Here is a 57,123-nt window from a genome sequence, read left to right as displayed (position 1 = left end):
TGTGGGGCCGCATTGCCGCGCGCATCGATCCGGAGTGGGTCGAGCCGGTGGCCCAGCATCTGCTGAAACGCTCGTACAGTGAACCGCACTGGGAGCGTGCCCAGGGCGCGGTGATGGCGACCGAGAAGGTCACCGTCTACGGCCTGCCGGTCGTTGCCGCGCGTAAGGTCAACTACAGCCAGATCGACCCTGTGCTGTCACGCGAGCTGTTTATCCGCCACGCGCTGGTGGAGGGCGACTGGCAGACCCGTCACGCCTTCTTCCGGGAAAACCTGAAGCTGCGCAGCGAAGTGGAAGAGCTGGAGCACAAAACCCGTCGTCGCGACATCCTGGTGGATGACGAGACGCTGTTTGAGTTTTACGACCAGCGCATTAGCCACGATGTGGTGTCGGCCCGCCACTTCGACAGCTGGTGGAAAAAGGTCAGCCGCGAAACCCCGGATCTGCTCAACTTTGAAAAGAGCATGTTGATCAAAGAGGGGGCGGAGCAGGTCAGCAAGCTCGATTACCCGAACTTCTGGCATCAGGGCAATCTCAAGCTGCGCCTGAGCTACCAGTTTGAACCGGGCACCGATGCCGACGGCGTGACCGTTCACATTCCGCTTCCGCTGCTCAACCAGGTGGAAGAGAGCGGTTTTGAGTGGCAAATTCCCGGCCTGCGCCGGGAGCTGATTATTGCCCTGATCAAATCCCTGCCGAAGCCGGTGCGCCGCAACTTTGTGCCTGCCCCGAACTACGCCGAGGCGTTTTTAGGCCGCGTGACGCCGCTGGAGCTGCCGCTGCTGGATTCGCTGGAGCGGGAGCTGCGCCGGATGACGGGCGTGACTATCGACCGGGAGGACTGGCACTGGGATCAGGTGCCCGATCACCTGAAAATCAGCTTCCGCGTCGTGGACGAGAAGAACAAGAAATTGCAGGAAGGGCGCTCCCTCACCGAGCTGAAAGAGGCGCTGAAAGGCAAAGTGCAGGAGACCCTCTCTGCCGTGGCCGACGACGGTATCGAGCAGAGCGGGCTGCATATCTGGAGCTTTGGTCAACTGCCGGAAAGCTACGAGCAGAAGCGCGGCAACTACAAGGTGAAAGCCTGGCCGGCGCTGGTGGACGAGCGCGACAGCGTGGCGATCAAGCTGTTTGATAACCCGCAGGAGCAGCAGCAGGCGATGTGGCGCGGGCTGCGCCGTTTACTGCTGTTGAACATCCCGTCGCCGATCAAGTATCTGCACGAGAAGCTGCCGAACAAAGCCAAGCTGGGCCTCTATTTTAACCCGTACGGCAAGGTGCTGGATCTGATCGACGACTGCATCTCCTGCGGCGTGGACCAGCTCATCAACGCCGCGGGCGGCCCGGTGTGGACCGAAGAGGGCTTTGCGAAGCTGCACGACAGGGTACGCGCCGAGCTTAACGAGACGGTGGTCAACATTGCGAAGCAGGTGGAACAGATTCTCACCGCGGTGTTCAATATCAACAAACGCCTGAAAGGGCGGGTGGATATGACCATGGCGCTGGGGCTGTCGGACGTCAAGGCCCAGATGGCCGGGCTGGTCTATCGCGGGTTTGTCACCGGCAACGGCTACAAGCGGTTAGGGGATACCCTGCGCTATCTGCAGGCGATTGAAAAACGGCTGGAGAAAATGGCCATCGATCCGCACCGCGACCGGGCGCAGATGCTGAAGGTAGAGAGCGTGCAGCAGCGCTGGCAGCAGTGGCTGAACAAGCTGCCACCCGCCCGTCGTGATGACGAAGACGTGCAGGAGATCCGCTGGATGATCGAAGAGCTGCGCGTCAGCTTCTTTGCCCAGCAGCTGGGAACGCCGTATCCGATCTCCGACAAACGTATTTTGCAGGCGATGGAGCAGATCTCAGCCTAAAACCATGCCCGGTGGCGCTGCGCTTACCGGGCCTACGAAATCTGTAGGCCGGGCAAGCGAATGCGCCGCCCGGCGGTTGTTACCCGTTCACAATCGCCAGCGTAAACCCATCCCACCCCTTCACGCCCACCGTCTGCAACGCCGTCGCGGTGAGACGCGGGTTATCCCCAATCATCTCGATAAACCGCCGCACACCGTGCACCCGGGCATCATCGCTCTGGCCGTTAATCACCTCCCCGTCGCGCACCACGTTGTCACCGATAATCAACGTTCCCGGCCGGGAGTAGTGCAGGGCCCACTCCAGATAGCCCGGATTATTCGGCTTGTCGGCATCGATAAAGATCAGATCGAAGGGTGGGATGTTGTCGAAGCGTTCGAGGGAGAGCAGGGCCGGGCCTTCGATCAGCTCGATACGCGAATCCAGCCCCGCCAGATGGATATTCTGGCGCGCAACCTTCGCGTGCACCGGATCGGCCTTGAGAGTTACCAACTGCCCGTCCGGCGGCAGGGCGCGCGCCATCCAGATGCTGCTGTAGGCCCCCAGGGTGCCAATCTCCAGAATGCGCCTGGCCTGGGTCATGCGTACAAACAGCGCCAGCAGCTGGCCCTGATTGGCGGCGACGTCGTGCGCCGGTAAACCGGCGCGCTGGTTATTCTCAAGCACCTGCTGGAGGACCTCATCCTGAGGAATGAGCTCGGAAATCATGTAATTATCTACGGCAGACCACTGTTGTTGCATAGATTGACCCCTTAGTGAGAGCTTTGCCCGGCGGCGCTACGCTTGCGCGGGCCTACGATCCTGTAGGCCCGGTAAGCGTAGCGCCACCGGGCATGTTTTCAGACCATCCACCCCCCAGCGCCTTATACAGATCGATCTGTGCCAGCAGCAGGTTATTTTTCGCCTGCACCACGCTGGTCTGCACCGAGAACAGCGTGCGCTGGGCGTCCAGCACGTCCAGATAGGACGAATAGCCGTTGCTATAGCGGTTCTGCGCGATCCGCAGCGTCTCCTGGGCGACCGCCTGCTGCGCCACCAGCTCGGTCAGCTGCTCGCCGTAGCGGGTGATGGCATCCAGGCTGTCGTTGACCTCTTTAAAGGCGTTGCGCACGGTTTTTTCATAGCTGTAGAGCGCCTGGTTACGCTGCGACTGGCCGATATCCACCTGGGCGTTCAGCGCCTGACGGTTCAGCAGCGGGGCCAGAATACTGCCGCCGATGCTCCACAGCTCCAGCGGGTTGTCCAGCAGGCCGGGCAGAGTGCGATCCTGAATCGATCCGGTGGCGGTCAGGTTGATCGACGGCAGCAGGCTGGCGCGCGAGGCCGCAAGCGTAGCATCGGCGGCGATCAGCTGGCGTTCCGCCTGCACAATATCCGGACGGCGATTAAGGAGCGATGAGGGCAGCTGCGACGGGATACGCAGCGGGGTCAGGGTGTCGAAATCCGCGCTACGGGCGATGGCCCCGGGGTTGCCCCCCAGCAGCAGGGTCAGGGCGTTCTCCTGACGGGCTATCTGATTCTGCACCTGCGGGATCTGCGCCCGCGTCGAGCGCAGCTCGGAGTCGGACTGCATCAGCTCCAGACGCGAGCTGTACCCGGTCTGATACTGCCGTTGCGCCAGGTTAAAGGCCTCTTCCCGCGCTTTGAGGGTCGACTGCGTCACCCGGAGCTGCTCGTCCAGGGCCAGCAGAGTGACATAACCCGAGGCTACCGAGGAGGCCACCGTCAGATCTGCCGCGGTGGCGGCGGCTTTTTGCGCCTCGAGGGTCGCCTGAGCGGCATCGGCGGTGCGGCGGTTCACGCCCCAGATGTCCACGTCATAGCTGGCGGTCAGGCTGCCTTTGTACAGTGCGCCATAGGTGGGCAAACCGGTGGCCGCCGACTGGGACCGGGCGCGACCGGCATTCAGATCGGCCTCCAGGGTCGGAAACAGGTTGCTGTCGCTGGCATACACCCGGGCCTGATACTCGTTGATCCGCTCCCGGGCGATCAGCACGTCGCTGTTGTTGCGCAGGGCCTGATCGACATAGTGATTGAGCTGGCTGTCGTGGAAGTTGCGCCACCACTGCTGCTCTGCCGGGCTGGCGGGGCCGGTGCTGGCCCGCCACTGGGCGGGGATCTGCAATGTCGGTTTTGCAGGGGCGACATCCACCGACTGGCAGGCGCTCAGGAGGGCGGTAATCAGCAGGGCGGTGAGCGGGCGGCGGATCATTCTGCCTCCCGGGTATCAATCGTCACCTGTACCGACATCCCCGGACGCAGCCGCGCCGCGTCCTCCGCCTTGCCCAGCACCTCGATGCGCACCGGAATGCGCTGGGCAATCTTGACGAAGTTCCCCGTGGCGTTATCCGGGGTAATGGCGCTGAACTCCACCCCGGTGGCGGGGGAAATGCTCTGCACCCGGCCTTCATAGGCTCTGTCGTTCAGGGCGTCGACGGTGAATTTCACCGGCTGGCCGACGCGCAGGTTCGCCAGCTGGGTCTCCTTGATATTGGCGATCACCCAGTGCTGCGGCGGCACCAGGGTAGTGAGGTGGGTTCCGGCCGTCACATAGGCACCTAAGCGCACGGCGATCTGTCCGAGCTGGCCGTCACGCGGGGCAACGATGCGGGTGTTCTGCAGGTCGATCTGGGCCAGCTCCAGGGCCGCCTTCGCGTTCTCGACGTCGGCCTCCAGCGCGGCGCGGTTGACGATGGCGGTTTGCAGATCCTGGCGCGACATCTCCAGGGTGGCTTTGGCCTGATCGATATCGGCGCTGCCCTGAGCGGCGCTCGCCAGGGCGGCATCCCGCTCGCGGATGGACAGCGAGCCGTCGGCGGTAAGGTCCTTCACGCGTTTTAAGTCGGCCTGGGTTTTCTGGCTCTGCGCGCGGGCGTTTTTCAGCGCCGCCTCGTTACGCTGGATCACCGCCTCGGCGCTTTTGCGCTGTTGCAGGTTGTTATTCAGGGTGGCGATTTTCATCGCCAGCTGGGCTTCAGCCTGGTGCACCCGCTGGCGGTAGATACGGTCGTCGATCTGCAGCAGCAGGTCGCCTTTCTTCACCTGCTCAAAATCCTGCACCTTCACTTCGGTGATATAGCCGTTGACCTGCGGGCTGATAAAGGTGGTCTGGCCGCGCACGTAGGCGTTATCGGTGAACTGAACGTGACGGGTAAAGGGCGGCAGCTGCCAGGCGTAGAGGATCACCAGCACGCCAACGATGCCGATCGCGGCGGCGGCGAACACTGATACCACGCGCAGATTATTACGGGTATTGGCCTGCTCTCTGGAGGCATCCTGCTGACTCATAACCACTCCTGATAAAACACATTAATCATTATTATTTATAACCGTTATTGACTGCCGGTGGCCTTTTTCAGCGCCAGACGGGCAGTAATGCGCAGCCGCAGCAAGCGCCATATAATCCAGACCAGCGTGGCGGTGGCAATGCCAGCCGTCAGAAGATAAGTATCGTTGTAAGCGAGAATATTTGCCTCCAGCGTGCTGGCGTTCTGCAGCTGGAGCGCCGACTGGGTGCTCAGCAGGGCGCTGTCGCCAATCTGGCTCCGGTACATCTGGCTGTAGATCTGCAACCGCTCATTCACCAGCGGATTGAGGCTGGTGAGCTGCTCGGCCAGCAGACCGGAGTGGTACTTCTCACGCCAGGTCTGAAAGGTGCCCAGAATGGCAGAACCCAGCAGACCACCGATGTTCTGGCTCATGCCGAACAGCACCGAAAAGCTGACCAGATTACGCGGATCGGCAACCACGCCGCCAATTCCGGCCAGCATCGCCGGGGCGAGGAAGAAGGCGCTGCCGAACCCGAGCAGGAACTGGCTCAGCATCAGCTGATCCGGGCGGGTGAGGCTGGTGGACTGGCTGTCGAGCAGCGAGGCAATAATCATCAGCACCAGCGAGGTGATAATCGGCCAGGCGAGTTTGGTCGGTTTGATGGTCAGGCAGCTGGCGGCGATGCCGCAGACGATCCCGGCAAAAATCGACCACGCCAGATGAGTCATCTGTTCATTCTGCAGGCCGACATACTGCAGCCAGCCGATCACCCCGGTGTTCTGTTCCGCCAGCACGATGCGGATCAGCAGCATGATCAGCCCCAGGCGCACAATGCTGCCGCTGGAGAGCCAGCGGGTGTTGAGCAGCGGGTTGCTGCGGTTATGTTCAAACACAATCGCCGAGACAATCAGCACCAGCGAGCCCGCCAGCGACCAGCCGATCCACGGCGCTTCAAACCACCAGTCAAGCCGTCCCAGCGACAGCACCGCGCACAGCAGCGCCATTCCCGGGGCCAGCAGGATAAAGGTGATGAAATCTTTCTTCTCGAATACCTTGCGCCGGTCACCAGGGGGTAGCTTGAGGGCGATCACGCAGCCCAGCGAGATCAGCGCCAGGCCCAGTTCAAACAGGTAGAGCCCGCGCCACTCGTCCAGCTGCAGCAGTTCGGTGGAGAACAGCCGCGCAATGGGGATCGCCAGCGACGAACCGGTGATGCCGATGGTCAGGGCCTTCAGACGATGTTTCGCCGGCCAGGCCTGGATCTGATAGTAGATCCCCAGCGAGCTGAGGGCCGCAGCCACCATCCCGTGGGCGGCGCGCACCATCAGGGCCGAGCTGAGATCGTTGACGAACAGGTGAAAGAAGGTCACCAGCACATAGAGCACCAGAAAGCCTTCGGTGAAGGCGCGCAGGCCAAACTGCTGGCGAAACTTCACCAGCAGCAGGTTGATCGACACGTTGGTCATCACGTACACCGCCGGCAGCCAGGCGATCTCGGTGGACCAGGCGGAGAAGGTGCCCTGCAAATTTTGCAGGTTGGCCGCGACCATCGCATTGCCCAGCGCCCCGGTCAGACAGACCAGCAGACCCACCACCCCGTAGGCGATGCGCTTCGGGGTGCTGTGCAGGGGGGTGGACGGGGAGCCTAACAGCATTGGCTTTTCGTGAGGCTGCCACTCGCGAGGAGCATAGGGGTCGCGCTGGGGCAGGCGCATAACGATAATTACCTATAGTTTTTGTGAATAGTTAGTGGGCTAATGATTCTACGTCTGACGCAAAGTCTGTTTCAAGTGAATATGATCATGCGAGGTTACGCAAATGTGAGCGAAAATATTTCAGAGGGATCCTCTGTTAACCAGTAGCCTATGCGTTACTCTGAGCTTACTTGCTGGAAGGAGGTAACGATGAGTCTCACAATCTTCCCGTCTCTGCCCGATAAAACGCTGGCCGCGGTCAATACCGTCGGGGCCTGGCTCGCTGAAGATAACCTGCCCTACAATCCGCCCGCGCTGCAGCCGGATCTGGTGGTGCTGGCCGGTAATGCGGTGATCCCCTCCATCGACGCGGCCTGTCGGCTGGCCTCGGAGCTTGCCATCCCTCTGCTGATCAGCGGCGGTATCGGCCACTCGACCACCTTTTTATACGCCGCCATTGCGCGACACCCGCGCTACAACAAAGTGCGCACCACCGGCAAAGCCGAAGCCACTATCCTTGCGGAGATCGCCCGGGAGTTCTGGCATATTCCGCCCGAGCGCCTGCTGGTGGAAGATCAGTCCACCAACTGCGGTGAAAATGCCCGTTTCAGCGCCGCGACGATCCACCATCATCAGCTGCGGGTGAAACGTGGGATTGTGGTGCAGGATCCGACCATGCAGCGCCGCACTATGGCAACCTTTGCCCGGGTGTGGCGCGATAAGCCGGATGCCCCGGAATGGACCAGCCATCCCGGCATCGTACCGCAGCTGCAGAACAGCGAGGAGGGGCTGGTATTCCGCGGCGGCGGCGAGGGGCTGTGGCCGGTAGAACGCTATCTGTCGCTGGTGCTGGGTGAACTTCCGCGCCTACGCGATGACATTAATGGCTATGGCCCGCTCGGCCGCGATTTCATCGTCCATGTTGATATTCCCGCGGAGGTGGAGGCCGCCTGGCAGATCCTGCGTAACGACGTCATTCTCACCGAAGCGCTGGTCAGCCGCTCCCTGCTGTAACCCATTGCCCGTTTGCGATGACTTTCCCGCAAACGGGCAGCCTTTGTTGTCGAATTGTGATTTTTTCCTCCTGCTGACCCGTTTCTTTTATGAGATGTCTCACAAAAACAGCGCGATAGGCTGTGATTACGGGTCGGGAACTGTAGTTTTTAACAATAATTTTACTTGTTAAAAACAGTGCAATTACAGGAGCAGGTCATGACAGTACCCGTACAACATCCTATGTATATCGATGGACAGTTTGTAGCCTGGCAGGGTGATGCCTGGATTGATGTGATCAACCCGGCCACCGAAGAGGTCATTTCCCGTATTCCCGACGGCAGCGCTGAAGATGCCCGCAAGGCCATCGACGCCGCCGAGCGCGCTCAGGCCGACTGGGAGGCGCTGCCCGCTATCCAGCGCGCGGGCTGGCTGCGTAAAATCTCCGCCGGCATTCGTGAACGCGCCAGCGAAATCAGCGCCCTGATCGTGGCCGAAGGCGGCAAAATTCAGCAGCTCGCGGAGGTGGAAGTGGCGTTCACCGCCGACTATCTCGACTATATGGCCGAGTGGGCGCGTCGCTACGAAGGTGAGATTATCCAGAGCGATCGTCCGGGCGAAAACATCCTGCTGTTCAAACGGGCGCTTGGCGTGACCACCGGTATTCTGCCGTGGAACTTCCCGTTCTTCCTGATCGCCCGCAAGCTGGGCCCGGCGCTGCTGACCGGCAACACCATCGTTATTAAGCCGAGCGAGTTCACCCCGAACAACGCTATCGCCTTTGCCAAAATCGTTGACGAGATTGGTCTGCCAAAAGGGGTCTTTAACCTGGTGCTGGGCCGCGGTGAAACCGTAGGTCAGGAGCTGGCGGGTAACCCGAAAGTGGCGCTGGTCAGCATGACCGGCAGCGTGGGCGCAGGCGAGAAGATCATGGCCGCTGCGGCGAAGAACATCATTAAAGTGTGCCTGGAACTGGGCGGTAAAGCCCCGGCCATCGTGATGGACGATGCGGACCTGGAGCTGGCGGTAAAAGCGATTGTCGACTCCCGGGTAATCAACACCGGGCAGGTCTGCAACTGCGCCGAGCGCGTGTATGTGCAGAAGGGCATCTACGACCGCTTTGTGAACCGTCTGGGCGAAGCGATGAAAGCCGTGCAGTTTGGCAACCCGGCCGAGCGCAACGACATCGCCATGGGGCCGCTGATCAACGCTGCGGCGCTGGAGCGCGTGGAGCAGAAGGTGGCTCTGGCGGTGCAGCAGGGGGCAAAAGTGGTGCTGGGCGGTAAGGCGGCAGAGGGGAAAGGCTATTACTACCCGCCAACGCTGCTGCTCGACGTACGTCAGGATATGACCATCATGCACGAAGAGACCTTCGGGCCGGTGCTGCCGGTGGTGGTGTTTGACACCCTGGAAGAGGCGCTGAAGATGGCCAACGACAGCGACTATGGCCTGACGTCGTCGATTTACACCCGGGATCTGAACGTGGCGATGAAAGCCATCAAAGGGCTTAAGTTCGGTGAAACCTACATCAACCGCGAGAACTTTGAAGCGATGCAAGGCTTCCATGCGGGCTGGCGTAAATCCGGGATCGGCGGAGCGGATGGCAAACACGGTCTGCATGAGTACCTGCAGACCCAGGTGGTCTATTTGCAGTCCTGATAAGAACGCCGGGTGGCGCTGCGCTTACCCGGCCTACAAAACCGATAACCGCATCGGAGACGTAGGCCGGGTAAGGCGAAGCCGCCACCCGGCGATGCAGGCTACACCTTTGTTTCAATCCAGTTCATCATCAATTCCGGCCAGACGGCTACCGGCAGGCCCTGGGCATCGCGGATGCCAAACCCGTGTTTTCCACGCTCAAAGAGATGCATCTCAACCGGCACCCCCAGGCGGCGCAGGGCGCTGTACATCGCCAGGCTATTCTCGACTTTCACCGCCGGGTCGTCGGCGGCATGCAGCAGGAAAGTTGGCGGGGCGTCGCGGGTGGCGCGCTCCTCCAGCGAGTAGCGACCAATCTGCGCCTCTGTCGGGTTATCGCCGATCAGCTCATGGCGCGAACCCGAATGATGATGCGCGTCACGCATGGTGATCACCGGATAAACCAGCGCCATAAAGGCCGGACGGGCAGGGAACGCGTCGGCGGCGTCCACCGGGGCATAGACCGCTTCATCGTGCCGGGTGCCGAGGCTCGCCGCCACGTGCCCACCCGCAGAGAAACCCAGTACTCCAATGCGGGCCGGATCCAGCTTCCACTCCGCTGCCCCGGCGCGGATCACGCGCATCGCCCGCTGCACGTCGGCCAGCGGCGCGTCGGCCCCCTCTTCATGACCATCTCCCGGCATGCGGTAGGTCATCACAAACAGGGTATAACCGCGGGCATTAAAGAACGCGGCCAGCGCGCTGCCCTCTTTATCCAGCACCACGCGGCGATAGGAGCCGCCGGGCGCCACCAGAATACCCACGCCGTTAGGGCGGGCAGGGGCATACACGGCGATCTCCGGCGCGCGGATGCCGGTGACGGCGCGATCGTAGTCGGAGGTCCCGGTATGGCGGGGCTCAGGGGTAAAAACGGCGTCGCTGGTGCGTGCGCCAGGGGCTTCATTATCGGGCCAGATGGTAAAGGTGGCCGAACGGCCCACGGCTTGCGCCATCTGTTGTTCTAATGTGTCGCGGCTCAGTGCTTCCATGATAAAGCTCCCTCTCTGGAAAGCCTTTGTTATATCAGGGTTAACAAAATGAAAACCAGCACCGACTCACAGGATGCGGACAGCAGGGCTGTCCGCGGCGTGTTTACAGGGCAGCGAATTTATCTAAAGTCCGCACCAGCTGGGTGACAAACCCGTATTCGTTATCGTACCAGGCCACCGTTTTCACCAGCTGGACGTCGCCCGCGTCGGTGACTTCCGTCTGGGTGGCGTCGAAGACCGAACCAAAGTGCGAGCCAATCACATCCGACGAGACAATCTCTTCGTCGGTATAGCCAAAGGACTCATTGCCCTCGGTGGCCTTTTTCAGCGCCTGGTGGATCTCATCCACGCTCACTTTTTTCTCCAGAATCGAGACCAGCTCGGTTACGGAGCCGGTTTTGACCGGCACGCGCTGGGCATGGCCCTTCAGCTTGCCGCTCAGTTCAGGGATCACCAGCCCGATGGCCTTCGCCGCGCCGGTGGTGTGCGGGATGATGTTTTCCGCTGCGGCACGCGAGGCGCGCAGATCTTTGCCGCGCGGGCCATCCACCAGCGCCTGGGTGCCGGTATAGGCGTGGATGGTGGTCATGGTGCCCGCCCGGATGCCAAAGGCGTCGTGCAGTACCTTCGCCAGCGGTGCCAGGCAGTTGGTGGTGCAGGAGGCGACGGAGATAATGGTGTCGCTGGCGTCGATGGTGTCGTCATTGACGTTAAAGACGATGGTTTTCATCTCCCCGGCCGGGGCGGAGATCAGCACTTTTTTCGCTCCGGCGTCCAGATGCGCCTGCGACTTCTCCTGCGAGGTGTAGAACCCGGTGCACTCCACCACCAGATCCACCCCGGCGGCTTTCCACGGAATGTGTTTCGCCTCTTTTTCGGCATACACCGAAATGGATTTTCCGTCGACGATCAGGGAGTCTTCCGTAAAGTCCACGCTCCACGGGAAGGGGCCGTAGTTGGAGTCGTGTTTTAGCAGGTAGGCCAGCACTTTCGGTGACGTTAAATCGTTAATCGCCACGACGCTATTACTGTCCTGAGTTTCCAGTAACCGACGAAGAACCAGTCGGCCAATACGACCAAATCCGTTAATGCCAATCTTACTCATGATGTTCTCCTGAATGATGTACGGGACGTTGAACTCATCCAGGAATAGACCAGGAAGCCCAGCGAGGCAATTGAAGATGCCTCATCTGCGCGGAAGTTTTTGAAAACGCGGGGACAAAAGTTAATGAATTTTTAACTGAAGCTGGTTATTTTACCTTTTTATTAGCCTTTATCAGGAAAGACTATGCGTAATAAATACACCGGCCTGCAAATTGCAATTCACTGGCTGGTTTTTCTGCTGGTGATCGTGGCCTACTGTGCCATGGAGTTTCGCGGCTTTTTCCCCCGCAGCGACCGCCCGCTGATCAACATGATCCACGTCTCCTGCGGTATCTCTATTCTGGTGTTGATGGTGGCGCGCCTGCTGGTGCGTCTTAAGTACCCCGCGCCGCCGATCGTGCCTAAGCCAAAACCGATGTATATCGGCTTATCCCATCTGGGCCACCTTGCCATCTATCTGCTGTTTATTGCCCTGCCGCTGATTGGCCTGGTGATGATGTATAACCGGGGCAATATCTGGTTTGCCTTTGGCCTGGGGATGCCCCACGCCGCCGAGGGCAATTTCGACCTGGTGGACACGCTGAAAGCCTGGCACGTCACCCTGGCGAACCTGGGTTACTTTATTATCGGCATTCACGCCTTTGCCGCGCTGCTTCATCACTACTTCTGGAAAGACAACACCCTGCTGCGCATGATGCCGAAAAAGCGTTAAGAGCAGCCTGTGCCCCCTCAACTGCGTAAGGTGCTGCTCGCCACCGGCATCGGTCATTTTGTCGAATGGTTCGATTTCGGGCTCTACGGTACGATGGCGACCATTATTGGCACGCAGTTCTTCCATACCGACAACCCGGCGTCGGCGCTGCTCTCCTCGTTCGCGGTGTTTGGTGCCGGGTTTGTGATACGTCCGCTCGGCGGGCTGTGGTTTGGATCCCTCGGAGACAGGATTGGGCGGCGCAAGGTGCTGGCTACCGTGATCCTGCTGACCTCCGGCGCTACCTTTACCATCGGGTTACTGCCCACCTACGCGCAGGCCGGGCTGCTCGCCACGGGCCTGCTGGTGCTGGTGCGGATGATCCAGGGGTTTGCCGCCGGGGGAGAAAGCGCAGGTGCCACCACTTTTCTGGCCGAGTATGCCCCCGCTGACCGCCGGGGCTACTTCACCTGCTGGACAGACAGCTTCGGCTTTATGGCTTTTGTCGCCGGATCGGGCCTGGTGCTGCTGTTGACCGCGGGGCTGGGGGAGGCGGCGATGAACGACTGGGGCTGGCGCATTCCGTTTCTGTTAGCCGGGCCGCTGGGCTGGATTGGCCTGTATCTGCGCAACAATCTTCAGGACTCCCCTGAATTTCAGGCGCTGCTGAACAGCCATCAAACGGAAGCTGCGCCGCTGCACAGGGCCGTGACCACCGGCAAGCGGGCGCTGGGCTTTTGCATCGGGTTTGTGGCGATCAAGGCGGTGGTGCACTGGATGCTGCAAACCTTTATTCCTGCCTGGCTGGTGGCGACGCTGCACTACCCGGCGCTGGATGCCTATACCATCACCACCCTCGGGCTGTTGACCGTCGCTGTGCTGGTGCCTTTTATGGGCTACCTGTCGGACCGGCTGGGCCGTAAACCGCTGATGCTGGCGGGATGCCTTGGGTTGATCCTCGTCGCCTGGCCGGCCATGAAGCTGATGGCAAGTGGGGCGGTGTTCCCTGCGGTGCTGGGGTTGCTGCTGGTGGGGCTGTGCATCGCCGCCTTTGACGGCGCCAGCAATGCGGCGATGGCGGAGCTGTTTCCGACCCGGGTCCGCTATGGCAGCATGGCGATTGCCTATAACCTTGCGGTGGCGTTCTTTGGCGGAGTGACGCCGTGGTTGCTGGCCTGGCTGCCGATCGTGACCGGTAATCCGCTCTCGCCAGCGCTGTATGTGATGGCGGCGGCGCTGATTACCCTCCTGACGGTGCTGCGCGCCAGAGAGAGTGCCGGGCTGCCGCTGCGGGCATAAAAAAGCCCGGCGGGGAAGGCCGGGCGAATAACAAAGCACAACACGTTTTACATCACTTAACAGCTGTTTACTTCAGATCGCGGTTCGCCATGGCGTTGACCAGATACGACTGACGCTGGCTGAGCCTCACCTCACTGCTGGCGTCATTGTCTCTTCTGAGCTGGAGTGCCGGGCCGCTATCCGGTGAACGGGTACGCTCAGCGTCACCCGGAATTATCCAGCCGACATCATCACTGGTGCGATGATTATTACGTGCGTTGCGAACTCTTCTTCTCAAATGCAGCATATAACCTCCGCATAATTCATCGAACTGCCTGTTAAAGGTCAGGTATTTATACCTTTCTCGCCGTTTCAAATATATTGTCTGACAAAAATGGGTCAGAGAGAGAATATATTTTGGAGCTTATGCCGCTGGTTTGCGGCCGCCGCCCCGGCTATTCTGTCCACCTTTTTTTCCCGCTTCAGATGCGCGCTGCGGGTCATTTTTAAAATTCCCGCCGCTGCTCTGTCCACCTTTGCGGCCCGCCTGGGATGCACGTTCCCGGTCTTCTGCGAAATTGCCGGAACCGCCTCGATGTTTAGTCATAACATGTCTCCAGTGTTTCGTTGAGAATATTTACTGAGAGGAAATTAACCTCTTCAAATGTGTGCAGAAATAAATGTAGACAGAACGGCAGAAACTTCAATAAGCCTTTCGGCGCGTTTTTGTGCTCCGTCTGAATATATTTTAGGCATTTTTGCAGGTGATGGAGAATATATCGACGCGAATAAATAAGTTAGCAAAAGTTACATGTGGTCCGAATTATTTCAGGGGAGATATTTACTGTGATCAAGCGCCAGAAAAAATGACTTTCCCGGGTAAATTAAGACGAGTCTTAAGAAGCAATCCGGCTTAACGACTCTGCTCCAGCTCCACCGCCGCTCTGACCTGCAAGAGCGCGTGACGTAAATTTTTGATCGTCACCGACCCAAGGGCGATGCGGATCGCCTGCGGCACCGTGCCGGAGGTTGAAAACGGCTCCGCGGTCGAGACGGAGATATGGTTGTCCATCAGCGCCTTCACGACCCGATCGGCTCTGGCCTCGTCCGCAAGCGGCAGCCATGCAAAATACGAATCGGGATGGGTAATGCAGGGCAGATCCCCCAGCACCGCTTTCAGAACGGTTTGCCGCTGCCGGGCGTCGCGTCTTTTCAGCGTTTCAAAGCGGGACACGGTGCCGTCCTGGATCCAGTGACAGACCATGGCGGTCATTACCGATGGCGTATTCCAGGTGGTGGCCCGGATGGCCCTCTCGAGGGCCGGGCGCAGATCCGGCGGGCAGATCACCGCCCCGACCCGCAGACCGGTCGCCACATTTTTTGAAAAGCCGGTGACATACACCGTGCGTTCCGGGGCAAAGCTGGCGACGGGCGGCGGTGGACGGCGGATCAGCCACCCGTAAGCGGTGTCTTCGACGATCAGCAGGTCGTGCTGCCGGGCAATATCCGCCAGGGTTCTGCGCTGCTCATGGTTCAGCACCCAGCCCAGCGGGTTGTGCAGGGTGGGCATGGTGTACACCGCCCGCACGTGACGCCGCTGGCAGAGCTGGCGTAACGCCGCCAGATCCGGGCCGGTTTCCGTGCAGGGGATGGCGAGAAGCTCCAGATGATAGAGCGCCGCCAGGGCCTTAAAGCCGGGATAGGTGAGAGCGTCCACCGCCACCACGTCACCGGGCCTAAGCAGCCCCATCACTGCGACAGTCAGGCCATGCTGGGCCCCGTTCACGATCAGCACATTATCCGCAGAGGGTTGAAAATGTGGCCCTGCAAGGTGGGCGGCGACGATCTCCCGCTCGATCTGCCTGCCGGCATGCGGCTGATAGCGCAGGTGTGATTCGATATCGCCTCCGGCGGCGACCTGCCGGAGCGCCTCGCGCAGCAGCTCCCCCTGGCCCGGCAGGGCGGGATAGTTGAAGTTCAGATCCAGCACATCGGTGGCGATCGCCTGCTGATCGATCCCCTGGCCCGAGGGCAACAGGATCTCTCTGACGAAGGTTCCGCGTCCGGTTTCGCCGCTGACCAGCCCCATCTTCTCCAGCTCAGCATAGACCCGCGTCGCGGTGGCAAGGGAGATATGCTCCCGGGTGGCGAGCGTGCGGTGGGTGGGCAGGCGGGTGCCTGCCGGGATCTGGGTAGTCCGAATCAACGCAGCGTAGCGATCCACGATCCCTTTGTAGCGGGCTTTCATCGAATGTATCCATGACAATAATTTGATTGTATTAGATTGGCGAGACTACCATCCGCTCAACAGAGGCTCAAGACTGGGAAGGTAAGGGTAATGAATATGGCGGTAGATAAAAACGCGCTGTCAGGCTGGCTTAACGGCCTGCTGGGGGTAGTGATTTTCAGCGGCTCCTTGCCCGCCACGCGGGTTGCGGTGCAGGACTTTGATCCCTTTTTCCTGACCTTTGCCCGGGCCTCTCTTGCCGGGGTGCTGGCCCTGATGCTGATCCTCGTATCGCGGGAAAAACGCCCGCCAGCCGCCCGGATTGTGCCGCTGATGATGGTCTCGCTGGGCGTGGTGGTCGGCTTTCCGCTGCTGACAGCGCTGGCATTGCAGCACGTCACCGCCGCCCATTCGATTGTGTTCCTTGGGCTGCTGCCGCTGATGACCGCTATTTTCGCGGTGCTGCGCGGCAAGGAGCGTCCGGCCCGGGCCTTCTGGATCTTCTCGGCGCTCGGCAGCCTGCTGGTGATGGGGTTTGCGCTTTCGCAAGGTGCCGCGCTCTCCCTGACGGGCGATCTGCTGATGCTCGCGGCGGTGATCGTCTGCGGCCTGGGCTATGCGGAGGGAGCCGCGCTTACCCGCGAGTCAGGCGGCTGGCAGGTGATCAGCTGGGCGCTGATCCTGGCGCTGCCTTTTATGGTGCTGGCCTCTCTGCTGACGATGCCGGCATCCTTCAGCGGCATCGGTTTTCCGGCCTGGAGCGCGCTCGGCTATGTGTCGCTGTTCAGTATGCTGATCGGGTTTATCTTCTGGTACAAAGGGTTGGCCCGGGGTGGGATCGCCGCCGTCGGGCAGTTGCAGCTGTTGCAGCCGTTTCTGGGGCTGGCGCTGTCCGCCACGCTGCTGCATGAGCGGGTGAGTCCGTTGATGATGGTGATTACATTGGGGGTGATTTTGTGTGTGATCGGCTCGCGAAAATATGCCCGGTGAAGGTAGAAGATTTGCACGAACCGTTCCCTCTCCATTGAGGATTAGGGTTAGGGTGACGGGGAACATGCGGCGGCGGAGGTGGTTCCGTTCACTTCACGTTCCTTGCTTCTCTGATACGCCCGAACCCGTGAACGTGCCAGGGGGGCTCGCCGCCTCCCCCCTGGCTACCCCGGCTCCCGGCAAAGAAAATCGCCGCTTCGCGGTGCCCTCGGCTTATTCCCTCCGGCTATCGGGTCGGGCGTGATCCTACATCCATGTAGGTCACGCCCTCTCGGCGCATCCATGCGCCTCGCCCCGGCCTGCGGTCAACGCCTCAGCGATTTTCAGCCGGACCAGGGAGTCGCTGTAATTATTTTATTAATCTGGGTTTTCTTCGTTGCGTTACAATTTTTTGCGAGGCGCTTTCCGGAAATGATTTTGTAGGCTTGTCGCTTCGTACTCTGCGCAGTATCTTCCGGTTGCGCCTGCAAAATCAGGCGTCGGGATTGGAACCCTGGCAAATTTTATCGATGACATTACTTAATCGGAGATTGCCACTATGGCTACAACCCCAACTCTTGATCACGCTTTATTCACCACACCGTTCTCCCATAACACCGACTTCACCGAGCTGGCGAACCACTGCGAACGCTTTGCCCATACCCTGCTGGAAAGCGACGATCCCGCTGAAAAGCTGGCGCTCTGCGCCCGACTTTCTGCCTGTCTCGCGTTATTGCAACCAACGCTCAACGAGCCTATCCCGCCGCACCTGGTGGGCCGCTTTACCCTTAACGATCTGCCCTCGCGCCTGCCTGCATTCGAACCGGAAAGCGACCAGCTTGGCCTGTATTGTCAGACCCTCACGCAGCTGTTGATCGGCAACGTTCTGCCGCCGGAGATGGCGCGCGTGATAGAAGGGCTGCTGTATGAGCTGGTGAACTTCTACGCCGATACGCTCAACGCGCCGCGCTGGCTGCAAACGCCGGACGGGCGCGTGGCGATTGATGCGTTGATTAACTGAGGAGCACGTAGGCCGGGCAAACGCAGTGCCGCCCGGCGTTTCCCCTCTCCCGCAAGAGAGAGGGAGCCGTCCATGCAACGCCCTGAAATATTTACAAAATCAATATTCTCAAACACATTAATCACTTATAAGCGAAGCGGTTAAGCAATAAACAGCCGCTGCTGCACCGTGACTTGCCTGCGCTCCTCGCTACGACTACTGTATATAAAAACAGTATTCGAGGAACGAATCATGGTGTTTTACCAACTTGCAGCATTGCGCGAGGTGATCGCGCTACCCCTTTTCGGCGAGGTCGTACAGTGCGGCTTTCCCAGCCCGGCGCAGGACTACGTGGAACAGCGTATCGACCTGAACAAATTGCTGATCCAGCACCCCAGCTCGACCTATTTCGTGAAAGCGGCGGGGGATTCAATGGTTGATGCCGGGATCGGCGACGGCGATCTGCTGATTGTCGACAGCGCCAGAACGGCGCAGCACGGGGATATTGTCATCGCGGCGGTGGAGGGGGAGTTTACGGTAAAGCGCCTCCAGCTCAGACCCCGGGTGCAGCTTAACCCGATGAACAGCGCCTATTCGCCCATCGTCGTAGGCAGCGAAGATTCGCTCGATATCTTTGGCGTGGTGACCTATATCGTCAAATCGGCGGATTAACAGGACGGCTCTCCGTGAAATACATTCAGGTGTATAACACGGCGATTATTACACCCGGTGCGGCGGGATATTTCCCGCCTTTTCTGTCAGGTCCGAAAATTCTTACAAAAAAGATATTCTGAATCACTATAAACACTTACATCTGAAGTGGTTATTCAATAAACAGTCGCCGTTCCCCCGCAACTTGATTGCCCCCATCGTCATGTCTACTGTAGAAAATATTTCCGTTGGTTGGCGCAAAAATAATGAGCAACACCAACGTTAATAGCAAATTAACAGGGATGTCGTTATTTAATAATAAGGGATATATATCAGTGAACAATCATGCAGGATGGACGGCAGCTGATTTCGAAAATTTGTTGAAAGGACAATGGCTTGTATCTACCACGGCGGGGTGGCACGCGGAGGATATTGCCATTTTTTCATCCGATCGTGGCAGAGGCGTTCCCCGTCTCTTTGTTGCCATGGATGTCGATACCTGGCTAAGAGGAACCGGTAATACCGGAATTTACGCCAGATGGTCCGATACCCATGATTATCTGAAAAAGCACTATGCGAATTATTGTGGCGCAGTAGTGCAACGCTATATTCCCGAATTGCCGCCCGATTTTCCGCAGTTTCTGGTTGAGGATTCGTATGAGGCGCTTATTTCACTGGGGACCGAAGCGCGGCGCAGGTTTAATGGAAAAGCCGTCGCGATAACCGGCACCGTCGGTAAATCCTCAACCAAAGACATGCTCAGCGCCGTGCTCTCTTCTGCGGGATCGGTCGTGACGACGCAAGGCAATAATAACTCGCGCACGGGTGTTTCGCTGACGCTGGCACGCGCAGGCGTTAACCCTGACTATGTGGTGATTGAGGCCGCTATTTCTGCATTGTGGATGCGCAATGGTGGCGTGGGTCTGCGTATAAAACCGCATATCTGTATTATCACGGAAGTGGGTATCACTCAGGTGCGTGAAAATAACCGCACGCTCCAGGATATTGCCCGGCATAAGGCCCGGGTCTGTAACGGCATAATTCCTGGCGGCTATGCCATTGTGAATCGTGATATCGCGGAATATGAACAGGTGCATCAGGATGCGGTGCGCTATGGCGCGAACGTTATCAGCTACGGCTTTCACCCGCTGGCAGATGTGCCCGTGACCTGGTTTGTGTCGGATATGAAGGGGTCTGATATCGGCATCTACCTACAGGGCGAAACGATCCGTTATCGTCTCGATGAGCCGGGGAAGGGGATTGCAACAAACTCGGTGGCGGTAATGATAGCGGCAAGGCTATTGGGACTGGAGGCCGCGCAAATCGGCAAACAGCTTGCTGCATTTCGTAATCACCGCCGGAAAATGCAGATCTCGTCGCTTCCCGTTCCCGCAGGCGGCAGCGTAACGTTGATTGATGACAGCTACAGCGCAGAATACCTGTCGATGCTCAATGCGTTCGATTTTGCCTCGCGCCAGGCTGCGGAAAAAGGGCGGCGCTTAATTGCGGTGCTGGCACGCATTATCAACCTGAACGATAAAGCAGAGGAAGTTCACCGTTCGCTGGCGGAACCGCTGTTAGCCGCCGGTTTTCACCAGGTCTTTGTTCATGGCGAGGAGATGCGTTATCTCCATGAAATCCTGCCACCCGCGCGGGCGGGTGGGCATTTTATGCAGGCTGGCGCCATGGTGGAGTCTGTGCTGAAGACGCTGCGTGAGGGGGATATCGTGCTGGTCAAAGGCGATCCCTATGAATCGGATTTTGGTGAGGTCGTGAAATTACTGCACGAGCAGACTCAGGCGCCACGGCCGGTACAGAGCTGCGCTACCCTGCTGGTTAATCTTTCAACGGGCGAGACGCCCGTAGCCCGGCATGAGGAGGATACGCTAACCCCCCGGCATCTGAGTCAACTGCTGCTGGCCTTGCTGTGCGCTCAACGGTTGCAGGAGGGAAAACTCGCGCTGGTGGAGAGAGTCCCGGTCCGGGAAATTGCGTCAGAGGTGCTACAGCAGGGGCCGTCACTGGGTCTGAAAAAGGGTGACAGCCTGACGGTGAAGTCGCTGGTGCAGGCCATGCTGATTGAGAATGCCTGCGACGCGGCGATTAATCTTGGTGAGTATCTGTTTGGTGATAACCAGACGGCGCGAGAAGGGATCCAGAAACAGGCTGATGCCATAGGAATGACCCGGACCCGACTGCACAGCGTCTCGGGGCGTCTGCGCGACGGGCAGTGCACGACCCTGCAGGATATCGCTCTGATGATCCGCCATTTCTATCAGCATTATCCCCATCTCCTGCACTGGTTTGCTGAAAGTGAAATGACCTTTGGCGACAAACTGTACCGTAAAACGACCAATATGCAGATGGATGGTCGTGCCGGTTACAGCTATACCTCTGGCGGCTCTCCGCGCTGGGGGTTTGCGATCCAGCGTATCGGAAAGCAGGTCTGGCTCGCCTGCGTGGCGGGTGCCAGCGATGCGTTCCATCTGGATTATCAGCTTGATAAATTGCTGGCGCAGGCGGAAGGCACAGAGACATCCATCACCGAAGAACGGGATGACAGAACGGTCTCGCTGGATAAAAAGGCGGCAGTTTTTACCCTCATTGGCGATACCTACTATGGCGAGTGGTATACCCGACAGCGCCAGCAGAAGGGGATTGATGATGCGCTCCAGCACCATGGCTACGATTACTCCTTTCAGGGGCTTCGTCCGCTGATCGCCCGAAGCGATTACACTATTGCTAATTTCGAAGCCGCGCTGGGGACAGCCACCACACAGAGCCTGCAGGGGCGCAAACCCTTCTGCCTGATCGGCGATCCTGAACGCTCTGCGGCAGCACTACGACGTGCAGGCGTGGATGCGGTGGCGCTGGCGAATAATCACAGTATGGATGCCGGCGAAGCAGGGCTGAAACAGACCCTGGCCGCGTTCCGCCAGCAGGATATCGTCAGCTTTGGCAGCGGTCTAAATGCTCGCCAGGCGAGCGCGCCGCTGGTGATCTCGGTTGGCGGGAAAGTGTTTAAATTTTATAGCGCGTACTGGTTCCGGCTGTATATGGAGCAGGATTGCGCGTTTTATGCGCAGCCGCGTCGGGCGGGCGCGGCCTGCATCAGCGGCGAATTGATTGAGCAACTGCGTGCAGAAAAAGCGCGTGATAATCCGGCGACAACCATCGTGCTTGCTCACTGGGGCATGGATTATCGCTGGACGGGTGAACAACAGCGAGCGCTGGCAAAAAGGCTGACGCGTGCAGGGGCAGATCTGATCATCGGTACCGGGCCGCATATGCTGGGCGAGATTGAGCGTTTGGGCGATGCGTGGGTGGTCTACAGCATCGGTAATGGCGTGTTTAACAGCAATGGCGAATACCGCCAGCGCAACGTTCCCCCTTACGGCTTTATCGTGCGGCTACAGGTGGGCGGCGAACAGCCGAAGCTCTGCTTGCATCCGGTGTTGCTTGATAATCAGCAGACGTTCTGGCAGCCCCGGCCCGTCGGGCCCGCGGAGTTTGAACAGGTCATGACGATCCTGGCGGAACGGGGCGTAGATTTTTCGCCTTCAAGCGGTATAGCCACTGGGGCGGAGAGCGGTGTGATTACGTTGCCGCTCGGCCCGCAGTTTGGGGGGGATTTAGCGGTTGTCAGAAAAAAGGTAACCTGTCGCCCACAACATGATGAAGAGGCAATAATATGACCACCCCGGTATTCCGCCAGGCAACCCCAGCTGACGTTGATCGTTGCTATGACATTGAAATCACATCCTACGAAGGGGATGAAGCGGCAACGCGTGAGAAAATTGCCACCCGCATTAACCGCTACCCGGAAGGCTTCCTCTGTATAGAGCTGGCGGGCAACGTCATCGGATTCATTAATGCGGGCTGTGCAGGGGAAGTGGTGATGTCCGATGAAGCGTTTAAAGAGCTGGTGGGCCACGATCCGGATGCGCCAAACGCGGTGATCATGTCCGTGGTGGTTCATCCGGATTTTCAGGGGAAAGGCTACTCGTCACTGCTGATGCGTGAGTTCGTGTCACGCATGAAGGCGATGAACAAAAAGACGATCCACCTGATGTGTAAAGATCGACACGTCGATCTGTACGCCCATTTTGGCTACCGCTATATCAAGCCCTCGGCGTCCGATCACGGCGGAATGGCGTGGCATGAAATGATGATGACGCTCTGAATTTTCTGCACCTTATTGCGCAGCGTTAAACAGCCTGGCCTGCTCAATCATCCACTCCCGGAAGTGGGCGATCTTCGGCAGGCTGTCGCAGCCCGGGCGATAGACCAGGTAATAGGCCAGCGGGCTGGTAAGCGACACCTCGGGGCACAGGCGGATAAGCCTGCCGCTTTTCAGATCCTCATCCACCATAATGCTGCGCGCCAGCGCCACACCATGACCTTCCACGGCCGCCTGTAATACGGCGGCTGAGCTGTTGATACGCAGGCCGGGCTTACGGGCCATGGCCTGCACGTTGAAGCGGCGCAACCACAGATCCCAGGTAATAAAATCGTTGTGCTGTTCCATCGACAGGTCGTGGATCAGCGTCTGCCCCGTGATGCCCGTCAGGCAGTTTATGGCCGGGTTGTCCGCCATCATGGCGGGGGCACACACCGGAAAAACCTCTTCCGACATTAACAGTTCTGCCTGTAATCCCTCCCACTGCCCCAGTCCGTAGCGAATACCGACATCCATCCCCAGCGCGGTGAAATCCAGCAGCTTCAGGCTGGTTTCCAGACGCACGTCGATATCGGGCCAGCGCTGCTGAAAATCTTCAATACGCGGCAATAGCCACTTGGCGGCAAAGGCCGGGCTGATGGTGACATTGAGAATGCCATGGGTGGCACCTTCGCGCAGCAGGGTCATCCCCAGGTTCAGGTTCTGAAATCCCATACGAATATCCGGGAGCGCACGCTGCGCGGGCTCCGTCAGCACCAGCGCGGCGCGTCGGTTGTGGCTGCGATGAAAGAGCGGATAGCCCACTACTTCTTCCAGGGAACGCACAAGCTGACCGACCGCAGCAGGAGTGACATTGAGCTCTTCCGCAGCCAGGGAAAAGCTTTGATGGCGCGCGCTGGCTTCAAAAGCCCGCAGTGCATTGAGGTGAACCGGCAACTTCATATCAGATAGAAAACCTTTTCATAAAGCCAAGATTATCTCATTTGTTCATGAGAGCGATGCTAAAGATAATGCAGAAACGGTAAGGCTTACAAAACAAATCGTTTAAGTCCTTAAACCTGTCGATGCTTTCAAGTGAAAAGTTTTTCTTTGTTCTACTAACAGAGTAAAGGAGTTAACAATGGCTTATTTGCAAATCACCCTCGATATCAGCGAACAGAATCGTGCCGCCGCCGCCGCGGTGTATCAGAAGTATAAAGCGCCTTTCCTGGAAACCATTGAGGGTGCGGTTTCTAAAGAGCTGCTGGTGCGCACGGAAGATGTACAGGTGCTGCATGGTTTCGACACGGCAAAACAGGCCGAAGCCTATCTCGGCTCTCAGCTGTTCACCGCGGATGTCGTTGAAGCATTGAAACCTTATCTCAACAGTGCGCCGGATGTACGTATCTACACCCTGGCCTGATGACTCACTTCTAAAAGGGGATGTGTGTGTTTTTGAACTGGACTGAAATGCGTAAAGAGCTGCGTGCCGCTATCGGGAAATTTGCAGGTCTGCAACCCGACGTGATGCAGGGTATCGATAAGATGCAAAACGGCGCGGCAGCGACCGGGCATCTGGATGCCAAAACGCATGAGCTGATTGCGCTGGCTGTCGCCGTCACGACCCGCTGTGATGGCTGTCTGTCGGTGCATGCTGAAGCCGCGGCAAAGCACGGTGCGACGCGTGAAGAGATTGCGGAAGCCTTAGGTGTGGCGATCACGCTGAACACCGGTGCGGCGCTGGTTTACTCCTCCCGTGCGCTCGATGCTTTCGATTCGTTGCCAAAATAACCTCAGTACGGCGGCTTCTTCCTGAAGTCGCTTTTCCCTTTTGCAGGAACGCCACATGTTAATTAATCACGATTTTACCCGGCGCGTCACCGTCACCCGCGATCGGTACCGTTGGATCCCTTCGCCGCAGCCCGGGGTTGATCGTGTGATGCTGGATCGCATTGGGGCGGAGCAGGCACGTGCAACCAGTCTGGTTCGCTATCTTCCCGATAGCGCCTTTCCCTCCCATTGTCATCCGGGCGGCGAAGAGATTCTGGTGCTGGCCGGGCAATTTTCCGAAGGCGGGCTGCATTATCCCGTCGGTTGGTATCTGCGCAACCCACCCGGATCTGCCCATCAGCCTTATAGCACCGGGGGGACATTACTGTTTGTTAAGCTCGGGCAAATGGCGGAGAGCGAGAAACTGCCGTTGCGCGTCAATACCTGCGACCCGGCAAACTGGTTAACGCGCGATGAACATCAGGTGTGTCCCCTGTTCAGTAATGCGCAGGAGAACGTCTGTCTGTTACGGCTGCGGGCCGGGGCGCTGTTAGTTGAATCCACTCTGCCGGGCGGCGCGGAGCTGCTGATCGTTGAAGGCAGCCTGATTGAAGCCAACAGCATTCATGAACAGGGAAGCTGGATCCGCATCCCATCGGGTCAGCGCATGGCGTTTATTGCTGAGAAAGAAAACACCCTCGTCTACCTCAAAACCGGCCATCTCGCGCCCGCACAGGAACCCCAATCATGATCAAGACCCGGGTGGTAATTGTAGGGGCGGGATTAAGTGGGCTATACGCGGCATACCTGCTGGAGCAAGCCGGAGTGGATTACCTGCTTCTCGAAGGGCGGGAACGCGTCGGAGGGCGGATTGTGCAGGCCCCGGGTTCGCAGGCAGATTTGGGGGCTACCTGGATTTGGCCGGGGATCCAGCCGGCGCTTAATCAGCTACTCGCCAGGCTGGGCATCGATATTTTTGTCCACCAGGAGACAGGCGATATGCTCTTCGAACGCGGGGACAATACGCCGTCGCGCCATCCCGGATTTGTCTCTTCCTCGGCGGCGGCGCGGGCGCGCGGCGGGATGTCTCGTCTTATCGCTGCCCTGAAGCAGCAGATTGAGCCTGTGCGGATCATGACCGGCATGCAGGCCACGCAGGCGGAACAGCGTGACGAGCAGATTGCGGTGACCTGTTTGGCCGCGGATAAGCAGTACGTGTCAGTGCAGGGCGATCATCTGTTGTTAGCCCTGCCGCCAATGCTGGCCTCGGCGATCGCCTTTTTACCTGCATTACCGTCGCCGCTGCTGCAGGCCTGGCGCAACACCGGGACCTGGATGGCGCCACATGCAAAATATGTGGCGCTCTATGACCATGGCTTCTGGAAGAACAATGGCTTATCCGGTGAGGCCCGCAGCAGCGCTGGCCCCATGGTTGAGATACATGATGTCTCTGAGCCTGATGAGATGTTTGCCTTGTTTGGCTTCATCGGCGTGCCGTTCGCCGCTCGTCAGGCGCTGGGCGAGGAGCAGTTACAAAAGCTGTGTAAAGCGCAGCTGGTGCGCCTGTTTGGTGTGGAGGCCGCCTTTCCGCGGGCTGAATATCTGAAAGACTGGGCTGGAGATCCGTTTACCGCGACGTCGCGCGATCTGACCTTACCGGCGGGTCACGCCGTCCCTCCGGCCTGGCCGACAGAAGGACGGTGGAGCCGCGTCGTCACGGGCATCGCCAGCGAGTGGTCGCATGATTTTCCGGGCTATATCGCGGGAGCCATAGAGGCTGCCGAAGAAGGCGTTAAACGCATCCTGAATCGGAGTTAAAACATGACTAACACCTACACAGCCATGCAGGTCACCCGGCCGGGACAACTGGAAAGGGTGGAGAAACCCCTACCGACACCCTGCCCGGGAGAGGTGCTCATCAAAGTGGAAGCCTGCGGAGTTTGCGGCGCGGATTCGGGCGTGATTGAGGGGCTGGAAAAGGGCGTGGACTATCCGCGCGTGCCGGGGCATGAGGTGGTTGGCACCATTGTCAGGGTCTCTGATGCTCTGCCCGCGTACCTGAAACCGGGCCAGCGCGTAGGGGTGGGGCGCCTGGGCGGACACTGTCATGCCTGCGAGCAGTGCCGACTGGGGCATTTTAACCTCTGTCAGAATCAGCCCGTGACGGGCAGCTCGCATGACGGAGGTTATGCCGAGTATATGCTGGCGCGTGCAACGGGGCTGGTCACTATTCCGGATGACCTTACCTCTGTGGAGGCCGCGCCGCTCCTCTGTGCCGGTATTGCGACCTTCAATGCCCTGAGAAAATCCCACGCCCGGGCCGGGGATACCGTAGTGATTCAGGGTGTGGGCGGCTTAGGCCATCTTGCGTTGCAATACGCCCGCAAGATGGGCTTTCGCGTCGTCGCCGTTGGCCGGGGGGACGACATCGCGGATGACGTCATGGCCCTGGGAGCGCACCACTATATTGATATCCACCGCCACGATGCCGCCGCGGCGATCAAATCCCTCGGGGGGGCGCAGGTGATTTTGTCGACCATTACCGATAGCCAGGCCGTCTCGGCGTTATTACCGGCGCTGGCGCCCCAGGGCAGGCTGATGGTGGTTGGCGTGGGTAAGGAGCCGCTGGCGTTAATGCCGGGTTTGCTGGTCGGCAGGGAGCTGTCGGTCAACGGCGCTATTACCGGCACGCCCATTGAGCTGGAAAAGGCGCTGGATTTCAGCCTGCTGGCGGATGTGCGCGCCAGAATAGAAACCCGGCCCCTTGCCCAGGCACAGGAGGCCTGGGAAAAGATGCGCAGCGGACAGGCCAAATTCCGCATGGTGCTGACGATGGATCGCGCCTGATCGGGCAGGAGACGGTTAAAATACGCCTCACAAACAAGGCCTGGGCAATATGTTGCGCAGGCCTTTTTATTGAAAGAAAACCTTCCTCATCCACAAAGTTTATCTGCTTTGTCGCACGTGCAGTTTCCCGCGCATACTGCCGCAAATAACCCTGTTCCCTGACGCCACGCGGTAAGCCGACCGAAAAGAGCCATGACCATTCCATTGACGATCAAACAGATTGAAATGCTGGTGAAAATCAGCGAAGGGCAGGGGCTCTCGGAAGCCGCGCGCCTGCTTAATATTTCTCCTTCAGCCGTCAGCAAGGGGCTGGCGGTGATGGAAGAGAATCTTGGGGTGCCGCTGATCCAGCGAACCACGCGCACCTTCCAGCTAACCGAAGCCGGAGAATATTTCGTTTCCAGGGCCACGGAACTGCTGAAGGAGTTTGACGACATCATCAACACCACCTGCGGCTATTTTAACCATCCGCATGGCGCCCTGAAGATCACCTGCTCCGTGGCGTTTGGTTATTCCCACTTGATCGACATCTTTGAAGAGTACCGAAGAAAGCATCATGACGTGGAGTTGATCCTCGACCTGGACGATCATCTGATCAACCTGAACGAAAACAACGTTGATATCGCGCTGAGGATCACGGCTACCCCGCCGCAGAACTATGCCGCGCGCAAGCTCTCCCGAATCAGCTGGCTTTACTGCGCGGCACCCGCGTACCTTGAGCGTAACGGCACCCCGACAAAACGTGCTGAACTGGTCAGCCATGAGTGTTTAGTCTATCCCGGGCTAACGCCCCCGTTCCGCCTGAACGAGAGGGGGTTACAGCATCCCCACTGCGACATCAAACCCAGAACACCGGTACAGGCCAACAGCAGCTTGCTGTTGCTGAAGGCGGCGCTCTCAGGACAGGGTATCGCCTGGCTGCCCTCCTACCTGATCAGCGAGCACATTGCGAGCGGAGCGCTGCTTCCCCTGAAGCTGGATGGCCGCTATGCGTATCCGACGCACAGCCTCTACGCACTCTACTTCCCGAGCAAGTTCCGCAACCCGAAAGTCAGATCGTTCATCGATTATTTGGTAGAAGAACATCAGCCCTGGAACCTGTGGGAAAAAACGATTGCCAGCCTCGATTAAGGCCCGGTAAATAAATATGATCTGCTTCACAAAACAAATGACAGATAAGAATGTACTCATAAATAAAATCTCTCGCCCGGATCACATTCGGGATAAATAAAAAACTGCCATTTGCGGCTTGCGTCATGTTATTTCCATCTGCCCTGTTTGTGAGCAAAAGTAGAAACTGTTTTCTTTAATTTTCATTCGCCATCTATTCTGGGCTGTGTAAAGCTTTCCGCATTCAATCATTAATAACCGCAGGGTTATAGTCATTGAAAATAGCGGCGGCAACGTTATTAGTGTTTCAGATAAATATAACACTGAGTTGCAGGGTGTATATTTTGAACAACGCCCGCCGGTTTTATTATTTTTTGCAGATTGGGGTCTCCTATGACAGTAGGAATTAATAACGAAGTGATTAATAAAAAGAATATACCCTTTACCCTGTACGATCTTGGGTGGGTGGTACTCTGTATTGGCGCCGCGATTGGCTCCGGGATTGTTTTTTTCCCGTTACAGGTGGGACTCAAAGGGGTGTGGGTATTCGCCCTGGCGGTGCTGCTGGGCTATCCGGCGGTCTACTACATGCAGAAACTGTTTATCGAAACCATGGCACGTAGTGATGAACAAGATTCCTATCTGAGTATTATCACCAGCTATGTCGGTAGCCGTTGGGGCGTGCTGCTGGGGGCCCTGTACTCCATCACCATGCTGAAATCGATGGTGGAGTATGCGTTAGCCATCACCAACGACAGCGCTTCCTACCTGAAAACCTTCGGCCTTACGACCCAGACGTTATCGGAACACTGGTGGTGGTCTTTGCTGCTGATTGCCGGGCTGTCGCTGGTGGCATCAAAAGGGGAAAAGCTGCTGTTCAAGGTGTCGGGCAGCATGATCGCCATAAAGCTGGTGATTATCGTGGCGATTGGCTTTGTGGTGGTGCCTTTCTGGGATCTGAGCAATATTGGCGAGTTTCCAACGGTGAGTCATCTGGTTGTCGGCACCTTCCCGACTTTGCCTTTTGCAATCTTCTCCATCATGTTTGTGGGCATCCTGAACCCGATGAATATTGCCTACAAGAAGCGCGAAGAAGATAAAGAGGTCGCGAAATATAAGATCCTGCGGGTGCATAAAGTCGCCTATCTGATTCTGGTCGCCACCGTCCTGCTGTTTGTGGTCTCCATTGTGCTCTCTATCAGCGAGGCGGACGCGCTGCGGGCCTATCAGGATAACATCTCGGCGCTGGCGCTGGCGGCGAAAGTCATCCCCGGGGCGGCGGTGAAATACATGAGCGTGATCCTCAATGTGTTCTCCATCGTCACCGCCTTCCTGGCGCTGTACCTGGCGGTACATGAATCCTTCGTCGGGTTAATCAAAGTCACCGTAGAGAAGTTCTTCCGGGTGCGGAAGGATAACGCCAACGGGATCGCCATTGCCGCATTCTTCATGGTGGTGCTGGTGCTGTGGTTAATCGTGTTGACCAACTTCCCGATCCTGAAGGTGTTCGTGTTTGGCGGCGTTACCTACGGCCTTATTAGCTGTATCGTCCCCGGGATAATTATATTGAAGAATGACAAGTTTGTTGATCTTCGCGGGGCACCGGTTTATTACGTGATTCTGATTGGGCTGTTGATGTGTATCGGACCCTTCGTTATGCTGTTTTCACAATAGATATTTTACCTCTGTAACTACAATGTTGTCTTAACCCTATAATAATACAGTGCGGCATTATTAATTATATTGCGGGTCATCATTAATCTCATTCATGATGACCCGGTAATTAAATGGCGTAAGTGGAAAGTCATTATCAAAAACGTTTACCTGTGATATTAAAAAAGAGACGTAATGAAAAAGGGGAACGGAAGATGTCGCATAATAAAATCGCCAGTAAATTACAAAATCTTCAGTCATCTGCAATTAGAGAATTATTAAAACACAGTAAAATGGACGGGGTGATCTCCCTGGGCGGCGGTATCCCCGATCCGCAGCTGTTTGACCGTGAAGGGCTGCAACTGGCCATGGATAAGGTGCTCTCCAGCGCCTGGCGAGACGCTTTTCAGTATGGGCTCAGCGAGGGCAGCCCGGAACTTCGCGGTGCGATCTGCCAGCTGATGCACGAGCGGGCAATTCACGCCACTCCGGATGAGGTGGTGGTGACCTCGGGATCGCAGCAATCGCTGGATATTCTTGCCCGCGCCCTGATCAATCCCGGCGACGTTGTGGTCGTGGAGCGGCCCACCTATCTTGCGGCACTGCAGGTGCTGCAGCTGGCGGAGGCAAATCTGATGTCGGTGGGAACCGACGGGGACGGGATGAAGATTGACGAGCTCGACGCGCTGGTGAAAACCACGTCGGTAAAGGCCGTCTATATCGTCCCGACCTTCGGAAATCCTGGGGGCGTAACCCTGGCAGAGCACCGCCGCAAGCAGCTGGTGGCGCTATCCCAGCGGTATGGTTTCGTCATCATTGAAGACGATCCCTATGGCGAAATTAACTTCACCGGGACCACCTTCACCCCGCTGAAAGCCTGGGCGGCGGAAGTGGGGAATAGCGATAACGTGATTTATACCTCAACGTTCTCCAAGATCCTCGCCCCGGGCGCACGCGTGGGATGGTTGGTGGTGCCTGGCTGGCTGAAGCGCCAGGTGGTGAACCTGAAGCAGGCCACCGATCTCCACACCAGTTCGCTGTCACAGTCGCTCGCGTACCACTATCTGATGAGTGGCCGTCTGGCCGGACAGATCGCCCTGATACGCGCGGCTTATAAACAGAAGTGTCAGGTCCTGAGCCAGCACCTGCAAAACGAACTGGGTGACCATCTGACCTTCCACCCGCCGAAGGGCGGCATGTTTCTGTGGGCGAAATTTAAGTACGAGATGGATACCACCCGGTGGCTGCAAAAGACGCTGAACCACGGCGTGGTGTACGTGCCCGGCGAATTCTTTTACTGCGATGAGCCGGACCACGCCACGCTGCGGATGTCCTACGTCAGCACCACGGAAGAGAACCTGAAAGAAGCGGTCAGGCGGTTAAAAGCCGCCCTGAATTAACTGTCCCCGTTATCCACTTCGGGACGGGGACAAGGGTAATAACAAATCTGTACGTGTTGTGAAAAGAGGAAGAGTAAGAATGTCTAATCATAGTTTTGATCGCCAGGTATCCCCGGAAACCTATCTCTGCCATGGTCCGTTTGATCCCGACGTGTTCGGCGGCGTGGTTAATCCGCCGGTTTATCATGCTTCCACCGTGATTTTTAAAACCTGCAAAGAGCTCAGCGAACGCCATCAGGCGCTGTTCGAAGATGCGGAAGATGAGGTCATGTACTACGGCCGTTTTGGAACCCCGATCACCTTTGCCGTGCAGAAAGCCCTGGCGGAGCTGGAGGGCGGCTATCGCGCGTTATTAGTGCCGACCGGCCTGGCGGCCTGCACCAGCGCGCTGCTGGCGCTGGTAAAAAGCGGCGATCATATTCTGGTCAGCAGCAGCGTGTATGGCCCGACGCGCGGCTTCGTCAACAACGTGCTGGCGAAGATGGGGGTGGCGGCAACCTTCTTCGATCCGACCCTTGGCGAGGGGATTGCTGAGCTGTTCCGCGACAACACCAGCGTGGTATTTACCGAATCGCCGGGATCGCAAACCTTCGATATGCAGGATATTCCGGCCATTACGCGAGTGGCGCATGCGCGCAATGCGAAGGTGATTGTCGATAACACCTGGGCGACGCCGCTGTTTTTCAAACCATTCGACCACGGAGTGGATGTCTCGGTCCATGCCGCCACCAAGTACATCGTCGGCCACTCTGACGCCCAGATGGGGCTGATCGTGACCAACAAAGAGACCTGGCTGGCTATCCGTCGCTTCGTCTATCTTTTTGGTCTGCATGCCGCCCCCGACGACGTTTACCTCGCCCAGCGCGGGTTGCGCACCATGTCCCTGCGACTCGAGCGGCATCAGGCTTCCGCGCTGAAGATCGCAAAATGGTTTGCCGAGCGTGACGAGGTGGAACAGGTGCTGCACCCGGCGCTGCCTTCCTGTCCGGGACATGATATCTGGAAGCGAGACTTCACCGGGTCGAGCGGTCTGTTTAGCGTGGTGCTGAAACCACACTATTCAAAAGCGTCGGTCGAAAAGTTCATCGATAGCCTGGAGTATTTCGGCATTGGTTTCTCCTGGGGCGGCTTCGAAAGCCTGGCGATACCGTTTAACCCGCGCAAGGATCGGCCGGAGTATCACTGGCCGTATGAAGGGGAAGCCTTCCGTCTGCAGATTGGCCTGGAAGACCTGGTGGATTTAGTGAAGGATCTGGATCAAGCCTTACGTCACCTGAAGGCCTGACCCTTGTTATACTCGCGTGATGAATACCTGTTCTGATTTACGGATGGCGTAATGGATATCCCGATTGACCTTAAGCACTTACACACCATTCTTACGTTGCGTAAAACAGGCAATTTAACGCGCGCTGCGGTCGCGTTACAGCTGACGCAGTCGGCGTTATCGCACCAGATCAAGCAGCTGGAAGATCACTATGGCGTCACGCTGTTCGTCCGCAAAACCACGCCGGTGCAGTTCACCCATGCCGGCGAGCGTTTGCTACAGCTGGCCGAAACCGTGCTGGGTGCTATCGAAAATGCCGACCGCGACCTCTACAAGTTTGCCTGCGGTAAGCAGGGGGCGCTGCGGGTCACGCTGGAGTGTCACACCTGCTATGGCTGGCTGTTGCCGGTGATGGATGAGTTTCGCAAAAAGTGGGCCGAGGTTGAGATCGATATTCTGCCCGGCTTCCAGCCGGATCCGGTTGGGCTGTTGCTGCAAAACAGAGCGGATGTGGCCATCGTGGATGAAACAGAGCAGACGGCGCTGGTGAGCTACAGCCCGCTGTTCAAATATGAAATGGTGGCAATTTTATCCAACGACCATCCCTTAGCGCAGAAGCCGTGGCTGGAGGCGGAGGATTTCCGCGGCGAAGCGTTAATCACCTATGCGGTGCCCGAGGATCGTATCGATCTGTGTCGGAAGGTACTTAAACCTGCCGGTATTCCGGTACGGCGAAAAACAACCGAACTCACCATGGCGATTGTACAGCAGGTTGCCAGCCAGCGAGGGATCGCCGCGTTACCTGTCTGGGCGGTGTCGGAATATCTGGATAAAAAGTACGTTACGGGAAAATCGATTACCAGAGACAAACTGATGTCGGAAATATGGCTCGCATCGCTGACGGATAACAGGGATAAAGATTACGTGCAGGACTTTATTCATTTTATCAAGCAGCGCTGTATGCGTATGCTGCCGGAAATTCAGATTACGTAATCGAGGATCGTCAATTATCAGGGGGGTATTGCGTTAAACCCTCCGGGAAACTATTTTTTAAAAGGTAAAAGATGAAAAATATTATTAACACCGGGTCGGCTCCGGCCGCTATTGGGCCTTATTCCCAGGGCGTCGCTTACGGCGATCTGGTATTTACGTCCGGCCAGCTGCCGCTGGATCCTGTCACCATGGCCTTTCCCGAAGGCGGGGTACAAGAGCAGACTCGACAGTCGCTGTTGAACCTGAAAGCGGTTCTGGAAAAGTCAGGCGCCTCACTGGATAGCGTGCTGAAAACCACCTGTTTTCTCGCCAGAATGGAGGACTTCGCCGCGTTCAATGCGATCTACAGCGAGTTTTTCGGCGCTACCGGCGCACCGGCCCGCTCCTGCATTCAGGCAGGTAAACTGCCGAAAGATGCGCTGGTAGAAATCGAAGCAATCGCCTGGATTAAAAAATAACGCAGACAGGAGGCAGGGTGGATATTCAACGTATCAACATGACACACCATTTCTACTACTGCCTCCTTGTCGCAGTAAAAATATATCGGCAAGAACGTGGGCTTGCGAATAAGGTGGATGAGAATGCGTTTATCTATTGTTGGTTAAATAAAGCCGCTTCAGAAGCCGTTTTTGATTATTCTCTGCAAGCCGAAATAATATGGTTAAAATCGCAGCTGAAAAGCCGGGGCATAACGGCAAATATGTTAGCGATCATCGAACCTGTTTTCGTTAAGCTGGATGCACTATTAAACGAGGTAAGTAAGAAGGCGGTATGAAACCTTTTCGCGCCCGGATCAGAATGCTGTTGCCACCGCCGCTTTTGCTGGTGCTGTTTTTGCTGTTCGACCTGGGGACGAGCGGGCCGAATATGCTCGACTTGCACCGGCTCATGGACAGGCCGGTGCTATCCGCTACTGCGCTGGTCACGGGTGGGCTCAGCCTGTATCTGGTCATCTCGGGCCTGCTGAGGCTGGTTTGCAACCACACGACGATCAATGCGCTGCATCCGGCCCGCACAACCACCTTGATCACCGACGGCTGCTATGCGTTTTCACGTAACCCGGTTTATCTCGGCTTTGTGGGGATCCAGCTCAGCGTTGCCATGCTGTCGGGCAGCACGTTGGGCTTATTGATTTCGCCGCTGCTGATGGTGCTGATAACCCTCCTGCATATTCAGCCTGAAGAGGAAGAGATAGCCCGTCGGTTTGGAGAGCAGTGGAAACGCTACCGCGAGCAGACGCCCCGCTGGCTGACATGGCGCCTGCGGTTTGGACGCTCCAGATAAGCGGTGTGGCTGCGATCGTTACCGGTATTCAAGATAGATTTTCTTTCAAATACAGCAATTTCTTATAATTCGCCAACCCTGATGCGTGCTGGCATTCTGTTGCCACACGATAAAAAGCAAATCAGGCGCTGGCGGCTGACGGGCAGGTGTCGCTGATCGTCGCCGATCTGATGACCGAAGCGGGCATGAAGCACGTCACCGGGGTGATTAACGCCGAACATAAGGACATCAGCCTGCTGGTGAATGCGGCCGGGGTCTTCTTCCCGAAACCCTTCACCGAACATGAAACGGCTGACTACGATCTCTATATGAGCCTCAACCGCGCGACCTTTTTTATAACCCGCGATGTGGTGCGCAATATGGTTGACGCAGGGATTAAGGGCGCCATCGTCAACATCGGCTCCATGTGGGCCCAGCAGGCCGTCGGGGCGACGCCATCTTCCGCCTATTCTATGGCGAAAGCGGGCCTGCACGCGTTGACCAAAAATCTGGCCATCGAGCTTGGCGGGAAGGGTATCCGCGTGAATGCCGTCTCTCCGGCGGTAGTGCATACGCCAATCTACGAAGGCTTTATTCCTAAAGACGAGGTAAAAGAGGTGATGAACAGCTTCGACAGCTTCCATCCGATTGGCCGGGTCGGTACACCTGAAGATATCGCGGAAACCGTTGCCTTCCTGCTCTCGGACAAAGCGGGCTGGGTCACCGGCGCCATCTGGGATATCGATGGTGGGGTGATGGCAGGTCGTAATGCCTGATGATGTCGCCGCACGGGAGGCACCACGTGCGGCGTCCGTGAAATTTTAACCTAATTAATCCAGATGAGATCGCGTATTACATGACCACTGAGCAGGCTCTTTCTGTCCCTGAGCAGAACAATAACATCATGCGCCTGGCGGCGGCTCAGGCCCTTGCCGGGGCCAACTCCGTGGTGTTCTATGCCACCGGGGCGATTGTTGGTAACGCCCTCGCGCCCAGCGCGTCCCTCTCCACGCTGCCGATTACCCTGTTTGTGCTGGGGATGGCGGCCTGCATTTTGCCGTTCGGCGCGCTGGCACGAAAGCACGGGCGAAAAGCGGCATTTATGGCCGGCACCGGAGCAGGGGTGATTACCGGCCTGATAGCCGCGCTGTCGATGGTTATCGGTTCATTTTTGCTGTTTTGTCTCGCCGCGTTTCTTGGCGGAGCCTATGCCGCGGTTGCGCTCAGCTTCCGCTTTGCCGCCACGGACGGCGTCGCGCCTGAGCGGCGAGCCCGGGCGTTGTCGCTGGTGATGGGCGGCGGCGTGCTGGCTGGCGTCATCGGCCCGATGCTGGTGACCAGCACCATGAACCTCTGGCCGCCCTATACCTTTGCCATTACCTTTCTCGGCCAGGCGCTGGTGGCAGTAATGTCTGCCTTCATCCTGAAGGGGGTGATCCCGGCAGAGCCCGCAGCGGCGGCAGCGCCCTCCGCCGGGCGTCCTCTGGGCGAGATCGTGCGTCAACCCGGCTTTTTGAGAACGGTATTCAGCGCCGCTGTCACCTATATGGTGATGAACTTCCTGATGACAGCCGCGCCCTTGTCGATGCACATGCATGGTATTTCCCAGCAGGCATCGAATCTGGGGATCCAGTGGCATGTGATCGCCATGTACGGACCGGGATTTTTTACCGGCAAGCTTATCGACCGTTTCGGCGCCATGCGGGTTGCGGCTGCGGGGCTGGTGATTAGCGCCGGATCGGTTTTCGCCGGGCTCGGTGGCACGGAGATCGTCCATTACTGGCTGTCGCTGATTTTACTGGGGATCGGCTGGAACTTCGGCTTTATTGGCGCGTCGGCGAAAATCATTGAGTATCACCGGCCGGAGGAGAAGACCCGTGTCCAGTCCCTGAATGATTTCGTCGTTTTTGGCGTGATGATCCTGGGGTCGTTTTCGTCAGGGGTACTGCTGAATCTGTACGGCTGGAACGCCGTGTTGTGGGGCTCTCTGGTGCCGTTAGCGCTGGCGCTGCTGGTAATGATGCCGGGACGTCGGGCGTTGACAGGATCGTATTAACCTCTGACCCGGTCCCGGAGGGGGGTTATTTCAGTTCCAGCTCGGTTATTACCCGGGCAATCTCTGCGATATCTTCCGCTGGCAGCGGCTGCAGAGGGCGGGGCAGGCAGTCGGTATCGGTCAGCCCCAGCACGCCTGCGGCGGCGGCAATCACCCGGATGCTTCCGCCATGCTTACGGTAAAGCGCCCACAAGGGCTCCAGGCGGGTGGTCAGGGCCGTGACGCGGGCAGGATCGTTCATCGCCGCGGCCTGGGCGATCTGTTTTGCCGTCTCCGGGAATAAGCCCCCGCAGACGGAATACCACACCTCGCAGCCGGCATTTAATCCCAACCCGGCAAACGCATCACCGCTGATCCCGATCGTCACGCCGGGGCGAAGACGGTGGCGTAACGCCGCGACGCGATCGACGGCAGCGGCTGGCGTATCCGGGACGCCGGGGATTTTGACCGAACGCACGCCGTCCAGGGACGACAGGCGCCCGTGCAGTTCATCCGTAAAGGTAAAATGGGTGGTGCCAGGATTGTCATAGACGCAGACCGGGACTGAAGCATGTCGGGTGACGGTTTCAAAGAGGGCAAACACCTCGTCATCCCTGAGCGGCTGGTAACTGACCGCCGGAAGGAGCAGGGCATCCGCACCCGCCGCCTGCGCGTCTTCTGCCAGACGTAAAACGGTATCAGTGCTGACCGCGCCCACGCAGACCATCATGGGAATATCTCCGGCAAGCTCATTAGCCAGCGTGGCGATACGCTTGCGCTGCTCCCGGGTCAGGAAGGCGTAGCTTCCGGTTGACCCCAGAATGCCCAGTGAATCCACCCGGGCTGCCGTCAGGCGGGCCAGAATGTTACGGAATCCCTCTTCATCCACGCCGCTGGTGGTGACAGGGGTTAACGGGAAAGCACACAAGCCGGTGAACATGCTGTTTCTCCTGAATGATAGAGAGCCGATGAGGTGTTATATTGACCGATTTGTTTCATAATATCGACCGATGGTAAAAAAAGTCAATCTAATGAATGCAGTCCGTAGGCTGGGCAAGCGTAGCCCGGCGACTGCCACACAATGATGAGGTTTTCCAGAACGGTTTGTTGGAGCGCGAACTTGCGTTGATGAGTAAGGTTCGGATAGTTTCGTTGAACTTAACTTAAGGAGTTTATGGCAATGGCCTTAATAAGGGCAGCAGCGTTAAAAGACATCCCCTCCCTGCAAACGCTTTTTCTGCAGTTGGGCTACCAGACAGATCCTGAGAACCTGAAACGACACATTAACGACGCGAAGACCGATTACAACGTGTTAGTGGCTGAAGCAGAGCAGGACGTTTGCGGCGTGGTTGTGGTGAACTTTATTACCCCTGTGCATGAGAGGGGCCTGTGGGCTTTGATCTCCGCCCTGGTGATCAATGAGTCGGCACGGGGGACAGGCATTGGTCAGAAGCTCCTTTTCGCCGCTGAGCAACACGCCTTTGATAAAGGCTGTACGCAGATTGAGCTTTCAAGCAGTGAAAGAAGAGTGAGGGCGCACAATTTTTATGAAAATAATGGCTATAAGGAGGTCAGAAAGCGCTTCGTCAAGCGCCTCGCCGATCCCTCCCTCTGAAAGATTACGCCCCAAACGCGCCGTCAATAGTGTGCATGGCTCCGGTCACGAATGACGCTTCCGGGCCCGCCAGCCAGGCGACCATGCCCGCCACCTCTTCCGGACGCCCGTGCCGTTTAATGGCCATAAAGCTGTGCATCAGCTCCTTCATCGGACCACTCTCCGGGTTCGCATCGGTGTCGATGGGGCCGGGCTGCACGACGTTGACCGTAATGCCGCGTGGGCCAAAATCCCGTGCCAGGCCGCGCGCCAGCCCCTGCAGGGCGGACTTACTGACCGCATAGGCAGCCATCCCCGGAACGGGCATGCGATCGCCATTCACTGAACCAATAACAATAATGCGTCCGCCGTCCGGCATCTGCCGGGCAGCCTCGACCGCAGCATGGTAAGGCGCGTGGATGTTGATACGGAACAGACGATCGACGGCATCGCTGTCCTGCTCCAGCGCATCGCCGAAGAGAGCGATCCCCGCGTTGACGATCAGAATATCCAGCGGCCCACTGTCACGCACCAGCTTTGTTACCGCATCCCGGTCGGCGCTGTCGGCCTGCACCGCAACACTTCCGGTTTCAGCGGAGAGCTGCGCGGCGGCGTCTGGCGAGCCGGCGTAGCTGAAAACCACCGACGCGCCCTCGGAAGCAAAACGCCGGACTATAGCCGCCCCAATACCACGACTCCCGCCCAAAACCAGTACCGATCTCTTTTGTAATGCAGCCATAACACGCTCCTCATGATATTGTAGTGAGTATTACAATATGTGTCGGCCATCCGTGCCGTCAAGGAGTAATGTAGTGGTCACTACAAAAAATAGTCGTACCCCAGGACGTCCCCGCCGGTTCGATCCTGCGCAGGCCGTTGAAACGGCGCAATACCTGTTTCACTCACGGGGTTATGACGCGGTCAGTATTGCGGATCTGACAAAAGCCTTCGGCATCAATCCGCCCAGTTTTTATGCGGCCTTTGGCAGTAAATTCGGGCTGTATACCCGCGTCCTGGCGCGCTATAACCACACCGGCGCGATCCCCTTTACGTCGCTTTTGCGTCACGACCGTCCGGTGGCTGACTGTTTGATGGACGTCCTGAACGAGGCGGCAAGACGCTACGTTGCCGATCCGACGGCTGCCGGGTGCCTGGTTGTGGAAGGCACCCATTGCAACGATCCCGAGGCGCGTGAGGCGGCGTGCGGTTTGCATACGGCTGCTGAAAATAGCATTCGGGACTATATTGCCGTCCGGTACCCGCAGGAGGCCGTCCGGCTGACGGACTTTATCAGTACGCTGATGTCTGGCCTCTCCGCGAAAGCGCGGGCGGGGGATAGCCTGGCGCGTCTGCAGGAAACCGTGCGGCTGGCGGGTCTGGCCATGCAGCAATTACTTCCGCGCTGAGGCCCGGATCCTGCCCCCGGCGCCACAACGGTGACGCCGGGGATGGCGGCTATCGGGACGTTAATAGCGGCGCGTAATCCATATTCTGAAGATCGTTGAGCAGGCCGGGGCCGGTGGGATGCCAGCCCAACTGCTGACGCGTCCAGGCCGATGATGCTCGCAGGTTCGAGGCGGCAAAAATAGCGAGCCAGCCAAAATGCGCCTCAGCCTCTGAGGGCGGGAGCGATATCAGGGGCAGATTGAGCTCACGGGCAACGGTTTCCGCGATCTGCCGTAGGGGCACCCCTTCTTCAGCCACGGCATGGTAGCGCTTACCCTTTTCGCCATGCTCCAGCACCCGATGATACAGCGCAGCGACATCGCTGACGTGCGCCGCCGACCAGCGGTTATCTCCCTCACCAATGCAGGCAACCACGCCTTTCTCAATCGCGTGCTGAATGTACCAGGTGATGAGGCCCTGGCGCCGGGTGTCATGAACCTGCGGCAGCCGCACTACCTGGACATTAACGCCTTCAGCGAGCAGCGCATTGCCCTCAAGTTCGGTTGCTACGCGGGGGTTATGATTCCCGGCTTTAAACTGATTTTCCCGGGCAATGGCCGCGGCGTCGTCATCACCGATGCCCGTTCCGGAGGTGATGATTAATGGACGATCGCTGCCTTGCAGCACTTGTCCCATGGCGCGGATAACCCGCCGGTCCTTCTCACAGTTCTCGACGAAACGGTGAAAATCATGATCAAAAGCCGTATGGATCACGGCATCAGCGTGCTGCGCTCCCGCCGCTAACGTATCGGGTTCATCCAGCGTACCGCGATGAACGTCGGCACCCGCATGGCTGAGCGCCTGCGCGCTGCTGTCCGTGCGGGCAAGGCCGGTTACCTGATGTCCGGCCGCCAGCAGTTCAGTAAGGATCCGGGCGCCAATAAATCCACTTGCGCCGGTGAGGAAAATTCGCATAACACACCTCCAGATTAGGGTTCCGGAACAGAGTAGCGCTATAGTCAGACGAGAAAAGTAGAGACATTATCAGGGTATAAACCCTAACAGGATGACGACGATGAACACGGCAATGCAGTCACTGGGTGATTTCCTGCGGGCGCGGCGTTTGCGTCTCGATCCCGCCGCGTTTGGCTTTATGGCGGGTAAACGGCGTACGCCCGGCTTGCGCCGTGAAGAGGTTGCTCAGCTCGCCAGTATCAGCCCGGTCTGGTACACCTGGCTTGAGCAGGGGCGTGGCGGCGCCCCGTCGCGGGAAGTGCTTAACCGTATCGCCAGCGGGCTGCGCATGACCTCACCGGAACGCGAGCACCTGTTTATTCTGGCCTTCGGCCATCCACCCGACACGCAGTTCACCATTTCTGCTGATATCACGCCGCGTTTGCAGCGGGTTCTTGATGCCTTTAGCATCCCCGCGATCGTCAAAACCGTCGCATGGGATGTCATTGCCTGGAATCGTGCTGCCGCATGCGTTTTAACCGATTATTCGCGGTTGCCCGCCTCGGAACGTAATGTTCTGCGCCGGTTGTTCACCGATCCGCAAGTACGCCGTGCGCAGGATGACTGGCAGGCGATAGCGCGGCTGGTGGTTAACGCCTTTCGGGCTGACGTGGCGCGAGCGGGAACATCGCCGGAGACCGAAAACCTGATTGCCGAGCTTTCCCGTCAGAGCCCTGAGTTCGATGCCTGGTGGCGCAGTAACGATGTCGCCAGCCATGGTGAGGGCGTAAAACGGATTTATCATCCGCAGGCCGGGGCGATAGACCTTGAGTTTTCGACCTTTGCGGTGGAGGGGCGGCCGGATCTGGCGATGCTGGTTTTTAACCCGGCGACAGAGGAGAGCCGGCAAAAAATAGCGACCCAGGTCAAACAATCCCTGCTCTGCGACTAGCTGAACTCTGCCAGTCCGTCATTTTTTACCGCCGCGCGATGCTGGGCATATTCAACGGTTATCCGACATACTGATCCTATTCCCGGTCATGTTATTTCAGGAGACCATCATCAGCGGCTATCTCTCTGTGGCAGTAATGCTGACAGCATTGCTGCTCTTCAGCTTTCACGAGCCTGCGCACGCCGCGGACAGGATGGTGGTGGCCGCGGCCTTTTTGCAGGGTTCAACTACCCCCGATCCCGTTGCGCGCGCCCTGCAACGTTTTGCCCAGCTCCAGTCTTATCAGGTAATGGTGCGTTCCGTCTCCTCCCGGGATGAAACCAAAGTCATCCGCTACAGCTACCGTAAACCGGGCTCTGTGCGGATGGATTTTTCTACCCCGCATGCCGGGGCGGTGCTCATCTATAACCCGGACAATGGCAAGGTGAAGCTGTGGCCCTTCGGCGCGGGGACCTTTCCGGTTCTCAACCTGTCCCCCACGGATTCATTGATAACGGATGAAAATGGTCATCGGGTGGATCGGTCCGACATTGGCGTGTTGCTGAATAATATTCGTCGTCTGCAACAGGGCGGCACAAACACCCTCGTCGGTGAAGAGGCCCTCGCCGGGAAACCGACGTTGCATCTGTCGGTGATCGGCCCCGAAGGTAAGGCCGTCGATGCGGTTCATCGCTATGAAGTCTGGTTTGATAATCAATCCGGATTGCCTGCCAAGGCGGTCAGCTACGGGCTGGGGGGCAAATTACTGGAAACCGTGCTGATGGAGGCCACGGCGATCGACGTGCGTTTCCCTCCTAATTTTTTCACACCCTGACGGGAGCAGAGCGCTATGGCTGACTATCGGTTTTCCACCGTCTGGCGGGTTGAGGCTTCGGTCCAGGAGGTCTGGGAGATCCTGTCTCATCCGGATTTATGGCCCGAATGGTGGGGAAGTCTGGTGCAGGTTATCGAAATAAAGAAAGGTGATGTCCGGGGGATCGGGGCCCTGCATCGCTATACCTGGAAGGGCGCGCTCCCGTATCGCATCACCTTTGATATTCATGTATTAACGATTCAGCCGTTATGCCTGCTGGAAGGGGAAGCCAGCGGCGAGGTGGAAGGGCGTGGCCTGTGGTCTTTGACCGAGCGGGGGCGGGAGACGATCGTCCGGTATGACTGGGATATCCGCACCAATGCCCGCTGGATGAACGTGCTTGCCCCGCTGGCAGGGCCCGTTTTTCGCTGGAACCACGACAGGGTGATGCGCGACGGCGCAAAAGGGTTAGCCCGGAGATTAGGCGCGCGGGTCGAGGTATATGACGGTTAAAAAACCCGCGTTTCATTATATGAAAATCTTTAAGAACAAGTGCTGGGAACGGGACGCGGATGTTGCAATGGGTAAAAATAAATAAAGGCGCCTTCCTGGTTAATGGAAAGGCGCCTGCGTAAGCCTGACCAGCCGGTGTGGTACTTACCTGAACCGGCGTATCAGCGTGAAAGCCCGAAACCTAACGCATACAGCGGAGCGTGCAGATCGCCCGGTACGGAAGGGTCCTGTTTGAGCACGGCCTCCATAGAGGCTGGCAGTGCAAAGGGCAGGCGGCCTGAATAAGGCGCATCCGATGTCAGGCGTGAAAATAGCACCTCGTCACTCAGGCCAAAGTTAGCAATAAACGCCTGCGTTTTATCGGTGACGTCTGTCAGTACCGCCGGTCTTTCCATATACATTGTCATCACGACCGGCACCTTGCGGGCGACAGCGTTCAGGGTTTTCATGACCTCACTGTCGGCCTTATATTCCAGGAAGCCTTCATGATGGCGGCGACCGAAAAAGTAATTGTAATGGGGTTGTTCAAAAGGTGCGGATGTGCGCATTACCGCGATTTGCGCCTCTTCCGGGCGATCGACCACAATCAAACCGGCATTCTTTGCCGCAGACGCTTCGGCGCCATAAAGCCAGACGCGGGTTCCCGGTTTGAGGGGCAGGACATTCTTGTTCTGTAACAGAACCAGAGAGTGCCTCTGCGCCTCGTTAGCTTCTTTCTGCGTCTCCTCGCGGCCCACAATATCGTCAGCCTTTGCAGCATCGACGTAAGGCTGCTCGAACAGGCCAAGTTCAAATTTTTGCCTCAGGATGCGCTTAGCGGACTGGTTGATGCGACTTTCACTGACCAGGCCTTTTTCGACGGCCCCGGTGATGATGTCTGAATCCGTGACGCCGCCGAACTGATCGATCCCCGCGTGGATTGCCATAACGAACCGCTGCTCTTTGGTTAAGGACTCCACACCCCAGGGCATGCCGCCTGTGACCGGCTTTTTATTCTCGGGAGCGCCATTGACGCATTCGTCATCGCAATCGTTGGTGATTAACCAGTCGCTGATAATCACGCCGTTAAATTTGTACTCGCCCCGCAGTAAATCGGTTAACAGAAAATGGCTGTAGCCTGCGGCTACCGGCTCCGGGGATTTACCGTTCAGGTTAACGCCTTTCAACACCGAATACGTGGGCATCACCGCTGCGACCCGGGATTCGAAAGCGCCTTTAAAAGGCACGATATGGTCGTCGAGATTATTGGTTTTGAAAACGACGTTCTTGCCATAGGCGTTATGACCATCCCAGCCGTTCTCGGCGGCACCGTAACCCACCCAGTGTTTAACCACGGCCGCTACGCCGTGCGGATTGAGCCCCTGGCTGCCGTTCTGCATGCCGGTGATATAACCCCGGACCAGTTTCCTTGCCAGCTCAGGATCTTCGCCAAAAGTACCGCTGATGCGCGCCCAGCGCGGTTCGCTGGCGATATCAGCCTGAGGAGAGAGGGCCTCGGTGATCCCCACGGCGCGGTACTCCTGGCCAATTCTGCTGGCAAACTGTCTGGCAAGGCTTTCGCTTCCGGCGGCACCAATCCCGATGGGTTCCGGCCACTGGCTGAATTTACCTGCCGGATTGCTGATACCGGCCAGCGCCTGGTAAGAGTTTCGCGGATCGGTACTGACCGTCACCGGAATACCCAGCCGGCCGCTCTCTGCAATTTCCTGTAAATGGTTGTTCTGTTCGGCAAGACGACGCGGGTTTTTGCCGCCAAGCCGCGTCAGGATGCTGTTGATATGCGCATCAACGATCATTTTCCGGGCAGCGTTCAAATCGTAGACGTCACCATTGCCGAAGTTATTTTCGCTTACGGGCCCTGTGCCATGCATCATCAGACCGGCTTTTTCCTGCAGCGTCATTCGCCGGGTTAAATCTTCTGCCCGCTGCGCGGGAGTTAAACGCCAGTCTTCATACGGGTTAAGCTTTCCGTCACGATTCAGATCTTTAAACTGATAGCCATCCAGTGCCAGCAGGGGAGCCGTTATATGTCCGAGGTCAGGCTGAGGCATATTTTGGGCGTTTGCCGTTAATGTCGCCGATGCGCACAATATTGCCAGCAATTTATATTTAAAAAGCATGTTGTTGTTTTGCATATATCTTCTTGATCCCTGCATTTTGCCTGTAAGTAAATGAATGATAACGAATGAAAACACCGTTGATGCCCGGATGGTAAAGGGATTTTGCATTTATTTCGATGGGTGAAACAATTCCCCGATCGTGGGTTTGTGACTATGATCTCTGTTTGTTGGGCTACGTTAATAATATTGTCCCGATATTAACGGCATTTGGCCCAATTGCTTTCTGAGATATTTTATTGATTGTCTTTATTGTGTTGTGGTTATTATTTTTGAGGTGAGTTATTTAAATAAAAATAATCTGCGTAACAGGAAAGGTGAAAAAGAGAGATTGCTAATGAAAAGCAATAAACGGCTGACTGGCAGCCAGCCGTTTTACAGGTTCTGCGAATTTAAGGATGTTTGTGGAACGCAGGCATCAGCGCTTTGTTATGCTCGATAACCTCCGCCAGCGCCTTTTCAAGCACCTGGCCGCTGTTGATTAAGGGGTTAATGACCAGCGCGCGCCACGCCGTGTGGCGATCGCCGGTAATAGCCGCTTCGATCGTCAGCGCCTCAAAGCTCTTCATCAGCTGGATCAGGCGCAGCGTATCCTCCGGGAAAGGTTCGACGTTCAGCGGAATGGGGCCAGAGCGGGTGATCAGGGAACTCACCTCAACGGCACAGTCATCCGGCAGGCCGGCGATGGCGCCGTTATTGCGCGTGTTAACGTGCATAATGATACGTTTATCGTTGTAGATCGCACTCATCAGTTCACATGCTGCATCTGAGTAATACTGACCGCCACGTCCCTCCAGCGCCTTCGGTTTCTCAGCCAGCTCGGGGTTACGGTAGATATCGAAGAGCTGTTTTTCCAGGGCTTTCACCACTTCGCCACGGGTTCCTTCGCCCTGCGCCTCGCCCAACTCCTGGCGATACATATCGTCGCTCATATAGTAGTAGCGCAGATAAGGGCAGGGGATCATGCCCAGGTTTTCCAGCAAACCCTCCGGCCATTTGAAAGGGGGAATATTACGTGGGATCAGCGGGTCGTTGCCTGCGGAAATGTTCTGGATCACCTGGGTCAGTTTATCGCGGCCTTCATGCCAGATATGACGTGCGAAAATAAAGTGGTTAAGCCCGGCTACCTGGAGAATAAAGTCATTGACGTCATTGACCCCCAGTAAACTCGCAATCCCTTTTTGCATAATGACCGGCACATTACACAGCCCTACCGTCCGTACCTTACTGTGTTTAAGAATGGCTTCGGTGACCATTCCTGAGGGATTAGTGAAATTAAGCAACCAGGCGTCGGGACAGAGCCGCTCCATTTCGGCCGCAATTTCCAGGGCGACAGGAATGGTGCGGCACGCGTTAGCGAACCCGCCCAGTCCGTTGGTCTCTTGGCCAATCATGTCGTATTTCAGTGAAATACGCTCGTCGCTGATACGCGCGTCCAGGCAACCGGCCCGGAACTGGGAGCAGACAAAATCGGCATCCTTCAGAGCTTCCTGACGATTCAGCGTCTCAAAAACCGGAATATCCAGACCATTTTTTTCCAGCATTCGTCGGGTGAGGCCGGCGATAATAGCCATCTTCTCCCGACCCTCTTCGATATCCACCAGCCACAACTCGCGGACCGGAAATTCATGCTGTCGCTTGATGATGCCTTCCATTAACTCCGGGGTGTAACTCGAACCGGCACCGATAACCACGATTTTTAGATCTTTCACCTTCGTGCTCCTTTTTATGATGTATTTGTCATCACGATTAAAAGGCAGCGAGCACGGCTGGACAAACGATCGTTTCAGGGGTATGCATTAGCTCATTTAATGCATAAAGGCTACCGGATGGAGATTATCACTATGTTAGCTCAGGAAAATCTGCTGGCGCTATTGCATACCTTTGAAATAGCCGCGCATCATCTCAGCTTTACGCGGGCCGCGAAAACGCTCAACCTGACCCAGGGCGCAGTGAGCCAACGTATACGGCATCTCGAAACCCTGCTGGGGTTCAGGCTGTTTCTCCGCCTGACCCGCAAGTTGCAGCTTACCGATGAAGGGGGGCGACTGTTGAACGTCCTGTCCATGTCCCTTAAGCGCATTAATGATGAAATCGAAGATATTCGCGTCCAGGGGTTGCGCGGCACACTCTCTGTGGGGCTTCCCCCCACGTTTGCTTTCCTGTGGTTGATCCCGCGTTTAGCCGAATTCCGGGCGCGGTGGCCTGGGCTGAATATTAATTTCCGTGTCAGGGCAGGGCTGGTGGATTTCAATCTGGAACGGGTAGATGCTGCGATTTACTACAGCAATCTCCGCTATCCGGATCTCTATTGTGAGCGCCTGGCCGACGAGGCGCTGGTTCCTGTGTGTTCGCCGGCGTTAAAAAATAGCCTCCCGGCTAACGGTGACTGGCCTGCGGATATCCCCTTCATTCATGCTTCTGAGTCAGTGGATTCGCAGGACGTCTTTTCAGAGTGGCGCGAATGGTGTCAGGTCACAAACCAGCCCCTGCCGGTGGAAGAGAATTTTATGAGCTTCAACAATTGTCAGATGGCGATTGAGGCGGCGGTCAGCGGATGCGGGGTGGCAATGGGCAGAAAGCGGCTGATTAAGAAATACGTTGCCGCGGGCGATCTGGTTATGCCCTTTGAACAGGAAATTCCAGCCGGGCATGGATATGATCTCATTATGCCGCGTGAAAACCTGAACCGACCGGGGATTGTGGCCTTCAGCCAGTGGGTGAAAGAGATCCTGCGTGAAGGGTCAAACTGACCCCTGCCGGAACGCCCGGGCTGGCATTACTTTACAAATTGCAGCTTGCCCGCTGGCGAGTCGCTCACTATTCTCATTGCCCATGACTATCCTGACGGGTCCGACTCAACATAAAAACAGGCAACTTAAAGCGGTCGCGCTTCTGGTGGTTGCCTGTTTTGTCATGCTGATCTGTCTGACCCAGCGGGCCAGTATCCTGCATCACATGCAGGTCAAAGCCGCCGCGCTCTCTTTGACTGCTGACACCAGCCCGCAGGAACTTACGTCGCCAGGGTTGTCACCCTGTGAGCTGAGCGCCCACTCGCTGCTTAGCGCGCAGCCCCTCCATTTCGATACCATTCTGCTCTTACCCGGTCTGCTGGTTCTTGTTTTAGCGGTGCTGCTTAAAATCAGCGTCCTGCCGAGACCGGTGATCTTTTTCCGACCCCCCTTACTTCGAATACATCTTAAGAACTGCGTTTTCCGTGAATGACTGAACCGGACATTCCTGTTTAGTCACTTTTTCACGGAGAAAACATATGAAAACCTTTTTCAGGAGCCTGTGGTTCCTGTTATTCAGCCTGTCTGCGGCCTCAGCCGCGGTACCGGGCTGGCCGATAAAGCCTGACAATTTACATGCACAGGTTCATGTCTGGCATGATGCGCCCGCAGAGGGGAAAGTACGTCTGCTGCTGGACGTAACCCCCAATGAAGGGTGGAAAACCTACTGGCGAACGCCCGGCGATGGCGGCTTTCGGCCCGCGATCGCATGGGAGCCGCAGACAAAAACGCAGTGGCACTGGCCCCGGCCCGTCCGGTTTGATTCTGCTGGCTTCAGTTCCGTCGGCTACGATCGCCGCGTCGTGTTTCCGCTGGACGTTGCCATCGATGAGCGCCAGCGATTGCGCGGGAAACTGACGCTTTCGCTGTGCAGCAATCTCTGCGTGGTCAATACCTTCCCGCTGGATATCGACCTGGCCTCCGGTCCGTCAGCGCACTTTGCCGAGGCCTGGGACAACGCGATGCGCGCTGTTCCGCCAGATAACGGCCCTGTGGCGGTTAAATCTGTCGTCGCGGACAATGACACGCTGACCGTCAAGCTGACCTCCCCGGAAGGCTGGTCGCGGCCCGATCTCTTTGCTGACAACCCGGCCGGGGCGAACCTGTCGCCACCGCAGACAGAGATCCTCGGTGACACGCTGACCGCCCGGTTTAGCGTCAGCAATAAGCAGGGCAACCCGCTGGATGCGTCCCGGCTACAGCAGCTCCCTCTGTTGGTTAGCAATGGTGCGCAGAGCCAGCAGCTCGGGGTCGATATCAGCCCGTCCACCACGCTATGGCAGATCGTGGTTGTGGCTTTAGCGGGCGGGCTTATTCTGAACCTGATGCCCTGTGTCCTGCCTGTACTCGGGATCAAACTCGCTTCGCTGATGACCCTGGCTGAGAGTAGCCGCCGTCAGACGCGGCTGCGTTTTCTGGCAACCGCGGCCGGGATCATCTTCTCGTTTCTGGTGCTGGCGGCAGCCATCACCGGCCTGCGGCTGTCCGGTGCCTGGATTGGCTGGGGCTTCCAGTTCCAGAGCCCCTGGTTCATTGCCACCATGGTGCTGGTGACGTGGATCTTCTGTTTCAGCCTGGCAGGCCTGCTTGAGATCCGCCTCCCTTCCGGGCTTTCCACCCGGCTGGCTACCGCCGGTGGTAACGGCATCGGGGGGAGTTTCCTTGAAGGCGCCTTTGCGACCCTGCTTGCCACACCCTGCACGGCACCTTTCCTTGGTACTGCCGTCACCTTCGCGTTAGCCGCGCCCGTGCATCAGCTGTGGCTTATCTTCCTGGTGCTGGGTGTTGGGATGAGTCTTCCCTGGCTGGTAATCAGCATCGCCCCCGGCGTGGCGCGCTGGTTGCCTAAACCCGGCCCCTGGATGGGAAAACTGCGCCTGGTGCTGGTGCTCCTGATGCTGGGATCCTGTCTCTGGCTGATGTCGCTGCTGGTGAAAGAGTGGGGCGCACGCTATGTGCTGATCGGCGGCGGCTTGATGGTGGCGTTTTTCCTTTTCCGCTGCGCGCAGGCCATGCCGAACCACAAAGAGAATCTGCGCAGCCTGGTGTTTGGCGTGCTGTTTGGCGCGGGACTGTATGCTTTTCTGGCTCCCCAGCCCCAGGGGAAGGCCGACTCCCCTCTGAACTGGCAACCGCTCAGTGAAGCGGCGCTCAGTGAGGCGCTGGATGCCAGAAAGCGCGTGCTGGTGGATATTACCGCCGACTGGTGTCTGAACTGCCGGGTTAATGAAGTCCTGGTGCTTCATCGCCCTGAGGTGATTGCTGCCTTAAACCGCGACGACGTTGTGCTGTTGCAGGGAAACTGGAGTCAGCCCTCTGCTGAAATCGAGCAGTTCCTGCGCCGCTACGGCGCCAGCGGCATTCCTTTTAACGCCATTTTTGGCCCTGCCATTCCGCAGGGGCATGTCCTGCCTTCCCTTTTGAGCAAAGACGCGCTGTTGACCACGCTGACGAGGGCGAATCCGGCCCCGTCTCCTGATTTTACTGAGGAAAAATAATGAACAAGATCCTGACACTGTTAATTCTGCTTCTTAGCGCTACCGCTCAGGCGCAGACCACTGACCTGCCCGAACCTGTTAAACAAATGGAGAAGCAGGGCATTGAAATTATTAAGCCGTTTAGCGCCCCCGGAGGCGTGGAAGGGTGGTTGGGTAAATATCAGGATATGGGCGTAACGCTCTACCTTACCCCGGATAAAAAGCATGTGGTTTCAGGCTATATGTATGATACGCAAGGCAATAACCTGAGCGAGAAAATCATCAATGATGAGATTTATATTCCCGCCGGGCGCGAAATGTGGAAGCAGCTCACCGCCGCGCCGGGGATTTCGGAAGGCAGCGCGGACGCGAAGTGCCAGGTGGTGGTTTTTTCCGATCCCTTCTGCCCCTACTGCAACAAGTTCTGGCATCAGGCCCAACCTTTTATCAAAGATAAAAGTATCAGCACCAAAACGTTGCTGGTTGGCGTGATCCGCCCGGACAGCGCGCAGTATGCGGCGGCAATCCTCTCCGCGAAGGATCCGGCTAAAGCCTGGCATGACCTTGAGAGTAGCGACGGAAAGATTAAACCGGCGCTGCAAGGCAACACGCCGCCCGCCGTGTTTAAGCAGATACAGCAGAATCAGCAGCTTATGGAGCAGACAGGGGCCAGCGGTACGCCTGCCATTTATTACCTGAATAAGGCGCGGGCTTTGCAACAAATCATCGGCTTGCCTGATGCTGAACAAATGGCCGATCTGGTGGCCTGTAAATAAACCTCTCTCTCCCTACCCCTGTCCGCACCTTGGGAAAGGTCGCGGACAGGCGGCGAAGTATGTTATTGGTACAGGGCTCTGCTGTCCTTTATATCCCTTTTTTGTCTGCGAGGTTTCCGTGTCTGCGGTTCGTATTGTGGTCCTGGCTTTTGAAGGAGTCAGTCTGTTTCAGCTTTCTGTACCTGCCGTTGCCTTCGGCGTTGTGAATAAGCCCGCAGGTTTCCCGGCCTATGATGTGCAGTACTGCGCGCAGTCCCCGGGGCTAATCATCAGCGATCAAGGGCTACCAATTAGCGTTTCATCCGGTCTGGAGGCGATGGAGGAGGCCGATATTATCGTGGTTCCGGCCTGGAAAGATCCGGAAGAAGAGGTGCCAGACGACATCATTGAGGCGCTGCAAACCGCCAATGCGCAGGGGAAACCGATAGTCGGGTTTTGCCTGGGGGCATTTGTCCTTGGCGCTGCCGGGTTGCTTGCCGGGCGGGAGGCGACGACCCACTGGGTTGCCCGGGAGATTTTTGCCCGCCGTTTTCCTGACGCGAAGTTCCGACCGGATGTGCTGTATGTGACGGATGGCAATATTGTGACCTCCGCTGGCACCGTTGCGGCGTTTGATTGCTGCCTTGAGATGATCCGCCAGCAGCATGGCTCCGATATGGCTAACCGGATCGCCCGCCAGCTGGTCACGCCGCCGCACCGACAGGGCGGGCAGGCCCAGTATATTGAACAACCGGTTCCGCAACTGCCCTGCGTCGGACGCCTGGTTGAAGTGCTGGAGTGGGCCCGGGAACATCTGTCTGAACCCTTAACTCTCGATACGCTGGCTGGCGTGGCGAAAATGAGCCGCCGTACATTTACCCGTCGCTTTCGCGACACAACCGGCACGACCGTCACCAAATGGTTAAATGCCGAGCGCGTGGCGCGTGCCCAGCAGCTGCTGGAAATCACCGAACTGCCGGTAGAGTGCATTGCTTCTGAGGTGGGGTTTGGGACGCCGATGTCTTTACGTCTGCAGTTTACGGCGCATCTGGGCACCTCGCCTTCAGAATACCGGCGTACATTCTGTCAGCGGCGCGGTACAAAGGCCTGAACATATCCCGGCGATTGGCCCAATAGTTTCTAATATTGTCATTCAGGTCAATTGTGCCCTGACGTTATTCTCCGCAAAATTTGTCTCCTCTGCGCTACGTCATCCAGACGTAGCCGCCTTATCATTTTGAGGAACGACAGTGTGAATCAGGTCATTTTTGGTACGCGCCGGGGCGGGGCTCCGGTTCCACTTTCCGTGCTGGACTTCGCTATGGCGGGAAAAGGGGTAACGGCGCATGAGGCGCTGTCGGGGAGCATCCGGCTTGCCCGTCTGGCTGATAAGCGTGGTTTTACCCGTTACTGGCTTGCGGAGCACCACGCTATGCCTGGCGTCACTACCCCTTCGCCGCCGTTATTGCTGGCGCGGTTAATTGGTGAAACGACCCATATCCGGCTTGGCGCGGGCGGGATGATGTTACCTAACTTTCCGCCGCTGGTGGTGGCTGAACAGTTCGGATTGCTGGCCTCCCTTGCGCCGGGGCGTATTGATCTGGGCGTCGGGCGTGCCCCGGGAACCGATATGGCCACCGCGTCGGCGCTGCGGCGCGGTGACGTGGGGGCAGACAGTTTCCCGAAACAACTTGATGAGTTAATGCACTTCCTGAAAGGCGATTTCCCGAAAGGGCATCCGTGGCAAAAGGCAGGCGTGTATGCCGTTCCCGGCCCGCTGCAGGATAAAGAAAATGGGGTGCCAGGCGCGTATCAGCGTCCCCCCGTCTGGCTGCTGGGTTCGTCCGACTATTCTGCCCGGCTGGCGGCGCAAATGGGGTATCCGTTTGCGTTTGCTGCGCATCTGGCCGATCAGAACGTCATGATGGCCATCAAGGTCTATCGCCAGAACTTCCGTCCTTCTGCAAATCTTGACCGGCCTTATGTTATTGCCAGTTTTGGTGTGATGGCAGCGGATGATGAGAATGAAGCCCGGCGTCAGGCATGGGCCTATTCCCACGCGATGATGCGCATGAGCACAGGCCGCTCATTTATCGTCCCAACGCCGCAGAAAGCCGAAAACTACGGTTATTCTTCGGGAGAGTTGCAGCTGATTAAAATGTGGAATGCCAAAATCATGAGCGGCACCGGTAACCAGGTGGTTGACCAGCTGGCCGTCTGGCAACAGCGCATTGATGCTGATGAGATTATGCTGCTGAATCTGGGGCACTCTCAGGAGGCAATTTATCGCTCGACGGAACTGATTGCGGATGCCTATGAGATGCCCGTCAACCTTTAACCCCACTTATTAAAAAGCGTCCCTGAAAAGGGACGCTGGCACGGGATTATGCAGACAGATAGTCTGATGTTGACTGGACTTTGCCATAGCCAAACTCAAATGCGGCCATCATCGCAGCATGAACCTGGGCCGCCGGTACAGTGACTCCGCCAAAAGACAGGTCAAGGGTGGCGCAGGCATCATGCAGGACGGTGACCGGGTAGCCCATATCTGCCGCCGCCCGCACGCAGGCGTCCACACACATATGGCTCATCGCCCCCACGATAATCACCTCTTCAACACCTTTCGCATCCAGCTGCGCTTTTAAGTCAGTGTCCCGGAAGGCGTTGACGAAATTCTTCACGATCACCGCTTCATCCGCTGCGGGCTTAACGGTTGGCTGGATCTCCACACCCTCAGTCCCGGGAACAAACACCGGTGCTTCGCCATGAGCGAACTCATGACGAATATGGAAGATGGGGATCTCTTTTGAACGTGCGTCAGCAATAGCAAGCGCTGCGTTATGCGCTGCCGCCTCGATGCCGGTCAGGGGTAATTTACCGGTTGGCAGATATTCGTTTTGCAGATCGATGACGATTAAACCGCGTTGTTTCATTATCTCATTCCTGTTTTATGGCTCATTGAAGCACAAGTTTGACAGCGAAAGGGATAGGGCTGAAGTGGCGTAAACGACATAATAAGGGGTGATATCGCCATTTTATGCCATCTGTTCCTTTGCCTGGCTGGCGCTAAAGCGACGGCGATATTCTCCGGGGGTGAGCCCGACAATACGGGTGAAAATCTTACGCAGGGCGCCGGGATCGCTGTAGCCCACTTCCCACGCGATGCGATCGAATGAATCGCTGCTGAACTGCAAAAGCTCCTGCGCCCGGCCAACGCGCAGGTGCTGACAATATTCCGTGCTGGTCATCCCGGTTGCCTTCTGAAAGCGGCGCAGAAATGTTCGCTCTTCTAATCCCGCCTGCGCCGCCAGGCTCGACAGGGTGGCATCTTTTGCCTGCGTTGCCTGGAGCCAGTGTTGCACCTTAAGGACCGCCGCGTCGCCATGGGTCAGACGCGGCGAGAAGACGCTGTAATAGCGTTGCTCGCGCCCGGGTGGATCGACAAGCAGCATGCGCGCGGTGTCGATCATCACGGTCGGACCGAGCAGCCGATGCACTAACCGCAAGCCGAGGTCTGTCCAGGACATAAGCCCGCCCGCGGTGATGATCTCGCCGTCATCAATAATGAGCTGATTCACATCGACCTCTATGTCGGGAAAACGCTGGCTCAGTAAATCGGCATAGGCCCAGTGCGTGGTCATTTTCCGCCCGTTCATTAATCCCGTTGATGCCAGGACAAACGCGCCAGCGCATACGGAACTCAGGATAACCCCCTGATTGTGCAGACCGGTAAGCCATGGCGTTAACGCCGGCGTCGTGTCAATGATGGCAGGCTCGCGTAAGGTCGGCGGGACGATCATCGCGGAGGGTAACGTCGGGTCGGCTTCAGGTTCCGTATCAAAAACGCGCACAGGAAGGTCTTTCGGGCCAGGCTGCTGCCAGTGTGTCACTCTCAGCAGGTTCGCTTTATTTGCCTGATATTTTTGGGAAAACATGTTGGCCACGCCAAAGAGATCGTTCAGCCCAAGCACGGCAGCCTGCTGAACCCCGGGGTAAAGATACAAACCAATTTCCAGCATAGTTACCTTCGCGAGATGTCGTTTTTGCCATTTAGAGTGTTGTTTTCGACGCTTGTTACCTTAGCATCGTGAGGACAGACTGAGCAAAAGCTCCGGACCATTGAAGCGGAAAACATGACGCTGCCCGTCGCCATTCTGGCGGGACAGGTGAGGGGATACATCACAACTGAAGGCAATATTGCGCACCAGATTTACCAAAAAGCTTCACATCCGATTTTCAGCCAATCTGTAAAATAGCCAGCGGTACACGTTTATAACTTACGGGCATCGCTTGCCTGATGCCCGTAAGGAAATTTAAAAATAAGATATATTTATAAAAACATCATCAGGTGGTGACTTCTGACACCGACGATCGTACAACCAGCCTGCCTACTAAGGTGCGTCCTTCCGGAACAAAAAGCGTATGCCCATCTATAAGCGCCTTAATACGTTTTACGCACTCTTCCAGTAACTGCTCAACAGGGTAAGCGATGCATGTTAAAGGCGGATACAGCAGAGAGGCCATCGGTGAATCCTCAAGACTCACAAGCGATACTTCCTGGGGTATAGCAACATTAAAATCACGCAGTAAACGCATTGCTTCAGCGGCATAGCTGTCACGTTTGGCAATGATCGCCGTATATTTTGTAAAGCTATTAATTAATGTCAGCAGCGCCTGCTCAATATTGTTGTTCGCCATGACCAGCAGTTGGCGGTTAAACGGCAGAGAGTAGTTCTGTAATACGCTGCGATACCCTTCCAGCATCTGTTTGCTGGCAGCGTCATCTTCAGCTTCCATCAGCAGGGCAATGTTACGATGTCCTTTTCCCAGTACGTATCGACAGGCGCTTTCGGTGGCAAAGGCGTAGTTGTAGCCCTGGCCAGTGCCTTTAGCCGAAGAATCATCAAAAGCGATTACGTTGCTGGCAACCTCGCGGCTGGGTTTCCCCAGCGTCACGACGGCGACACACTGATGTTGAAGACTTTCAATGGCGGCCTGCTGTTCTGATACGTTATTAACGTATTGAATAATCAGCGACTTATTCAGATTTTTAACCGCCAGGGACAGTTGCGGCAACAGGGTTGCGCTAAAATCAGCCTCATGGGCGGGGAGAACCATACCGACCTGATTTGACGTATTGCTCGCCAGATTTTGCGCAGCAAAGCTGGGACGGTAATTGAGTTCTTCTACCGCCCGTAATACGGCCTCGCGGCTCTCTTCACGAACGCCACGTGCTCCGGTCAGCACGCGCGAAACGGTAGCCCGGGAAACATTGGCTAATTTTGAAACATCATCAATGGTTGTCATGGTGTCGTCTGTATTACGGTGTTCTCCCTATAATAACATAAGTACGGGCAGGATTTAGCCACCTGGTTCAGTTGCCTGTGCTCCGTAAAGGCAACCATGCCGCACCGCGAACGCCGCTGGCATCGCCAAACCTGGCTTTAACGATGGCAGTTCGACAAGTCGGTGAAAAAATGTATTTGCCAACGGCCTCTGGAAGATCCTGGTACAGGCTTTCCACGTTCGACAGTCCTCCTCCCAGAACGATGGCATGGGGGTCAAGGATGTTGATGACACCCGCAATACTCCGGGAAAACGCATCAATAAAGTGATGATAATGCGCCACCGCGCGAGGCTCCTTCTCGTGTACCGCTGCCATAATGACCTCCGAACTGAAGGCTGTATCATGACGAGCATTGAAACGACGACTAAAGCCAGTGCCTGAAATATAGCTTTCCACGCAGTTTACATGCTGGCAATAGCAGGGCTCCACCGGGCCATCCAGTTCGTAGCGCCAGCCGGGAAGCGGATTATGACCCCATTCGCCCACAATCGCATTGGGTCCACTTAGTAGTTGGCCGTT

General features: G+C 57.2%; 54 protein-coding genes and 1 pseudogene (2 of these 55 cut by a window edge). 36 read left to right on the top strand and 19 right to left on the bottom strand.

The features are described 5' to 3' along the window. On the top strand, positions 1–1,868 hold the final stretch of the coding sequence (gene hrpA, locus GNG27_RS12685) for an ATP-dependent RNA helicase HrpA (RefSeq protein WP_142489658.1). It extends 2,035 nt beyond the left edge of the window; 1,868 of the gene's 3,903 nt are visible here — the last part of the coding sequence; the start codon falls outside the window, past its left edge; its stop codon occupies positions 1,866–1,868. A gap of 79 nt (positions 1,869–1,947) precedes the next feature. Here hrpA and GNG27_RS12680 read toward each other — a convergent pair whose 3' ends face one another. From GNG27_RS12680 to GNG27_RS12665, 4 genes are read right to left on the bottom strand one after another with little or no spacing between them, the layout of a single operon-like run. Further along, positions 1,948–2,607, bottom strand: a complete 660-nt coding sequence (locus GNG27_RS12680) for an O-methyltransferase (protein ID WP_156263916.1) — start codon at positions 2,605–2,607, stop codon at positions 1,948–1,950. Between the two features lie 52 nt (positions 2,608–2,659). After that, positions 2,660–4,078 (bottom strand): efflux transporter outer membrane subunit, encoded by a 1,419-nt coding sequence (locus GNG27_RS12675; RefSeq protein WP_156263915.1) that lies wholly within the window; start codon positions 4,076–4,078, stop codon positions 2,660–2,662. Beyond that, entirely contained in the window at positions 4,075–5,154 is a 1,080-nt protein-coding gene (locus GNG27_RS12670; protein WP_142489655.1) for an HlyD family secretion protein, read from the bottom strand. The genes GNG27_RS12675 and GNG27_RS12670 overlap by 4 nt, the downstream gene beginning before the upstream one ends. A gap of 44 nt (positions 5,155–5,198) precedes the next feature. Continuing rightward, complete coding sequence (locus GNG27_RS12665) at positions 5,199–6,851, bottom strand: MFS transporter (RefSeq protein WP_370462874.1); 1,653 nt, start codon at positions 6,849–6,851, stop codon at positions 5,199–5,201. A 189-nt stretch (positions 6,852–7,040) separates the two neighbouring features. On the opposite strand from GNG27_RS12665, the gene GNG27_RS12660 reads away from it, so the two are divergent. Beyond that, complete coding sequence (locus GNG27_RS12660; protein WP_156263914.1) at positions 7,041–7,844, top strand: YdcF family protein; 804 nt, start codon at positions 7,041–7,043, stop codon at positions 7,842–7,844. Between the two features lie 198 nt (positions 7,845–8,042). Further along, on the top strand, positions 8,043–9,482 hold the full coding sequence (gene aldA, locus GNG27_RS12655; RefSeq protein WP_156263913.1) for an aldehyde dehydrogenase: 1,440 nt from the start codon (positions 8,043–8,045) through the stop codon (positions 9,480–9,482). A 101-nt stretch (positions 9,483–9,583) separates the two neighbouring features. Here the strand turns inward: aldA and GNG27_RS12650 are convergent, their stop codons facing one another. Together GNG27_RS12650 and gap are read right to left on the bottom strand one after the other, a co-directional pair. Further along, the gene (locus GNG27_RS12650) at positions 9,584–10,510 is read right to left on the bottom strand and encodes an alpha/beta hydrolase (protein WP_156263912.1); all 927 of its coding nucleotides are present in this window, start codon (positions 10,508–10,510) and stop codon (positions 9,584–9,586) included. Between the two features lie 103 nt (positions 10,511–10,613). Then, positions 10,614–11,615: a type I glyceraldehyde-3-phosphate dehydrogenase gene (gap, locus tag GNG27_RS12645; RefSeq protein ID WP_142489651.1), complete on the bottom strand. Its 1,002-nt coding sequence runs from the start codon at positions 11,613–11,615 to the stop codon at positions 10,614–10,616. A gap of 183 nt (positions 11,616–11,798) precedes the next feature. On the opposite strand from gap, the gene cybB reads away from it, so the two are divergent. Together cybB and GNG27_RS12635 are read left to right on the top strand one after the other, a co-directional pair. Further along, positions 11,799–12,326, top strand: coding sequence for a cytochrome b561 (gene cybB / locus GNG27_RS12640; protein ID WP_156263911.1), 528 nt, complete (start codon positions 11,799–11,801; stop codon positions 12,324–12,326). Between the two features lie 9 nt (positions 12,327–12,335). Continuing rightward, positions 12,336–13,604 (top strand): MFS transporter, encoded by a 1,269-nt coding sequence (locus tag GNG27_RS12635; RefSeq protein WP_231600396.1) that lies wholly within the window; start codon positions 12,336–12,338, stop codon positions 13,602–13,604. 67 nt (positions 13,605–13,671) lie between these two features. On the opposite strand, the gene GNG27_RS12630 is transcribed toward GNG27_RS12635, so the two are convergent. The 3 genes from GNG27_RS12630 to GNG27_RS12620 all read right to left on the bottom strand — a co-directional run bounded on the left by GNG27_RS12630 (position 13,672) and on the right by GNG27_RS12620 (position 15,831). Then, positions 13,672–13,890 (bottom strand): hypothetical protein, encoded by a 219-nt coding sequence (locus GNG27_RS12630; protein WP_142489649.1) that lies wholly within the window; start codon positions 13,888–13,890, stop codon positions 13,672–13,674. Positions 13,891–14,007: 117 nt separating this feature from the next. Next, entirely contained in the window at positions 14,008–14,190 is a 183-nt protein-coding gene (locus tag GNG27_RS12625; protein WP_039028538.1) for a general stress protein, read from the bottom strand. Between the two features lie 306 nt (positions 14,191–14,496). Beyond that, positions 14,497–15,831: a PLP-dependent aminotransferase family protein gene (locus GNG27_RS12620; protein ID WP_142489648.1), complete on the bottom strand. Its 1,335-nt coding sequence runs from the start codon at positions 15,829–15,831 to the stop codon at positions 14,497–14,499. Positions 15,832–15,921: 90 nt separating this feature from the next. On the opposite strand from GNG27_RS12620, the gene GNG27_RS12615 reads away from it, so the two are divergent. The 5 genes from GNG27_RS12615 to GNG27_RS12595 all read left to right on the top strand — a co-directional run bounded on the left by GNG27_RS12615 (position 15,922) and on the right by GNG27_RS12595 (position 22,613). Next, positions 15,922–16,800 (top strand): DMT family transporter, encoded by an 879-nt coding sequence (locus GNG27_RS12615; RefSeq protein ID WP_156263910.1) that lies wholly within the window; start codon positions 15,922–15,924, stop codon positions 16,798–16,800. 538 nt (positions 16,801–17,338) lie between these two features. Continuing rightward, complete coding sequence (locus GNG27_RS12610) at positions 17,339–17,800, top strand: hypothetical protein (protein ID WP_142489646.1); 462 nt, start codon at positions 17,339–17,341, stop codon at positions 17,798–17,800. 231 nt (positions 17,801–18,031) lie between these two features. Then, positions 18,032–18,451, top strand: coding sequence for a translesion error-prone DNA polymerase V autoproteolytic subunit (locus GNG27_RS12605; protein WP_156263909.1), 420 nt, complete (start codon positions 18,032–18,034; stop codon positions 18,449–18,451). A 575-nt stretch (positions 18,452–19,026) separates the two neighbouring features. After that, positions 19,027–22,125, top strand: a complete 3,099-nt coding sequence (locus GNG27_RS12600; protein ID WP_197090523.1) for a CapA family protein — start codon at positions 19,027–19,029, stop codon at positions 22,123–22,125. Beyond that, positions 22,122–22,613 carry a GNAT family N-acetyltransferase gene (locus GNG27_RS12595; protein WP_156263907.1) on the top strand — a complete coding sequence of 164 codons (492 nt, stop codon included), beginning with the start codon at positions 22,122–22,124 and terminating at the stop codon, positions 22,611–22,613. The genes GNG27_RS12600 and GNG27_RS12595 overlap by 4 nt, the downstream gene beginning before the upstream one ends. A 12-nt stretch (positions 22,614–22,625) precedes the next feature. On the opposite strand, the gene gcvA is transcribed toward GNG27_RS12595, so the two are convergent. Further along, positions 22,626–23,552 (bottom strand): transcriptional regulator GcvA, encoded by a 927-nt coding sequence (gcvA, locus tag GNG27_RS12590; protein ID WP_142489643.1) that lies wholly within the window; start codon positions 23,550–23,552, stop codon positions 22,626–22,628. A gap of 178 nt (positions 23,553–23,730) precedes the next feature. On the opposite strand from gcvA, the gene GNG27_RS12585 reads away from it, so the two are divergent. The 15 genes and pseudogenes from GNG27_RS12585 (at position 23,731) to GNG27_RS12515 (ending at position 36,945) form a co-directional block, all read left to right on the top strand. Beyond that, on the top strand, positions 23,731–24,012 hold the full coding sequence (locus tag GNG27_RS12585) for a hypothetical protein (protein WP_156263906.1): 282 nt from the start codon (positions 23,731–23,733) through the stop codon (positions 24,010–24,012). A gap of 26 nt (positions 24,013–24,038) precedes the next feature. Beyond that, positions 24,039–24,380, top strand: coding sequence for a carboxymuconolactone decarboxylase family protein (locus tag GNG27_RS12580; protein ID WP_142489641.1), 342 nt, complete (start codon positions 24,039–24,041; stop codon positions 24,378–24,380). Positions 24,381–24,435: 55 nt separating this feature from the next. Beyond that, positions 24,436–25,110: a cupin domain-containing protein gene (locus tag GNG27_RS12575; protein ID WP_156263905.1), complete on the top strand. Its 675-nt coding sequence runs from the start codon at positions 24,436–24,438 to the stop codon at positions 25,108–25,110. Beyond that, positions 25,107–26,177, top strand: coding sequence for an FAD-dependent oxidoreductase (locus GNG27_RS12570; RefSeq protein ID WP_156263904.1), 1,071 nt, complete (start codon positions 25,107–25,109; stop codon positions 26,175–26,177). The genes GNG27_RS12575 and GNG27_RS12570 overlap by 4 nt, the downstream gene beginning before the upstream one ends. Positions 26,178–26,180: 3 nt before the next feature. Further along, entirely contained in the window at positions 26,181–27,206 is a 1,026-nt protein-coding gene (locus GNG27_RS12565) for an alcohol dehydrogenase (RefSeq protein ID WP_156263903.1), read from the top strand. Between the two features lie 192 nt (positions 27,207–27,398). Continuing rightward, positions 27,399–28,337 carry a LysR family transcriptional regulator gene (locus GNG27_RS12560; protein WP_156263902.1) on the top strand — a complete coding sequence of 313 codons (939 nt, stop codon included), beginning with the start codon at positions 27,399–27,401 and terminating at the stop codon, positions 28,335–28,337. Between the two features lie 372 nt (positions 28,338–28,709). Further along, on the top strand, positions 28,710–29,990 hold the full coding sequence (locus tag GNG27_RS12555; RefSeq protein WP_156263901.1) for an amino acid permease: 1,281 nt from the start codon (positions 28,710–28,712) through the stop codon (positions 29,988–29,990). Between the two features lie 194 nt (positions 29,991–30,184). Beyond that, on the top strand, positions 30,185–31,369 hold the full coding sequence (locus GNG27_RS12550) for a PLP-dependent aminotransferase family protein (RefSeq protein ID WP_156263900.1): 1,185 nt from the start codon (positions 30,185–30,187) through the stop codon (positions 31,367–31,369). Between the two features lie 79 nt (positions 31,370–31,448). Then, positions 31,449–32,654 (top strand): cystathionine beta-lyase, encoded by a 1,206-nt coding sequence (metC, locus tag GNG27_RS12545; protein WP_156263899.1) that lies wholly within the window; start codon positions 31,449–31,451, stop codon positions 32,652–32,654. 51 nt (positions 32,655–32,705) lie between these two features. Further along, positions 32,706–33,626 (top strand): LysR family transcriptional regulator, encoded by a 921-nt coding sequence (locus GNG27_RS12540; RefSeq protein WP_156263898.1) that lies wholly within the window; start codon positions 32,706–32,708, stop codon positions 33,624–33,626. Between the two features lie 71 nt (positions 33,627–33,697). After that, positions 33,698–34,084 carry a RidA family protein gene (locus GNG27_RS12535; RefSeq protein WP_156263897.1) on the top strand — a complete coding sequence of 129 codons (387 nt, stop codon included), beginning with the start codon at positions 33,698–33,700 and terminating at the stop codon, positions 34,082–34,084. A 17-nt stretch (positions 34,085–34,101) separates the two neighbouring features. After that, on the top strand, positions 34,102–34,401 hold the full coding sequence (locus GNG27_RS12530) for a hypothetical protein (RefSeq protein ID WP_156263896.1): 300 nt from the start codon (positions 34,102–34,104) through the stop codon (positions 34,399–34,401). Next, on the top strand, positions 34,398–34,910 hold the full coding sequence (locus tag GNG27_RS12525) for an isoprenylcysteine carboxylmethyltransferase family protein (protein ID WP_231312245.1): 513 nt from the start codon (positions 34,398–34,400) through the stop codon (positions 34,908–34,910). Before GNG27_RS12530 ends, GNG27_RS12525 begins: the two co-directional genes overlap by 4 nt. Before the next feature lie 113 nt (positions 34,911–35,023). Next, positions 35,024–35,665, top strand: a pseudogene (locus tag GNG27_RS12520) (SDR family NAD(P)-dependent oxidoreductase); the annotation flags it as partial. Positions 35,666–35,745: 80 nt separating this feature from the next. Next, a complete protein-coding gene (locus tag GNG27_RS12515) occupies positions 35,746–36,945 on the top strand; it encodes an MFS transporter (protein WP_156263894.1) in 1,200 nt (399 codons plus the stop codon). Between the two features lie 25 nt (positions 36,946–36,970). On the opposite strand, the gene GNG27_RS12510 is transcribed toward GNG27_RS12515, so the two are convergent. Continuing rightward, on the bottom strand, positions 36,971–37,864 hold the full coding sequence (locus GNG27_RS12510) for a dihydrodipicolinate synthase family protein (protein WP_156263893.1): 894 nt from the start codon (positions 37,862–37,864) through the stop codon (positions 36,971–36,973). Between the two features lie 240 nt (positions 37,865–38,104). Between GNG27_RS12510 and GNG27_RS12505 the strand changes: the two genes are divergently transcribed. Further along, positions 38,105–38,539 (top strand): GNAT family N-acetyltransferase, encoded by a 435-nt coding sequence (locus GNG27_RS12505; protein WP_156265131.1) that lies wholly within the window; start codon positions 38,105–38,107, stop codon positions 38,537–38,539. Positions 38,540–38,543: 4 nt separating this feature from the next. Here GNG27_RS12505 and bdcA read toward each other — a convergent pair whose 3' ends face one another. Beyond that, a complete protein-coding gene (bdcA, locus tag GNG27_RS12500; protein ID WP_156263892.1) occupies positions 38,544–39,257 on the bottom strand; it encodes an SDR family oxidoreductase in 714 nt (237 codons plus the stop codon). 73 nt (positions 39,258–39,330) lie between these two features. Between bdcA and GNG27_RS12495 the strand changes: the two genes are divergently transcribed. Continuing rightward, entirely contained in the window at positions 39,331–39,924 is a 594-nt protein-coding gene (locus GNG27_RS12495) for a TetR/AcrR family transcriptional regulator (protein ID WP_231600395.1), read from the top strand. A 49-nt stretch (positions 39,925–39,973) separates the two neighbouring features. Here GNG27_RS12495 and GNG27_RS12490 read toward each other — a convergent pair whose 3' ends face one another. Next, positions 39,974–40,879, bottom strand: a complete 906-nt coding sequence (locus tag GNG27_RS12490; protein ID WP_156263890.1) for an SDR family oxidoreductase — start codon at positions 40,877–40,879, stop codon at positions 39,974–39,976. 100 nt (positions 40,880–40,979) lie between these two features. On the opposite strand from GNG27_RS12490, the gene GNG27_RS12485 reads away from it, so the two are divergent. From GNG27_RS12485 to GNG27_RS12475, 3 genes are all read left to right on the top strand, one after another. Continuing rightward, positions 40,980–41,810, top strand: coding sequence for a helix-turn-helix transcriptional regulator (locus GNG27_RS12485; protein WP_156263889.1), 831 nt, complete (start codon positions 40,980–40,982; stop codon positions 41,808–41,810). Between the two features lie 88 nt (positions 41,811–41,898). Then, entirely contained in the window at positions 41,899–42,624 is a 726-nt protein-coding gene (locus GNG27_RS12480) for a DUF1571 domain-containing protein (RefSeq protein ID WP_231600394.1), read from the top strand. Positions 42,625–42,639: 15 nt separating this feature from the next. After that, positions 42,640–43,116 (top strand): SRPBCC family protein, encoded by a 477-nt coding sequence (locus GNG27_RS12475; protein WP_156263888.1) that lies wholly within the window; start codon positions 42,640–42,642, stop codon positions 43,114–43,116. 161 nt (positions 43,117–43,277) lie between these two features. Here the strand turns inward: GNG27_RS12475 and GNG27_RS12470 are convergent, their stop codons facing one another. Continuing rightward, the gene (locus GNG27_RS12470) at positions 43,278–45,167 is read right to left on the bottom strand and encodes a glycoside hydrolase family 3 protein (RefSeq protein WP_231600393.1); all 1,890 of its coding nucleotides are present in this window, start codon (positions 45,165–45,167) and stop codon (positions 43,278–43,280) included. A gap of 458 nt (positions 45,168–45,625) precedes the next feature. Next, entirely contained in the window at positions 45,626–46,945 is a 1,320-nt protein-coding gene (locus GNG27_RS12465) for a 6-phospho-beta-glucosidase (RefSeq protein ID WP_156263886.1), read from the bottom strand. A 132-nt stretch (positions 46,946–47,077) separates the two neighbouring features. Between GNG27_RS12465 and GNG27_RS12460 the strand changes: the two genes are divergently transcribed. The 6 genes from GNG27_RS12460 to GNG27_RS12435 all read left to right on the top strand — a co-directional run bounded on the left by GNG27_RS12460 (position 47,078) and on the right by GNG27_RS12435 (position 53,595). After that, the gene (locus tag GNG27_RS12460) at positions 47,078–47,986 is read left to right on the top strand and encodes a LysR substrate-binding domain-containing protein (protein ID WP_156263885.1); all 909 of its coding nucleotides are present in this window, start codon (positions 47,078–47,080) and stop codon (positions 47,984–47,986) included. After that, positions 47,970–48,458, top strand: coding sequence for a copper-binding protein (locus GNG27_RS12455; protein WP_370462873.1), 489 nt, complete (start codon positions 47,970–47,972; stop codon positions 48,456–48,458). Before GNG27_RS12460 ends, GNG27_RS12455 begins: the two co-directional genes overlap by 17 nt. 46 nt (positions 48,459–48,504) lie before the next feature. Next, on the top strand, positions 48,505–50,523 hold the full coding sequence (locus GNG27_RS12450; RefSeq protein WP_156263884.1) for a protein-disulfide reductase DsbD: 2,019 nt from the start codon (positions 48,505–48,507) through the stop codon (positions 50,521–50,523). After that, complete coding sequence (gene dsbG, locus GNG27_RS12445) at positions 50,523–51,278, top strand: thiol:disulfide interchange protein DsbG (RefSeq protein ID WP_156263883.1); 756 nt, start codon at positions 50,523–50,525, stop codon at positions 51,276–51,278. The genes GNG27_RS12450 and dsbG overlap by 1 nt, the downstream gene beginning before the upstream one ends. 118 nt (positions 51,279–51,396) lie before the next feature. After that, complete coding sequence (locus GNG27_RS12440) at positions 51,397–52,368, top strand: GlxA family transcriptional regulator (protein WP_156263882.1); 972 nt, start codon at positions 51,397–51,399, stop codon at positions 52,366–52,368. A gap of 141 nt (positions 52,369–52,509) precedes the next feature. Further along, a complete protein-coding gene (locus tag GNG27_RS12435) occupies positions 52,510–53,595 on the top strand; it encodes an LLM class flavin-dependent oxidoreductase (RefSeq protein ID WP_156263881.1) in 1,086 nt (361 codons plus the stop codon). Between the two features lie 46 nt (positions 53,596–53,641). Here GNG27_RS12435 and GNG27_RS12430 read toward each other — a convergent pair whose 3' ends face one another. From GNG27_RS12430 to GNG27_RS12415, 4 genes are all read right to left on the bottom strand, one after another. Continuing rightward, positions 53,642–54,190 (bottom strand): cysteine hydrolase family protein, encoded by a 549-nt coding sequence (locus GNG27_RS12430; RefSeq protein WP_156263880.1) that lies wholly within the window; start codon positions 54,188–54,190, stop codon positions 53,642–53,644. A 102-nt stretch (positions 54,191–54,292) separates the two neighbouring features. Next, positions 54,293–55,276, bottom strand: coding sequence for a GlxA family transcriptional regulator (locus GNG27_RS12425; RefSeq protein ID WP_156263879.1), 984 nt, complete (start codon positions 55,274–55,276; stop codon positions 54,293–54,295). Positions 55,277–55,601: 325 nt separating this feature from the next. Then, entirely contained in the window at positions 55,602–56,564 is a 963-nt protein-coding gene (locus GNG27_RS12420; protein ID WP_156263878.1) for a LacI family DNA-binding transcriptional regulator, read from the bottom strand. 67 nt (positions 56,565–56,631) lie between these two features. Continuing rightward, positions 56,632–57,123, bottom strand: the 3' portion of a protein-coding gene (locus GNG27_RS12415) for an ROK family protein (RefSeq protein WP_156263877.1). It continues 423 nt past the right edge of the window; the window shows 492 of its 915 coding nt (coding positions 424–915); the start codon falls outside the window, past its right edge; it ends in the stop codon at positions 56,632–56,634.

The organism is Leclercia sp. 119287, from assembly GCF_009734485.1.
Lineage (GTDB): Bacteria > Pseudomonadota > Gammaproteobacteria > Enterobacterales > Enterobacteriaceae > Enterobacter > Enterobacter adecarboxylatus_C.
This window is presented reverse-complemented; position numbering and strand designations above follow the sequence as displayed.

What these genes read in the sequence shown, in the direction of transcription:
- GNG27_RS12420 (WP_156263878.1), bottom strand. Translation starts at nt 56,564, where the DNA reads ATGACAACCATTGATGATGTTTCAAAATTAGCCAATGTTTCCCGGGCT.
- GNG27_RS12660 (WP_156263914.1), top strand. Translation starts at nt 7,041, where the DNA reads ATGAGTCTCACAATCTTCCCGTCTCTGCCCGATAAAACGCTGGCCGCG.
- GNG27_RS12425 (WP_156263879.1), bottom strand. Translation starts at nt 55,276, where the DNA reads ATGCTGGAAATTGGTTTGTATCTTTACCCCGGGGTTCAGCAGGCTGCC.
- GNG27_RS12555 (WP_156263901.1), top strand. Translation starts at nt 28,710, where the DNA reads ATGACAGTAGGAATTAATAACGAAGTGATTAATAAAAAGAATATACCC.
- GNG27_RS12490 (WP_156263890.1), bottom strand. Translation starts at nt 40,879, where the DNA reads ATGCGAATTTTCCTCACCGGCGCAAGTGGATTTATTGGCGCCCGGATC.
- GNG27_RS12615 (WP_156263910.1), top strand. Translation starts at nt 15,922, where the DNA reads ATGAATATGGCGGTAGATAAAAACGCGCTGTCAGGCTGGCTTAACGGC.
- GNG27_RS12680 (WP_156263916.1), bottom strand. Translation starts at nt 2,607, where the DNA reads ATGCAACAACAGTGGTCTGCCGTAGATAATTACATGATTTCCGAGCTC.
- GNG27_RS12430 (WP_156263880.1), bottom strand. Translation starts at nt 54,190, where the DNA reads ATGAAACAACGCGGTTTAATCGTCATCGATCTGCAAAACGAATATCTG.
- GNG27_RS12475 (WP_156263888.1), top strand. Translation starts at nt 42,640, where the DNA reads ATGGCTGACTATCGGTTTTCCACCGTCTGGCGGGTTGAGGCTTCGGTC.
- GNG27_RS12535 (WP_156263897.1), top strand. Translation starts at nt 33,698, where the DNA reads ATGAAAAATATTATTAACACCGGGTCGGCTCCGGCCGCTATTGGGCCT.
- GNG27_RS12670 (WP_142489655.1), bottom strand. Translation starts at nt 5,154, where the DNA reads ATGAGTCAGCAGGATGCCTCCAGAGAGCAGGCCAATACCCGTAATAAT.
- GNG27_RS12570 (WP_156263904.1), top strand. Translation starts at nt 25,107, where the DNA reads ATGATCAAGACCCGGGTGGTAATTGTAGGGGCGGGATTAAGTGGGCTA.
- GNG27_RS12540 (WP_156263898.1), top strand. Translation starts at nt 32,706, where the DNA reads ATGGATATCCCGATTGACCTTAAGCACTTACACACCATTCTTACGTTG.
- GNG27_RS12610 (WP_142489646.1), top strand. Translation starts at nt 17,339, where the DNA reads ATGGCTACAACCCCAACTCTTGATCACGCTTTATTCACCACACCGTTC.
- GNG27_RS12620 (WP_142489648.1), bottom strand. Translation starts at nt 15,831, where the DNA reads ATGAAAGCCCGCTACAAAGGGATCGTGGATCGCTACGCTGCGTTGATT.
- GNG27_RS12605 (WP_156263909.1), top strand. Translation starts at nt 18,032, where the DNA reads ATGGTGTTTTACCAACTTGCAGCATTGCGCGAGGTGATCGCGCTACCC.
- GNG27_RS12560 (WP_156263902.1), top strand. Translation starts at nt 27,399, where the DNA reads ATGACCATTCCATTGACGATCAAACAGATTGAAATGCTGGTGAAAATC.
- GNG27_RS12450 (WP_156263884.1), top strand. Translation starts at nt 48,505, where the DNA reads ATGAAAACCTTTTTCAGGAGCCTGTGGTTCCTGTTATTCAGCCTGTCT.
- GNG27_RS12480 (WP_231600394.1), top strand. Translation starts at nt 41,899, where the DNA reads ATGTTATTTCAGGAGACCATCATCAGCGGCTATCTCTCTGTGGCAGTA.
- GNG27_RS12525 (WP_231312245.1), top strand. Translation starts at nt 34,398, where the DNA reads ATGAAACCTTTTCGCGCCCGGATCAGAATGCTGTTGCCACCGCCGCTT.
- gap (WP_142489651.1), bottom strand. Translation starts at nt 11,615, where the DNA reads ATGAGTAAGATTGGCATTAACGGATTTGGTCGTATTGGCCGACTGGTT.
- GNG27_RS12470 (WP_231600393.1), bottom strand. Translation starts at nt 45,167, where the DNA reads ATGCCTCAGCCTGACCTCGGACATATAACGGCTCCCCTGCTGGCACTG.
- GNG27_RS12550 (WP_156263900.1), top strand. Translation starts at nt 30,185, where the DNA reads ATGTCGCATAATAAAATCGCCAGTAAATTACAAAATCTTCAGTCATCT.
- GNG27_RS12630 (WP_142489649.1), bottom strand. Translation starts at nt 13,890, where the DNA reads ATGCTGCATTTGAGAAGAAGAGTTCGCAACGCACGTAATAATCATCGC.
- GNG27_RS12675 (WP_156263915.1), bottom strand. Translation starts at nt 4,078, where the DNA reads ATGATCCGCCGCCCGCTCACCGCCCTGCTGATTACCGCCCTCCTGAGC.
- GNG27_RS12595 (WP_156263907.1), top strand. Translation starts at nt 22,122, where the DNA reads ATGACCACCCCGGTATTCCGCCAGGCAACCCCAGCTGACGTTGATCGT.
- GNG27_RS12485 (WP_156263889.1), top strand. Translation starts at nt 40,980, where the DNA reads ATGAACACGGCAATGCAGTCACTGGGTGATTTCCTGCGGGCGCGGCGT.
- GNG27_RS12515 (WP_156263894.1), top strand. Translation starts at nt 35,746, where the DNA reads ATGACCACTGAGCAGGCTCTTTCTGTCCCTGAGCAGAACAATAACATC.
- dsbG (WP_156263883.1), top strand. Translation starts at nt 50,523, where the DNA reads ATGAACAAGATCCTGACACTGTTAATTCTGCTTCTTAGCGCTACCGCT.
- bdcA (WP_156263892.1), bottom strand. Translation starts at nt 39,257, where the DNA reads ATGGCTGCATTACAAAAGAGATCGGTACTGGTTTTGGGCGGGAGTCGT.
- GNG27_RS12585 (WP_156263906.1), top strand. Translation starts at nt 23,731, where the DNA reads ATGGCTTATTTGCAAATCACCCTCGATATCAGCGAACAGAATCGTGCC.
- cybB (WP_156263911.1), top strand. Translation starts at nt 11,799, where the DNA reads ATGCGTAATAAATACACCGGCCTGCAAATTGCAATTCACTGGCTGGTT.
- aldA (WP_156263913.1), top strand. Translation starts at nt 8,043, where the DNA reads ATGACAGTACCCGTACAACATCCTATGTATATCGATGGACAGTTTGTA.
- GNG27_RS12510 (WP_156263893.1), bottom strand. Translation starts at nt 37,864, where the DNA reads ATGTTCACCGGCTTGTGTGCTTTCCCGTTAACCCCTGTCACCACCAGC.
- GNG27_RS12565 (WP_156263903.1), top strand. Translation starts at nt 26,181, where the DNA reads ATGACTAACACCTACACAGCCATGCAGGTCACCCGGCCGGGACAACTG.
- GNG27_RS12460 (WP_156263885.1), top strand. Translation starts at nt 47,078, where the DNA reads ATGTTAGCTCAGGAAAATCTGCTGGCGCTATTGCATACCTTTGAAATA.
- metC (WP_156263899.1), top strand. Translation starts at nt 31,449, where the DNA reads ATGTCTAATCATAGTTTTGATCGCCAGGTATCCCCGGAAACCTATCTC.
- GNG27_RS12575 (WP_156263905.1), top strand. Translation starts at nt 24,436, where the DNA reads ATGTTAATTAATCACGATTTTACCCGGCGCGTCACCGTCACCCGCGAT.
- gcvA (WP_142489643.1), bottom strand. Translation starts at nt 23,552, where the DNA reads ATGAAGTTGCCGGTTCACCTCAATGCACTGCGGGCTTTTGAAGCCAGC.
- GNG27_RS12650 (WP_156263912.1), bottom strand. Translation starts at nt 10,510, where the DNA reads ATGGAAGCACTGAGCCGCGACACATTAGAACAACAGATGGCGCAAGCC.
- GNG27_RS12665 (WP_370462874.1), bottom strand. Translation starts at nt 6,851, where the DNA reads ATGCGCCTGCCCCAGCGCGACCCCTATGCTCCTCGCGAGTGGCAGCCT.
- GNG27_RS12505 (WP_156265131.1), top strand. Translation starts at nt 38,105, where the DNA reads ATGGCCTTAATAAGGGCAGCAGCGTTAAAAGACATCCCCTCCCTGCAA.
- GNG27_RS12625 (WP_039028538.1), bottom strand. Translation starts at nt 14,190, where the DNA reads ATGACTAAACATCGAGGCGGTTCCGGCAATTTCGCAGAAGACCGGGAA.